Here is a 55,439-nt window from a genome sequence, read left to right on the forward strand (position 1 = left end):
AGGGACTGGTCGGGCGAGGACGCCGTCGAACTGAGCGGTCGCGCGCCGCCGGGGGGGCGGGGGGGGGGGCCCGCGCAGCCGGGGGGCGGGGGGGTACGCAGGCTCCCCCCCCCCCCCCCCCGCACCGCGTCCGATCGGGAATCAGGGCCAGATGCCTGCGACGAGAAGATCGGCGAGGGCTCCGGCGCAGCCGTCGAGCATGCGCTCGCCCTTGGCCGCGGAGGCACTGCGGGCGTCGCCGGCGGTGCCGGACGGCGAGATGGTGTCGAAGGAGACGGAGCGGTAGACGGGCGAGGAGTCCTCGGACTGCAGGTCTATGGCCGGGCCCACAGCACGGGCGACCGCTTGCGTGCGCACGAGGTCGGGGCAGGCGGCCAACGCCATCGAGGTCTCGCCCTCGCAGGCATGCATGAGGTGACGCTGCGTCTCCAGGACGCCGGCGATCACCTCACGCCCGGCGGTGAAGTAGCTGGTGACCGCGATCGGCGCGTCCAACTCGACCGTCAGCTCGTTCACCAGCGCGTTGAGCGCGGTGACATTGCCCCCGTGCCCGTTGACGATCAGGATGTGCCGGAACCCGGCGCGCAGGATCGAGCGGCACACGTCCCGCAGGAGCGCATGGAGGGTCGGCAGCGACAGGGTCAGGGTGCCGCCGAAGGGCATGTGGTGCTCGGCCAGGCCGCACCACACCGACGGGGCGACGACTACGGGTACGGAAGCGGCAGCGGCGGCCCGGCGGCACACCTCGGCGGCGAGGAAGTCGTCGATGCCGGTCGGTAGGTGGTCACCGTGCTGTTCGGTGGAGCCCACCGGCAGCAGCACGATCGTGTCGCGCCGTGCCAGGTCGCGCAGCTCCGAAGCGGTCAGATGGTTCCAGTGGTTCTCTCTCACGGCCGGGCAGCCTTTCGTAGCGCACTAAAGCGAATGCTTTGCGTTAAGCAGGCTAGGGTGGGGTGCTCCTTGATCGCAAGGATTCACTTCGGGGCGACAACCCCGAGGTGGTGGCCGCCGAGTTGCTTCCGGTGGGCGGCCGGGCGGGCGGCTGTGTGGATCGCTTGCCGTCCCTCTCTATGGACTGTACAGTCCAGTCTACAACACAGGGTCGCCCACCCGCCCGCCGTGGAGGAGGACAGGAATGACACCGCCCTCCCGAAGGTCCGCACCACGCCGTCGCGCCATGGCTGCCCGGCGGACGGGCACCCCGTCACATATGCCGCCGCCGCGCTGCGAGGTTCCCTCGGCTTCGTCGCGCGGCGGCTCTTCAGTACCCTGGGCCGCCCCCTCCGGCCCAACGGCGATCACGTCCGATCCCCTCGACGAGGCCCCGGCGCGGCTGGCGTGAACCCCCAGCATGTCCCGCCGGTCGCCGCCAGATACGAACGTTCCGGACCACGACCGAAAGCGGCCACCGTGACTCACCCGAGAGTGTGTCCTTGACAGATGTCCGCCCACTTCCCCCACTCTCGCAACGGCCCGCCCGACTTCGACTCGGTAGCCGCCCGCCGCCTCCGCGAAGCCCTCGGGCTGACTCCCGCCCAGCTCGCCCATGTCATGCGAACCTGCTACGCGCAGCCCACCACGGCCGCAACCGTCGCCGCATGGGAGCTGGGGGAGGGGGCGCCCACGCACAAGGAACTGATCGCCATGGCAGGGGCCTTGTGGTGTGAGCCGGACGACCTGCAACGCCGGGCGACGTTGACGCTGCGCGACTACCGCACTGCCCGCGGCATGGGCGTCAGCGCCCTGGCAGCGAGGATCGGCATGTCGCCCTCGGTCTACGAAAGGATCGAGCAATCCGGCCACTGGAGCGGGAACGAGCGGCAGGCCGCCGCGCTCGCGGAGGTGCTCGAACTCCCGCTGCCGGTGTTCGTGGTGGTGATGGGCCGCGCCGAGCCCCTGGCGGATCTCCTCCGCTACGCCGTCACGACGCGATGGAGCGCGTACGTCAAGCCGATATCCCAGCTCCTGCCGCTGCCGCGGCACCAGATCGAAGACGTGCTCCAGCATCTCCACGCGGAGTACCGCGCCCATATGGCCGCCCCGCCCGCCCAATCGGCTGAGGGCGCCTTCTCCTCGGCACAGGACCTGGAACGCGCCTACCTCGGCGTCATACTCGACCGGTTCTGGGCGCGGCTGCGGCGGTTGTACGCGTGAGGGAGTGCCTGGCCTGCGCCCGCCGGTGGCACCCGAAAGGACGGGGCCTCCGGAAGGCGAGGTGAGGCCTTCGCGGCTCCTGCGGGCGGCCGGTACTGCCGCTCGGCCGGGTCCGCGCCCGCCGCGCCGGTCAGGGCAGTGGCATCAGCCGGTAGAAGACGGTTGCCACGAGCCCTCGCGCGTACTCCGCTTCCAGCGGCCCCGGACGAAACAGGACGCGGTACATCATGGGTGCCACCACATGGTCCATGACCACGTCGACATCGAGTACGTGCTCGCCGCGTTCGGTGGCGCGGGCGAGGATGGCCTGCACCTGCTCGGCGGCGTAGGCGGAGCAGCGCCCCGCGTTGCCCCCGCCCGGATCGCCGGCGAGGGCGTCGCGTACATAGGCCCTGCCCGGTGGTGAGGCCATCTCCTCGAGGAAGGCCACAGCCCACGCCTCCAGGTCCTCGTGCAGGCTTCCGAGGTCCGCCGGGGGCGACTCGGGCCGAAGTCGTGCGACCGCGACGTCCGACAGGAGTTCCTGCAGATCACCCCAGCGCCGGTAGACGGTCGAGGGGGTCACCCCGGCCCGGGCCGCGATGAGGGGCACGGTCAGGCTGGACCGGTCCCGTTCGGCGAGCAGCTCGCTCACAGCTGTGTGAACCGCTTGCTGGACGCGGGCGCTGCGTCCCCCAGGACGAGTCGCTGCTTTGGGGCTCATACAAGAGAGATTAACGCGAATTTCTTGCGTCTAGGCGGGAGCCTCTGCGGCTCAGACGCCCTTCCGCGGTGCCGGGCCGGCCCGACGGCGCGGCGGCCCGGCGCCGCCGCCCGCAACAATTCGCGCGCAAGCCTTGTCACCCCCTTGAGTGGACTGTACTGTCCAATCCAATTCACGCTCCGGTATGCGCACTATGGGCGTTTTTTCGTGGAGGAGAAGAATGCAACAGTCTGCGATCCCATCCGGCGGTCTCTCCGTCGCCGCCCGACTCAACCGACTGCCGGTCACCGGCGTCCACAAGCGCCTTGTCACCGTTGTCGCCATCGGCAACTTCTTCGAGGTCTACGAGTGGTTCGTCTCCGCGGTCCTGGCGACCAAACTCGTCACCACCTTCTCGCTCGGCACGTTCGAGGTGGCGCTGCTGCTGTCATCGGTGTTCGTGGGAGCCTTCGTCGGAGCGGCGGTGATCGGCCGGCTGTCCGACCGGTTGGGCCGGCGGAAGTGCTACATGATCACCCTCGGCTTCTACACCGTCGGCACCCTGGGCTGCGCACTGGCGCCCGACCTGTGGACGCTGCTGCTGTGCCGCTTCGTCGCGGGCGTCGGGCTCGGCGGTGAACTTCCCGTGACCGACGCCTACCTCGGAGACGTACTGCCGCCCCGCAAGCGTGGCTACTACGCGGCATGGGGCTACACCGCCGCCTACACCGCCGTCCCCCTGGTCGGGTTCCTGGGCATGCTGCTCGCGGACGACACCCTGCTCGGCGTCGACGGCTGGCGCTGGATGTTCGCCATCGGCGCCCTCGGTGCCCTGATCACCTTCTTCATCCGGCGGTCGCTCCCCGAGTCGCCCCGCTGGCTCGAATCGGTGGGCCGCGTCACCGAAGCAGACGAGGTCACCCGCACGTTCGAAAAGGCGGCCATGGCCCGCGGCTGGGTTCCTCCCCAGGAGGCGGACGAGCCGCAGCTCGCCGAGACCACACCGCTGCCCGTCAAGACGATCTTCCGCGCTCCGTACGTACGCCGCACCGTGCTGATGGGCATGCTGTGGATCCTCGCCCCCATCGGCTACTACGGCTTCAGCAACGTGGCGACACTGGCCCTTGCCCAGAAGGGGCACACCGTGACCGACTCGCTGATGTACCTCAGCCTGTCCTTCATCGGGTACCCCCTGGGCTCCTTCCTCTCCATGCTCCTCATGGAGAGACTGGAAAGAAAATGGTTCGTCGCCGCCTCCCTGGCGGGTATGGCCGCCTTCGGGATCGGCTACGGCAGCGCGAACTCCGCGGTCACCATTGTCACCTGCGGCTTCTTCTTCACCCTCACCGCCAACCTGATGTCCAACTCGGGCCGCGTCTACCAGTTCGAACAGTTCCCCACGAGCCTGCGGACGACCTCCACAGGCATCCTCTACTCCTTCAGCCGCCTCTCCGCGGTCGCGGCCCCCTTCTACCTCGTTCCCCTCCTCTACAGCCAGGGCGCGGTCGCCGTCTTCGTCCTCGTCGCCGTAGCACTCCTCGTCCCCGCCCTTTCCCTCGCCATATGGGGTGTCCGCACCACCGGCCTGTCGGTCGAGGCCATCACCGGCACCACACCCGCGCCCGCAACCAGCGCGCCGGTGTCCGTGACCGGCACGTAGTCGACAAAGTGCCTCGTCCCCGGGCGGCAACCGCCCTGGGACGAGGGGAACGCCTTTCCGGACCGGTTTCCCGCAGACAGGAGAACCTCCATGGCAGCAGCATCGCCGCAGACGGGCAGGTACACGGCCACCTACCGCCGAAGCCTCGAAGACCCCGAGGGGTTCTGGCTGGAGGCGGCCGAACTGATCGACTGGACCGTGCCCCCCACAAGGGCCCTGGACGACTCCAGGGCACCGTTGTACCGCTGGTTTCCCGACGGCCGGTTGAGTACCTGTCACAACGCCGTCGACCGGCACGTCGACGCCGGCCACGGCGACCGCCTCGCCCTCGTCCACGACAGCCCGCTCACCGCGAGCCGCACCACCTACACGTACCGGCAGCTCCGCGATGAGACCGCCCGTATCGCCGGGCTCCTGGCCGGACTCGGCGTGGTCAAGGGTGATCGCGTGGTGCTGTATCTCCCGATGGTCCCCGAAGCGGTGATCGCCATGCTCGCCTGCGCCCGCATCGGCGCGGTCCACTCGGTGGTCTTCGGTGGATTCGCCTCCCGCGAACTGGCCGCGCGGATCGACGATGCCCGGCCCAGGGTGGTCATCACGGCCTCGTGCGGAATCGAACCCAAGGGCGTCGTGCCCTACAAACCCCTGCTCGACGACGCCCTCGCCCAGGCCGACCACACACCGGACCACTGCGTGGTGCTCCAGCGCCCTCAGTGCGCCGCCCCACTCACCCCCGGACGGGACCTGGACTGGGCCCAAGCGGTCGCCACGGCCGCACCGGTGCCCTGCGTGACCGTCGCGGCCACCGACCCGCTCTACATCCTCTACACCTCCGGCACCACCGGCCGGCCCAAAGGCGTCGTGCGCGACCACGGGGGCCATGCCGTCGCACTGCGCTGGTCCATGGAGTACATCTTCGACACCCGTCCAGGCGACGTCTTCTGGGCCGCCTCCGACGTCGGCTGGGTCGTGGGCCACTCCTACATCGTCTACGGCCCCCTGATCGCCGGCTGCACCACCGTGCTGTACGAAGGCAAGCCCGTCGCGACTCCCGACGCGGGGGCCTTCTGGAGAGTCGTGGCCGACCACGGCGTCACCACACTGTTCACCGCACCCACCGCGATCCGCGCGGTGAAGAAGGAGGACCCCGAGGGCAAGCTGCTCGGCGCCCACGACACCCGCTCCCTGCGCCATCTGTTCCTGGCCGGAGAGCGGCTCGATACGCAGACCTACCACTGGGCCGGCGACCTGCTCGGCGTGCCCGTCGTCGACAACTGGTGGCAGACAGAGACCGGTTGGCCGATCGTCGCCAACCCCATGGGCCTGGAGCCGCACCCCGCGAAGCCGGGCTCACCCACGCTACCCGTACCGGGCTACGACGTGCGGATTCTCGACGGGGCGGGCCACCAGGCACCGCCCGGCGAGGACGGAGCGGTCGCCGTCAGACTGCCGCTGCCACCGGGCACCCTGACCACCCTGTGGAACGACGACGAACGCTACGTCGGCTCCTACCTCTCCACGTACGACGGCTACTACCTCACCGGGGACGGCGGCCGCAGCGACGAAGACGGTTACGTATACGTCATGGGCCGCACCGACGACGTCCTCAACGTCGCCGGTCACCGTCTGTCCAGTGGCGCGATGGAAGAAGTGCTCAGCGCCCATCCGGAGGTGGCCGAGTGTGCCGTGATCGCAGTCCGGGACGCGCTCAAAGGACAGGTGCCACGCGCGTTGGTGGTCCTCAAGGCGGGAGTCGACCGTGCCCCGCAGGAGATCTGCGCGGAACTCGTCGACCGGGTCCGCCACGGCATCGGACCCGTCGCCTCCCTCCGCCGGGTCGACGTCGTCAGCGCCCTGCCCAAGACCCGTTCCGGCAAGATCCTCCGGCGGGCCATGCGCGACATCGCGGACGGTGTGGACTGCGCACCGCCCTCCACCATCGACGACCCCACGGTGCTCGAAACCCTCCGCGACATTCTGCGCAACGACTCCTCCCCTCTGGGGGACCACCCCGAAAGGACAGGCCGATGACCCTCGATCTCTCCTTGGAAGACGCGGCGAAATGGTCCCGCCGGGCCGGACTGCCCCTGGCCGACGATCGGCTGGAAGCAGTGTCCGCCACGGCGAACCACGTCCAGAGCGTTCTCAGCGCGCTGCGCACGCTCCACCTCGGAGAGACGCCCCCGGCACCCGCCTACGCCGCAGCAGAGGAATGAGGATCATGCAGCCGTACGAACTGTCCCTCGGTCAAGCGTCGCGAGCCCTGGCGGCCGGCCGGCTGTCGCCCGTCGAACTGACCGAATCGGTCCTCGGCCGGATCGCCGCCATGGAGGAATACCTCAACGCCTACGTGACGGTCGTCGCCGAATCCGCGCGCCGCGCGGCGGCCCGGGCCGCGCGGGAGATCACCGCAGCCGGTCCCCGCGGTCCGCTCCACGGAATCCCCATGGGGCTGAAGGACCTCATCGACACCGCCGGGGTACCGACGACCTCCAGCTCGCTGGTCCGGGCCAACCGCGTGCCGACGGAGAACAGCACCGCGGCCACCCGGCTCGACAGCGCCGGAGCCGTCCTGATCGGCAAGACCCACACCCATGAGTTCGCCTACGGTCTGACCACGCCGCAGACCCGCAACCCCTGGGCGCCAGAGCGAGTCTGCGGTGGATCGAGCGGCGGATCCGCCGCCGCGGTGGCCGTGGGCGAGGCGATCTTCGCCCTGGGCACCGACACGGGGGGCTCCATCAGAGTCCCCTCGGCGCTGACCGGCGTGGTGGGCCTGAAGCCCACCTACGGCCTGGTCTCACGGCACGGTGTGACCCCGCTGTCCTGGTCCCTGGACCACGTCGGTCCGATCACCCGCACGGTCGAGGATGCGGGACTGGTCCTGAACGCCCTCATGGGTCATGACCCCAACGACCCCGCCAGCAGCCACCGGGAGCCGCAGGACTGCCTGCGCGACATCGGCCGGGATCTCACCGGGCTGCGCGTGGGTGTACCCCTCAACTACTTCTTCGACCACGTCGACCCCCAAGTGGAGAACGCGGTGCGATCGGCCGTCGCGCGACTCGCCGGACTGGGTGCCCAGCTGGTGGACGTCGAGGTCCCGATGACGCAGTACGTTCAGGCGACCCAGTGGGGACTGATGGTCCCCGAGGCGACCTCCTACCACGAGGAAGACCTTCGCAGGGCACCGGAACTCTACGACCCGGACGTGCGGGTGCTACTGGAGGCCGGCGCACTGGTCCCGGCCATCGACTACCTCCGTGCGCAGCGTTCCAGGACCCTGATGCGCCGCGCCTGGTCAACCCTGTTCGACCGGGTCGACCTCATCGCGGCACCCAGCGTCCCGGCCACCGCGGCCATGACCGGTCAGCACGAGTTCCAGTGGGCTGACGGCACCAGGGAAACGGTCACCGATGCCTACGTCAGGCTCTGCGCACCCGCCAACATCACCGGAATCCCGTCCGTCTCCCTGCCCGTCGGTCTCGACGGCACCGGCCTGCCCATCGGCATGCAGCTCATGGGCCGCCCCTTCGAGGAGGCCACCCTGCTGCGTGCCGCCGCGGCGTACGAGCAGGAACGGGGCGCCATCGCTCCCTCCACGCCGCTCGCGTCCTGACCTCGTCCCGAGCCCGGCCGCACTCCAGTCCCGCGTCCAGCGCCATGACGCCATGAGATGAGGTACTCGGCGGCCGGCCGCGGACGATCGAGCCGTCGGGCCCATTGACAGGCCCCACAGCGGGAGCGGGCCCCTGCGAGCACCCCCGGCAGGGACAGGGGGGTGACATCCGGGACAGAACGGGACTAGACTGGACTGTACTGTCCAATCTAATGGCTCGGTGAGTCCGATGACCAAGACATCTGCCCCCCCAGTCCAGTCGGCGGCATCAACCATGGCCACTCCTCCATCCCCCCCGAGGTACCGCCCGGCGTCCGTCTCCCTGCCGGCGCAGGAGCGCTATGTGCCCATTGCCCGCAGACACGTCGCAGGCCACCTGCCGGCCTGGAGCATCAGCCCAGCTGATCAGGACTCCGTGCTGCTGATCATCGGAGAGCTCGCCGCGAATGCGGCGAAACACGGGAGGGAGACGATGACGATCATGGTCACCGCCTCCTCGCGATCACTGACCATCGAGGTCACCGACTCCGGCGCAAAGGCCCCGGCGCAACGGCAGCAGCCATCCGAGGCCGAAGGGGAGAACGGCCGCGGACTGCAGATCGTCGAATGCCTCGCGCACTCCGTGCAGTACATCGCAGACACCACTGCGACCCGCGTCCGCGTCGACTACCGGCTCGCTGCGGGGCCGCCCCCTCCGTCCGGGTCCGGCAGGCCGCCGCAAGGAGATCGCAACTAGACTGACCCGTACACAGCCCGGAAGGTATGCGATGCCCCCACAGAGCCCTCAGCCGGTCATCCGTGCACCTCAGAAGCCTCCAAGCGCCACGAGTCAGAAGGTCCTGCGGTCCTCGAGGGACCTGTTCCTCGAATTCGGCTACGACGGTGTCAACCTCGACCTCATCGCGAAGCACGCCGGCGTGGCCAGACAAACCGTGTACAACCTCTTCGGAAGCAAAGAGGCGGTTTTCCGGGCCACCATGGAGTACCACTGGGCGGCTTTCGGACTGGACGACATCGAAGCCAGCCTCGTTCGCGACTACTCCGACCCGGCCGGCTTCCTCCGGCACTTCGCTGAGACCCTCCTCGACTTCATCAACGAGAAGGATCAGATCGCCTTCACTCGACTGGTCATCGCCGAGTCCCGGAAACTCCCTTGGGTCTCCGCGGACTTCTACCGCCTCGGCAAGGCGCCACTGGCGAGGATGTTCAGCAGGTGCCTGGCCGAGATGACCGAGTCCGGCGCCCTGGACTGCCCTCAACCGGATCTGGCGGCGCGCCAGTTCCTCGGACTCATCCAGGAATTCGCCATCTGGCCGCACGTCATGGCGATCGGCGAAGCCATCAAGGACCTTCCCCCCATCGAACTGGTCGTGGAAGAGGCCATCGCCATGTTCCTCGGCCGCTACCAAGCCGAGCAGCCGGGCAAGCGGTAGCCGGCACCTCCCAGAGGCAGGGCAGGCAGTCAGTCCGGCGCGTCACTGCGAAGAGCCCGGCACCGCGGCGCCCCGGACGTCTGGGCGTTCACATGGTCGTCCGGATTCCGCCGCGCGTGCCGAGGCGGTGTGACGCCACCGACTCCGGTCATGGCGCAACCGTGGTTGATCGCCATTCAGTTGTGATTGCCTGGTCCGTCGTGCGGAGGCTACTGTCTTGCTCGTTCCGAACGTACGCGACAACCAGGTCGATCAAGGGGTTTGTGTGAGTGAGAGGTCTGCTCCGGACCCCGTCGGTACCGCGAGGAGTGTCGCCTCGCTGGCGGAGCGCAGCGGGCTGAAGCCGGACGAGGTCCTGCGGGTCGAAGGGGAGGGCGGTTTGTCCTATGCCTCAGGACTGCCGCCGAAGGCCGTGGACGCGCTGCTCCGTGGCAGGTCGGCAAGGGCGCTCCCGTCGACCCGCAGCGGAGCGCTGGACCCGGAGGATCAGCACCGCCAGGTGGTGGAGCGGATCCTGTTCCTGCGCGCGACAAGGCTCAAGGCGTCCCCGGACGGCAGCCGCCGGCAGTACTCGCTCGCGGAGATCGCGGCCGGGGCGGGTACGAGCGCTCAGTGGCTCGACAAGATGATCAAGACGGGCAAGGCTCCCAACCTCAAGCATGCCGCCGGGATCGCAGCCTTCTTCGGGGAGAGCATCGAGTTCCTGGTCGCCGAGCCGGCCGAGGCGCTGGACCGGGTGCTGCAGCGGATCCACAAGGACCTCCTGGAACGGACGGTCGCCCGACAGGACGAGGACCTCGAGCGGCTCAGGAGCAGCGGCCTCGCCGCTCGCCCCGGTTCGGATCTCGGCGTCGTGAACTATGCCGCACGCGCGCTGGCCGACGTGCCGGACGACACCGCGCAGCCCATCATCGCCCTCATCGAATCCATCGCCCGCCGTTCGCGCGAGGAGCGCGCCCGGGAGCGCGGCGCGGCCGGGGACCGGTAGCCGGCGCTCTCGCCCGGGTCTCCGGACTGCCCTTCGGCGCGGGTCGGGGCTGAGTGACGGCGGCCGGGCGCCTGGTGACGTTCCGTCCTCCATTGCCCCACCCCGGGGCCGACCGGTCGCACCCTCGTCGGTTCATGGTCCGGCGAACTGACAGAATGCGCGCGTATGCGCGCCTGACGAGCGGTGCGTTGGGATATGTCCGGGTGGGAAAGAGATGTGGGACGCGGTGGGTACCTCCCGTGCGATGAGGCGTCACCGGGACGAACTGTTCGCCGGAGCGATGGGTTCGACGGTAAGGGAGTCGCATGGCCTTCTGCGGGCGACTTGTGCCTATTTGACGGAGAGTAGCGGGCGTGAGGTCCGTTTCGTGACGGTGGCGTTCCCGCCGGACACGGTCAGCGGGCTCTGGCTCGACCTCGGTGACCACGAGGTGGTCGCGGTGGAGGAGAACACCCTTCCCCTGCATCAGATGGTGATCCTGGGGCACGAGCTGTGGCACCGCAAGGAGCGCGGGCCCGGCCTGCCCCAACCGGCCGGGGGAGACGCGGCGGCCCGGTTGCTCGGAGAGCGGTGGAATCTCGGTGACGCGGTCGCGTACGCGGCCGCGCGCACGGACTACGACCTGGAAGAGGAACGGCGTGCGGAGAGGTTCGGCCGCCTGCTGGCGGCGAAGTTCCGGCCCTTCCTGCAGGGTACGCGCAGCCACACCGCCCCTGACGAACGGGTGGGCCGTATCTGGGCTTCTCTCGGAGGGCGCGGCTGATGCCGGAAGGAACCGACTACTACCTCGCAGCCGCCGTACTGGGTACGGCCCTGCTGGTGAAGGCGCCCGGGCTGCTGCGCAGGTGGCGCAGCCCCACGGTCCGGGCGGTGAACGCCCTGCTGTTCCTGCCCTGCGCGGGCTTCGTTCTCTCGGCTCCGCCCACGGTCGCGGACGTCAACCGGCTCTCCGGCATCAGTAATCTCTCGGCCCTGCTCGTTCACTGCATCATGACCGCCTACGCCTGCGCGTCCTTGGTGCTGCTGGACTACTGGAGAGGGGAGTCGGAAGACCTCGCGCGCACGCGTCGGCGCGTGCGGGTGTGGCAGATCGGCTGCTGTGTCGTGATCGCCGTGCTGGTGGGGCTCTTCGCGTTGGGCGACGTCCCGGTGGAGCGTCCGCGTGACTTCGACACCTACTACGCCGCGACGCCCTTCATCAGCCAGATGCTCGTGCTCTACCTGCTCGCGTACATTGCCGCGGGCTTGGCCACGGCAGTCGTGTGCTGGGACTGGATCCTCGACGTCCGCGAGAAGACGTCACACAGGTCCCGTACGTCGGTCGACTCGTGCCTGCGCGTCGGGCTGACGGTCCTGGTGATCGCGGGCCTGGCCAATGTCGTCTTCGGCTCCTTCAAGGTGGCCGCCATCGCAGCCCGGTGGGCGGGCCGGGACTGGGACGCCCTGAACGAAAGCCTGCCGCCCTTCATTTCTGCCAGCGGGATGATGATCGGTGTAGGACTCCTCGTGCCGGCATACGGACCCGCGCTGATCGACCGTGTGTGGCAGCCCCTGATCGGCATCACCGCCCTGCGGCCTCTGTGGCGCCTGGTCAGCAGCCCCGAGAACACCCGGAACGACAGCATCTTTCTCCCCCCGCCGTGGTACGCCGGTCCCGAGCAGGTGCTCCTCTACCGGATGACGACCATTCACGACTGGATGCGCGAGCTGTCCCCCCACTGCGCGGACGACATACGCGAGCAGGTGTACCGGCGGGCCAGGGAGAGCGGGACCCCGCGGCGCGAAGCGGCGGCCGCCGGTCTGGCAGCCATGTTCACCGCGGCGTCCGACGCCCGTGCGCGCGAGGCGCCACCGGTACCGGATCAGGCCGCGGGCGCGGTGGCCGCCGTTCGCCGGGCTGAGACGCAGGACCGTGACCTGCTGGTATCGATCTCGCGCGCCCTGCGGGGCACCCAGGGGCGCAGCGGCGCACACCAGCCGGCCACGTACCGGTGAACCTGTGACGGGCACGACCGGCCGGTGGGGACGCGGGCCGCAGGTCCGCAGCCGGTTCCCGGTGACGGTACGGGCGTGGGCGGCCGTCGCCGGATCGGACGGCGGTTCCGGGTCCGCCACCCGCTCGGCGTCGAGCCGTCATCCGAGGTCCAGCCGCCGAGCTCAACGGCAGCCCACGCAAATCGCTCGGCAGGGACACCCCAGCCGAGCGTCTGGCCGGGTTTGTGACCGTGAGCTGATCAGCAAATGTCGCGACGGCTCCTTGAATCCGTTCCCGAACTTCGCCGGAATGAGGCAACCTCATTCCGCCCTCGGCCTTCCTACCGGCCGTGAAGAACACATGGAAAGCGATCGTGTCAGCAGCGGCGGTGGCTGCTCTGGGCACGACCGGTGCGGCCCAGGCGGTTACACCGAACAAGGGGCTCGGGCATGGCTACCACAACGGTGACGTGGAGGTCAGCGCGAGCCGAAACGCCAGCGGTGAGTACATGTTGGTGGACCCTGGACGCGGCGGCCTCCAGGTGCGCAACATGGCCAACGACTACCAGCAAGGATGGGATTCCGGCAGACCCTCAACGGACGCCGACAACGTCTGGGGCAACGGAAGCAAGGACGACCGGCAGACCACCGACGTGGATGCCTTCCACGCGGCCTCACGGACCTGGGACTACTTCCTGAAACAACATGGGAGGCGGGGCATCCACGACGACGGTGTGGGACCCCGGGTCTTCACCGACGTGGGCCCGGCCGACGGTGAGTTCTTCGCCCAGTACGACCCGGAGTGTGGTTGCATGGTCCTGGGTCCTGCGGTGGCTGGCAACGCGGCATGGAACACCACCGACGTGGTGGCGCACGAGATGACGCACGGGATCACCGGCATGACCGCGGGCCTGGCCTTGAACGGCGAAGCCGGGGGTCTGAACGAATCCACCAGCGACATCTTCGGCACCCTGGTGGAGTTCTCTGCGAACAACGGCAAGGACCTGCCGGACTACACCATCGGCGAGGGTGTGAGCGGGAAGCCCCTGCGGTACATGGACGACCCCACCAAGGACGGGGTGTCCAAGGGATGTTGGACGCCCGGTGTCGGGGAGGGAGAGGAACCCAATCACCGTATTGGTGGGATCAGCAACAAGTTCTTCTACCAGTTGGCTGTTGGCAGTGGGAAGTCGCAGTGGGGGAACAGCCCCACCTGCGGCAAGGCTCCGGCGGTCAAGGGAATCGGCAACGACAAAGCCGGAAAGATCTGGTACCGCGCGCTGACCCGCTACCTGGTCCCCAATTCCAACTTCTCCGGTGCCCGCGCCGGCACCCTGCGCGCCGCGGCTGACCTTTACGGTAAGAACAGCACCGAAGCCAAGACCGTGGCCGCGGCATGGCTCGCGGTCGGAGTTGACGGCAGCGACCCGGTACCCGCGGCTCCGCAGGCTCCATCGTTGAAGTGGGTCAATTACCAGACCAATGCGGTCGGTGCGGAGGTCATGGTGCGCCTGCAGGCACCCGACCCTCAGCGTCAGCGCGTCACGTTCACCGCCACCGGCCTGCCCCCGGGGCTGACTCTGGACAAGGCTACCGGTGTGGTCACCGGCAAGCCCACCCAGCCAGGCGAGTTCGACGTCACCTTCGTTGCGGCCGACTGCGACGGCAACACCTCGAACCGCCAGATCACCTGGGTGGTCCAGGCCAAGTGAGTCACCAGGACCCATCGGTCGGGCACCCTGTGAGCTGATCGGCCAGGCGGTCTCGTCGACCCCGCCCGGCCCCGTACTGACCAGGCTTGGCAGTACGGGGCCGAGCGGCTGGGCGCGCCCCCGCTGCACGCGACACAGGTCAGCGAGGCGCGAAACGCCGCCCCGCATCGGCATGTCCAAGCGGCGCCGTATCCGAGGCCTCGGCCCGCCAGAGGCCCCAGATTCCAGTGCCGGTCAGCCCGCCTGGGCACAGCGGAAGAGACCCCCGCCATATCCATGCACCGCACGCTATCCGCCGTGCCACAGCTCACCGTAGGTACCCTTGACCGCCGAGGGGGCGGGTGGCGGCACCGCATCCGGCTTGTCCCGCACGGTGACACGTCCGGGCAACTCGAGAGCGGCCCACACCGCCTTCCGGGCAGCGGAGGGGCCCGGTGGCGTTGGAGGTCCGGGCGCATCGGAGCTCTCTGTACCGACCGTAGGGGTGATCGAGCCCTTCTTCTGGCGGAGCGGCTTCGGCCCAGATCGCGTCGGCCGGTCTCAGACAGCGCACAGTAGGGGCGTGGATGTCGAGCGGGTAGCCAAAGAGCTGTACGGCCTGCGGCCGTCAGAGTTCGTGGCGGCGCGGGACGCGTATGTGGTCGAGGCACGCAAGGCGAAGGACACCGCGGCTGCGAAATCGATCGCCGCCATGCGCCGGCCGGCGCTCGCCGCTTGGGCCGCCAACCTGCTCTCCCGCGCACAGCAGGGGGAAACCGCACAGTTCCTGGCGCTGGGGGAGACGCTCCGCGAAGCTCACCGGACACTCGATGCGAAGCAGCTGCGGGCGGCAAGCCGACAGCAGCACCAGCTTGTCACCGTGCTTTCCCGTACAGCCGCCGCCCTGGCCCGTGGCGCCGGGCAGCCAGTGAGCGACACGGTGCAGCGTGAGATCGAGCAAATCCTCCATGCCGTGCTCGCCAGAACTGAGGTAGCCGAGCAGTGGGCGAAGGGACAGCTCGTGTCGGTGCCCGATGCCGCGGTCGACTTCGACATCATCACCCCGGCGGCCGTTCCGACCCGCCCGGCACCGGTCGATGCCGCCCCGGCGCAGAAGAAGCCGAAGTGCGACGAGGAGCGGAGCCGACGTGATCTCGAGCGTGCTCGCACGACGGCGCGGGAGACGGCTGCCGAAGCCCGTCGAAGCGAGCGGGACCTCGGCGAGGCGCAAGAGGCACAGCGGGCAGCTGTCGAGAGCGCCCAGCAGGTGGAACAGCGGTTGCGCCGCCTGGAGCATGAGCTGGAGCAGGCTCAGCATGCGCGATCCGAGACCGGACAGGCCGTGGCACAGGCAGGAGCGGCGGTGGAGGCTGCCGAGCGCAGCTTGCGGGATGCGCGCCAGGCCGCGGATGAGGCAGTCCGCACGGTGGCCCAACTGGAGCAGCAGGAGTAGCCGGTTCGTGCTGCCCAGTCCGATTTTCACGTCCGCGACGGAGCTGGCAGCCTCGTTGACGGGCGGTGGTCTGTCCGCTACCTGTCGCTGATGATGTGTGGGCAGGCCGGAAGCAGATAGCCCGCCCTCGTGGGGGAGGCGATCACGTCGCCGTCGTCCGGCACCGACACCCCCCAGATCTCCGGAGCCGCCAGGAAGAACAGCTCTTCCAGGTGGAGCCCTACCTGGCTCACCGCGCAGAACCCATCAGCCCGGAAGAAGTCGGCACCGGGTCGCAGGGAGTGGGCATTGGCCAGACGGCGGGATCAGCGGCTACGCGAGCCCCACAGACCGTCCCAAGCAACTTCGCGTACCCCGCCCCATATCGAGGCCGACCTCCCCTCACCATGTAGGACAGGGTTCTAGTGGTCCTCGAGGTCTTCCGGTGTCGGCAGCGGACCCCCGCCGTTGGGTATCCAGCGGCCCGAGTCGCGCCAGGCGACAGCTTGGTGGAAGCCGTGGGTGGCGGCGAACTCCTGGAACCAGCGCCCCTCAGGCGAGTGGCGGGTGATGCCGTCGAACAGCGTTGCCAGGATCTGAGTGCCTTGCAGCCCCATGTTGTCGTAAGCCTGGTTGATCATGAGTTTCTGCATGGCGAGCTGGTTGACGGGAACCCCGGCGATACGGTCGGCGAGCTTGTCGACCTCTGCGTCCAACTCGTCCGCAGGCACGGACTGAAGGACCAGCCCCCAGTCCGCGGCGGTCCGGCCGTCGATGGTGTCGCCGGTCAGCAACATGCGCTTGGCGCGTTCCGCCCCCAGCCGGTACACCCACATGGCAGTCGTGGGGCAGCCCCAGACCCGGGCCGGCATGTAACCGATCCGGGCGTCATCCGCCATGATCACGAGATCGCAGGACAGGGCGACGTCGCTGCCGCCTGCGACGGCATGGCCGTGCACCTTGGCGATGGTGGGTTTCAACGACCGCCACAGGGAGAAGTAGTCGTCGGTGAATCCCTTCATCGCGGTGTAGTCCCTGATCGGGTCCCAGACTCCGTCACCGTCCGCCGAGCCCTGGGCTCCCTGCCCGCTCTCGGCGAAGATCTTCAGGTCGTACCCGGTGCAGAAGGCGCGTCCGGCGCCCTGTAGCACGATGACGTGCACCTCGGAGTCCTCGTTGGCCCGCTTGACGGCCGCCGCCAGGTCTTTGGGCATCCGGGAGTCGATGGCGTTCAGCCGGTCCGGACGGTTCAGTGTGAGATACGCCTTGCGGTGCTTCGTCTCGTACAGGACGGTCGATTCGTGGTCGTTCATAACTCTCCTCGGGTGGGGAGGAATCAATAATGGCGACACCGGAACGGCGTGCACGCTACGCACAGTTGGGGGCGGGCGTATCGAACTTCATGAATCACGCGTCCGTCGAGGCCTTCTGGTGCCCTGCCGTTCCACGAGGCCCGGAGCGCGTCGCCCCGGACGACGTGGCACGCGACCCTCGCCGGGCCCACGTACGTCGTCGTACGGGTGGGTGCACGGGCGCTGCGGAAGCGGCCGAGATGGAGTTCCCTCCGCTCGGCGCGTACGTGTGCCGGGGTTTGCCGCTGCACCACCCGGCCAACCGGCACGTACACCGGCTGGTCAACCACGCTCACCGAGCAGCTCGTTGCGGTTCCCGGTGGGGAAGCACGCTGGGTGGTGATCAGCGACATCCTGGCGCGGCGGATGGTGGGCGCTCCACCGTAGTCGATCACCTCCGAAGCACGAAGACGGCTGCTCGCTCGCCCCGGCGGTAATCCGCCGCAGCTCTGCGCCAGTGGTCCAACGGCATCCATTCAGGGCGCATTCGTGAAAGGCTGGCGCAGTGGAGACAGCTTTTGCGCGTACGGTATGGCATGGCCTCGAAGCATTGCACGCGGTGACGTACTTTGCGCCCGAGAGTCGCGAAGCCAATCGTGAAGTCGGCCTGCGGGGTTTTTGGATGGGCTACTTTGCAGCCCGGGCCGCGCCATTGGGAGCGGTGGCGGCGGGTGTCGTGGAGGCTGCATTCTTCAACTTCCACCCCGCCATGGTGCGACGCGCCATTCCGAGCGCATGGGAGTTCGCTGCACCCGAGGCCGTGCTTCACGCTCGCCAGAAGGCGGCCGCCGCAGCGCTGCGCCGAATTGCGCCGGCGGTGGGGGAGACTGCCGTAGAGCTCCTGCCACTGCTGGGACGGACAATCGCGGCAGCAGACGGGGCCGGACGTTCGCTGTTCGCCGCCAACCGTGGCTTGCCCACTCCGGATGACCATGTCAGCGCACTCTGGCAAGCCGCAACTGCGCTGCGCGAGCATCGCGGTGACGGGCACGTCGCCTTGCTGACTGCCGAGGGCCTGAACGGATGTGAGGCCCACGTGCTCTTCGCTGCGTGCAGGGATGCGCCCGTGGAGATTCTGCGGGACAATCGCGGCTGGTCCACTCAGGATTGGCAGGCGGCAACAAGCGGTCTGACCGCGCGGGGTTTGTTGAAGAACGGCCATCCCACCTCGGAGGGGCGCGCCTTGCACACCCATGTCGAGGTCCGCACAGACAGTCTCGCCGCCGTCCCCTACCTAGCCCTCACTCAAAGTGAAGCAGACCGACTGCTCGGCTCGCTGAGCGTTCTTGCGGACCAGGTCTTCACCTCCGGTACCATCCCCTTTCCCAATCCCATGGGCCTACCGTCACGCTGATGCTGCAGCGGCATCCCTCATCGGTCGAACCGGAAGCCGTAACCGTCCGAGACGAACCGCGAGAACGTGCCCGTCCTCCAGGCGCCCATCACGAACCTGGCCGCCGCCAAGCGGACCGCGGAGGGGATGGGGCTATCCACCGGCGGTCCGGGCAAGACGACCATGTCCCACCAGGTCTCTCCCCAGCGTCCGAAGGGCTGGTTCGAGGTCACCATCACCGAGCCCTGCTCGTAACCCGAGGCTATGAGCTGGAAGAACGGGTTCGCCGCGTCCTGGTCGAGCGGGATGACCGTGAAGATCACCGACAGCAAGGGCAAGCCCGTGGGCTCAGCCTCACCTGCCGATTCCGCCACACCAAGCTGACCCGACTCGCCGAACTCAGCCTGTCCGTCCACGTGTTGATGCGCCATGCCGGGCGTGCCACCGCGTCGATGACGATGCACTACGTCGCCGCCTGAGAGGATGTCGCCGCCCTGCCGGGACGGGATCATCGCCGCGGTCATGAGGCGGGAGAAGCCGAGCGGCAAGACCAGTTTCGGTGAGCCCGCACTTCACGGTGCATCCGTTTGGCTGAGTGCACCGCCGCAACCGGAGGCGCGTTGGTGCGGAGGCGGCGGGGCTATTCGGCCGTGGCGAGGATGCCGGCCAGTGCCGTGACGGCCTGTTCCGCGTCGGGGCCTTCGGCACGCACGGTCACGGTGCTTCCGGCGGTGGCGCCCAGGCCCATTACAGCCAGGACGCCTGTGGGGTTGACGGTCCGGCCGGCGTACCCGAGCTGCACGGTGCTGGTGAATCCGGCTGCGGCGCGCGCGAGTTGGCCTGCCGGGCGGGCGTGCAGGTGGACGGGCAGGACGACGGCGCATTCGTGGCTTGCCGTGGTCGTTGCGGCGGAGTCAGAGCTTGGGGACATTGCGGGCCTCCTTGGCGGCGTCGGCGACGGTCTTGAGGTCGGCGCCGGATGCGGCGGTGACGACGGCGGCGACGGCTCCTTCGACGAAGGGCGCGTCGACGAGGGTGACGTCGGGGCGGGGGTGGTCTTCCAGGACGGTGCGGGCGGTCAGGACGGAGCTGCCGAGGTCGGGAAGGACGACGACGCCGCCACCGCGGTCAGCGTCCGTGATCGCCTTGAGAACCAGGTCGTAGCTGGTGCCGATGCGGCCGTCATCGGTTCCTCCGGCGATGGCGAGAGGTACGTCATCCGAGCCGATCTGCTCCAGCAGCAGGCGAAGGCCCGAAGCAAGCTCGGCGCTGTGGGACACAAGGACGATGCCAACAGGTGCGTTCATGAATGGCAACGTTAATTCTCGGAACGTTGTTCAGCAATACAGAACTCATGGGAATTTTTCTGATGCGACAGGCGGCGCTCGCCGCCGACCGCGTCCCGGCGGTGCGTATCGACCCCCTGTCGCGGGTTGCCCGGCACGGCGCCCGGAGGCACCGCAACCGTCGGCCTCGTGGGGCACTCGCCGGCTGGGCCGGGGAGGCAAGGGTCTGCGGTGACCGCGCCGGAGATCACCCGCGATCAGCGCTGCGGTCGGGGAGACGCCCGTGATGCTGTCCGATCCGCCTAATCGGCGCCATCCGCACCGGGCGACGGCCCTTGTCGCGCCCCTCACTCGCGACAACGATGCCGCAGCGATTCCTCGCCGTCCGCTGCCCGGGCAAGTTGCGGGAACCCCTTGACAGGCGTCGAAACGCGGGACTTAATGCTCGGAACATCGTTCATCAATGATGAACTGTTTGCCGGGATGTCGCTGACTTTCCGGTTCCCCTGGGCCGGCCGCCAGGTTGCCCGACCCCCGACCACCTGGCGGCCCCCTCCCCTTCACAGCCCGCTCATGCGGAGGAGGTGAGCGCCCCATGCAATGTGGCATGGGCGCCCAAATATGGAAGAGAACACCTACCCTCAGAAACTTCTCGCCGAGACGCTGGGCACCGCCGTGCTGGTGTTCATCGGCGTCGGTTCGGTCCCCGCGACGCTCATCGTCGGCGGCGACGCCCCGTTCACCATGGCGCAGCTGGGAATGATCTCGCTCGCGTTCGCCACCGTCGTCATCGCGATGGTCTACTCGATCGGCCACATCTCCGGCTGCCAGATCAACCCGGCCATCACCTTGGCCCTGGCGGCTACGAAGAAGATGCCCTGGCGGGACGTCCCCGGCTACATCGCGGCCCAAGTGGCCGGAGCGGTGCTGGGCGCGCTCGCGATCGTGGGGGTCCTGGGGAAGAAGGCGGTCGACGTCGGCCTCGGTATCGCCGCCTATGGCACCGGTGTCGGCGCCGGGCAGGCCTTCTTCGCCGAAGCGGTCGGCACATTCCTCCTCGCGTTCATCGTGTTCGGCGCCATCGACCGGCGTGCGCCCGGCGGCTTCGCGGGACTGGCCATCGGCCTCGGTGTCTTCGCGATCATCATCCCGGTGGCGCCGGCCACCGCGGCGTCCATCAACCCCGCCCGGACACTCGGCCCCATGATCACGGGTGAGCTGTTCGGGGGCACGGTCCACTGGGACCAGCTGCCCGTCTACCTGGCCGCTGAGGTGATCGGCGCCGTCGCCGCCGGCCTCCTCTACGTCGCCCTCAACAAGGCAGTCGCCGTAACCCCCGCCGAGAGCCCGGCGGCCCAGCCCGCCACGGCCGAAGGAGCCCTGTCATGAAGAAGCTCATCAACGCTCCCGAGGCAGTCCTCGCCGATGCCCTGTCCGGTATCGCCGCTGCCCACCCCGGGCTGAACGTCGACACTGAGAACAAGGTGATCACCCGCGCGGGCGGCACCCGAGCAGGCAAGGTGGCCCTGCTGTCCGGCGGTGGTTCCGGGCACGAGCCCCTGCACGGCGGATTCGTGGGACCGGGCATGCTGGACGCGGCCTGCCCCGGCGAGGTGTTCACCTCGCCCGTCCCCGGCCAGATGCTCACCGCAGCCCAGGCCGTCGACAGCGGCGCGGGCGTGGTGTTCATCGTGAAGAACTACACCGGTGACGTCCTCAACTTCCAGATGGCCGCCGAACTCGCCGCCGAGGAAGGCGTAACCGTCGAAACCGTCCTGGTCGACGACGACGTCGCCGTCCAGGACTCCACCTACACCGCCGGCCGCCGCGGCACCGGGGCCACCGTCTTCGTCGAGAAGATCACCGGAGCCCTCGCCGAGCAGGGCGCCGACCTCGCCGCCGTCGCCGAGATGGCCAAGCGGGTCAATGCCTCCTCCCGGTCCTTCGCCGTGGCCCTGACCGCCTGTACCACGCCCGCCTCCGGCAAACCCGGCTTCGACCTGCCCGAGGACGAGATGGAGGTCGGCGTCGGCATCCACGGCGAGCCCGGCCGACGCAGGGAGAAGCTCCGCCCCGCCAAGGAGATCGTGGCCACCGCCCTGGAGGCGATCCTCGACGATCAGCCCCTGGCCGCCGGGGAGGACACCATCGTCATGGTCAACGGCCTGGGCGCGACCCCGCTCATCGAGCTGTACGTGGTGTTCAACGAGGTCGCAGAGGTGCTCGCCGCGAAGAACGTGACCATCGCCCGCAGCCTGGTCGGCAACTACGTGACCAGCCTGGACATGGCGGGCGTCTCCATCACGGTGTGCAAAGCGGATGCCGACATGCTGGCCCTGTGGGACGCGCCCGTGAACACCCCCGCCCTGCGCTGGGGCGCCTGAACCGAGCCGGGGGCGGGCCGCCCGATCCGCAAGTACCCGGGCCGGCGCCTCCCCGCTGTCCCGCCCTCCCCGGACCGCAACCTTGCCGCATCGAGCGGCCGTCCCCCGGCTCATCCCCTTCCTGAACCCGCTACGCAAGCCTCGAACGGAGATCTCCCGTGGACATCGACCTCGCCCGCGCGTGGGTGCAGGCCATCGCCGCCGCCGTGGACCAGCGGAAGGACCACCTCACCCAGCTCGACTCGGCCATCGGCGACGCCGACCACGGCGTCAACATGCACCGTGGCTTCTCCGCCGTCACCACGGCCCTGGACGGCACCGATCCGGACACCGTCGGTGCCCTGCTGGTGAAGGTGGGTACCACCCTCGTCTCCAGCATCGGGGGCGCCTCCGGCCCGCTGTACGGAAGTGCCTTCCGCGCTATCGGCAAGATGCTGGATGCCCCCAGGGCCACACCCCAGGAATTCGCCCACGCACTCGCCCCCGGTCTGGACGCGATCCGGAAACTCGGCGCGGCCACGCCGGGCGACAAGACCATGATCGACGCCTACACGCCCGCGTTGGCCGCCTTCCAGCAGCAGGCCCACGCCGGAGCCGACCTCGCCGCGGCAGCCCTGGCCGCAGCGGACGCCGCCGAGGACGGCCTGCGCGCCACCACCCCGCTGCAGGCCCGCAAGGGACGCGCCTCCTACCTCGGCGCCCGCAGCATCGGCCACCCCGACCCCGGTGCCGCCTCCACCGCCCTGATCTTCCGCGCCCTCGCCGAAACGGCGGTGGCCCGATGACCGACCGCCTCACCTACAAAGGGCACACCGCCGCAGCCGGTACCGCGTTGGGCTTCCTGCGCCGCACCGACCGTCCCGCCACCCGCAGCCCGCAGCCGCAGCGCACCAGCGTCGACGGCGCGCAGCAGATCACCGACGCCTTCGACGCCGTCGCCGCCCGCCTGCTGGAGCTGTCCACCTCGCTGCGCGAACAGGGCAAGGACGAACAGGCCGACATCATGGAGGTCAACGGCTACATCGCGCAGGATCCGGATCTGCGCGACCAGGCCGTCGAGCGAGCGCACGGCGGCCAGCCGGTAGCCGTCGCCGTACGGCAGGCCGTCGACGCCTACGCCGGGGTCATCGCCGCCCTGGACACCCCGACCCTCGCCGACCGTGCGGCCGACGTCCGCCAGGTCGGCCGCCGTGTCCTGGCCTACCTGTACGGCGACACGGCCCCCGCGCCCGACCAGCCCCTCGTCCTGATCGCCCACGAGATCGGCGCCGCCGACCTGCTGGAACCCGGGCAGACCGTGACCGGCGCCATCTCCGTCACCGGCGGCCCGAACTCGCACGCGGCGATCGTCGCCCGCTCCCAGGGCATCCCTCTCCTGCTCAGCGTCGACGCGCGGCTGCTGGAGTTGCCCGATGGTCAGGAAGTCCTCCTCGACACCAACCGGGCCACCGCAGTGGTCCATCCCGACGACGCCGAACGCACCACTGCCCTGGAGGCCATAGAGGCTGCCCGGAGCCGCAGGCTCGCACTCGCACAAGAGCGCCACCTGCCCGCCCGGACGCTGGACGAGCACGACATCGTTCTGCGGGCCAACGTGGCCACACCGCAAGAGGCCCGGACCGTCCTGACCGCGGGCGCCGACGGGGTCGGCCTGCTCCGCACCGAGCTGCCCTTCCTCAACCACGCCTCCTGGCCCACCCGCAACCAGCACGCGGCCGCCCTCGTCCCCGTCCTGCGCGCCCTGCACGGACAGACCGTCACCGTCCGCACCCTCGACTTCGCCGACGACAAACTGCCGCCGTTCCTCGCCCGGGATCATGACGGCGAGCGGCTCGGCCGCGGCCTGCCGCTGATGCTCGCCCAGCCCGACGCCTTCGCCGACCAGTTCCGCAGCCTGCTCAGCGCCGGATCCGACACCGACCTGCGCATCATGATCCCCATGGTCGCGAGCATCGACGAACTGCGCGCCTGCCGCGCACTTCTCAACACCACGGCAGCCGAACTCGGCGTCAGCGCACCACCACTGGGCATCATGGTCGAACTGCCCGAAGCTGTCGCCGCGGCGGATGAACTCGCCTGCGAAGCGGCCTTCATCTCCATCGGCAGCAACGACCTCACCAGCCAGATCCTGGGCATCGACCGACGCGACCCCGCCGCCACCCCGGCCATGGCCGCACACCCGGCCGTCCTCGACGCCATCGCGCAGGTCGTCAGGGCCGCGCACCGCCACAACCGTCAGGTCTCCGTCTGCGGGGATGCCGCCGCCCACCCTCTGGTCATCCCTCTCCTCATCGGCGTCGGCTGCGACATCCTCTCCGTAGCCCCCGCCGCGCTCGACGAGGTCCGCGCCTGCATCCGCCGCCTCCGCTACGACGCCTGCGCATCTCTGGCCGCCGCCGCTCTCACCAGCGGGACCCCGCAAGAGGTCTGGGACCTCGTGCGGCAGTCCCGCGTACCGTCGCTGCCGTGACGCCTCCCGCATCGCCGGTCCGGCGTTCCACCCCGGCTCAGACCCCGCCTCGCACCGGTCACCCGGACACCGAACCGGGACCCCTCGTTAGTAGTCGGGGAACTGCAGGGCGACAGCGATGGCGCGGTGCATGTCGTGCGCCGTGCTCCATTGGCCGACTTCCAGCCGGATGACGCGGAAACCGCGGTCTCCGAGACGTTTCGCCGCCTGTGTAGAGGAGACGCTTGCGCTCCAGAAGAGGGCGACGAAGGTGTTGAGCATGCACTCGACGTCGGGAAGTCGAGTCGTCGTGGTGCCGGGTGCCGGATCCTGCGCCGTGTCGCTCCGGTAGGCGTCGAGGAGGCGGAAGAACTCCTGGACGGGAGTCGAGCCGTCGGGGGTGTTGCGCTCGATGTCGGCTGCCCAACCAAGTGGGCTGCTGCCGCCAAGTCGTGTCCCGAGCCACTGGCTGAAGGCTCCACCGTGCCAGAAGCCGCAGGGCTCGTCGATGGAGTGCACGCCGAGAGCGACCTGGTAGCCGATCAGCATGGACTGCACGTCACGGAGTGAACCCCGGACAGCCACGCACCGGGCCGGAGGCGGACCTGATCCAGGAAGTCGTACACGTCCGTGCAGTCCTGCCAGTGCATGGCAGAGAGGCCCGGGCTGCCTTCGGTCGGCATATTCCGACCCTACGGTGCGAACGGGCGTTGTCGTACGTCGGAGGGGCGTGAGTGCAAGGCGGTCACAAGCGGTCGGCTGGTGGCAACTGCGGCCACCCTCTGGGATCTTGCTGCGGCTGGTCCTACGTCTTGCTGGAGCTTGGAGGGTCGCCCGGCTCTGGGGGCATGTGAGGGTGGGGCCGGTATGACGCCACTGTTCGAGCGTCTGGATCAGGAAGAGACATTCGTTCGCGACGAGTTGGCCGTACCACGCGAGAAGGGCACGGTGGCCGCCGAGGAACGACTGGCTCACCTGACGATCACGAGCGGGACCTCGGAGTCAGCGCGAGGTGAGGTGCTCCGGGTCAGGCAGCCGCGAGGCAGTGGCCGGCTCGTAGACGCTGGCGAGCGCAGTGAACAGAAGAGCCACACCGAAAGAGCCGGGGTCGGGGACGCCGATGGCGTGCCGGCCCACGTAGCTGGCGCGGCCGCGCCGGGGGGTGAGGGATGCGGTGCTCAGGGCGCCTTGGACGGCGGCCTCGGCGGCGGCGGTGAAGGGAGCATCCGCGCCGTCGCGGGCGGCCGCGGCCAACGCGTCGGCGGCGGGGGCGAGTGCGTCCACGAGGGTGCAGTCGCCGACCTTGGCTCCGCCGACCCGGTGGATGGCGTCGAGGCCGGCCTTGGCCGCGTCGGCAACGGCTCCTGCGCCAGGCGCGTGGCCGTCGGACCAGGACACGGTGGCCAGGTCCTGGAAGAGGAGCCCGAAGAGCGGACCACTGGTGCCGCCGACATCGTTGAGGAAGGCCTCGGCCAAGGCAGCCACGCCGCCGGTCCCCGATGCGTTCCGCTTGACCGCCCGGCGCACGCCGCCGGCGAGGTTGTCGCCGAAGTCGCCGTCGCCGACGAGCTGGTCGAGGGCAGTGAGGTTGTCATGGGCCTGGGCGACGAACGCCGCATAGCGGTCGAGAAGGACTCGGCTGGCCGGTGCCTCGCCCTCGTGCGCGGGGGTGGTCACCGGTTCGGCAACGACGCTCGCCGCGGTGTCCGGAGTCAGGGTGTGAGAGGGAAGGACGAGCGGTGTGTCGGTGGGGGCCGTCCACAGCTCAGCCCACTCCGCCTTCATGTGGGTGAGGGTGATGGAAAAGCCGGCCATGTCCAGGGCCGCGGTGAACGTGCCGGGCACGATGGCCAGCGGCTGGATGCCGCGGGCCGTGAGCAGGTCGTGCAGGATCGAGCCGATGGCGTGCAGTTCCAGGCTGGTCGTGGCACCCAGGCCGTTGACGACGGCCAGGACCTTGTCCTGCCCTGCGGGCAGGGCCTGGAGCAGATCGTCGGTCATCTGCGCCACGAGTTCCTCGACGGGGCGGTGGTCGACGGTGCGCGTACCGCGCTCGCCGTGGATGCCGACGCCGTAGTCGAGTGTGCCGGGGCTCAGGTCGAAGGCCGGTGCCCCGGTCGAGGGTGAGGTCTGGGCTCGGGCCGCGACGGCGAGGCTGCGGGAGCGCGCGACGACGTCCGCGCCCAAGGCAGCGAGTTCATCCAGTTTGGCGCCCTGGTCGGCGAAGGAACCGAGCAGCTTTTCCAGGACCACGGTTGCGGCGGTACCCCGGCGGCCGGTCGCGGTGTCCGCCTTGTCGGTGGCCAGGTCGTCGTCGACGAGGACTGTTGCTACGGGAATGCCGTCGTGGCGAAGGCGTTCCGCGGCGATCTGAAAGTTGATCACATCGCCGGTGTAGTTCTTGATGACGAGCAGGACGCCGTTGCTCTTCGCGGCGGCCGCGCTGGCCTCGTAGATCTGCCGGTTGTGCGGGGAGGCGAAGATCTCGCCGGGGCAGACGGCGTCGAGACCCCCAGGGCCCAGGAGGCCGGTGTGCAGCGGCTCGTGGCCGGAACCGCCTCCTGCGACCAGCGCGACCGTGCGGTTGGGGTTGCTGGTGCGGGCCCGCAGGTACAGGGGGCTGCTGTTCACTTCGATCAGTCCGGGGTTGGCCAGGGCGAGACCGCGTGCGGCGCTGAGGACCGTGTCGGCTTGCGGGAGGAAGTACGTCATGGGAAGGCTCCGTTGGAAAAGCGGGGGTGGATGGATCAGCGACCGTCAGCCGGTGGGGGTGTTGACGCTGAGGTGAGGGGGCTGGCGGTGCGGCTCACGCCCAGGCCAGCCGTGCCCGGTGCGCCCAGTAGGCGCTGGCGGGTTCGGCGAGCTCGGTGAGCCGCTGAAGCTGGGTGGGCTGGAGTTTGACGCGCGCTGCCGCGAGGTTGCTGTTGAGCTGGTCGACCGTCACGGCTCCGGAGAGGACCACGTCGGCCCAGGGCTCGGCGGCAACGGCCGCGAGGGCGACGGCGTCGCACGAGGCACCGGTCTGCTGGGCGATCTCACGCAGAGCGCTCGTCTCGGATGCGACAACGTGGGGGTCGGCTAGGCGGCCGTTGGCCAGGGCCTCCTTGACGATCACTGCGCAGCCTGCGTCGTGCGCTTCAGCGAGAGCGCCGCCCGCGGACCGCTCCAGCAGGTTGTAGGTGGTCTGGACGCTGCCGAACAGCGGCCGTCCGCTCACCGTGACCGACAGTGCCGCACGGATGGTGTCTGCCTGGTTCGGGCCGCTGGTGGACAGGCCGACGGTCACCCCTTCTTCCGCCAGGTGTGCCAGCCGCTCATGCAGGGCGCTGTCGCCCAGTGCGGGGCTGTCCGGGGTGACGGAGTGGATCTGGTACAGGCTGAGCCGGTCTCCGAGCAGGGCCCGGGTTTCGGCGACTTGCCGGTCGTACGCGTCCGTGCCGTGGTCCTTGACCTCGTGGACATCGGCCTGGGTGCTCCAGTCGGCTGTGTAGGTGTAGCCCCACTTGCTGCCCACCACGATGTCCGTGGCGTCGGGACGGGCCTGCAGCCATTGGGCGAGGTACGTCTCCGCCAGCCCGTAGGAGCGGGCGGCGTCGAAGTAGCGCACTCCCTGGGCGTAGGCCGCGTCCATCAGGGCGAAGGCTCGTTCTCTGAGGGCTTCGGGCGAGCGGACGGCGGGCAGATCCGTGTCGCGGCCCAGCGTGATGTAGCCGGGTCGGCCGACTGCGGCCAGCCCCAGACCGATCCGCAGGGGCGACGCCGCTCGCAGTGTCAGACTCATACGACAAGACTTTCTTGGCAGTTCTTGTGACAGTGGGCCGCAGCATGCGCCGGGCAGAAGCTGGTCATCCCAGGCCGGTACCGGGAGCCGGTCGACGCCCGGTGTGGGTGGGGCGTCACGTCTGGGCCGCCGTGTCGGCGAGGGCGCGGAAGATCAGGGCCGTCGAGGTGGCCCCCGGGTCCTGGTGACCGACGCTGCGCGCCCCGAGGTAGGAGGCGCGGCCCTTGCGTGCCTGCAAGGGAGTGGTGGCGCGCATGCCCTCCTCGGCGGCGTCGGCGGCAGCCGCTGCCGCGGCGGCGAAGCCGGTTCCCTGACGGGCCTGCTCCTCGAAGGCGGCCAGGGCGGGCGCGTACGCGTCGATCATCGTTTTGTCACCGGGGACGGCCGCGCCCAGCTTCTGGATGCTTTCCAGGCCGGCGGCGAGTGCTCCGGCGAACGCGAGCGGTTCGGCGACAGGACTGTCAAGGGCCTTGCCCAGTGCGCGGAACGCGCCCCCGTACAGCGGTCCCGAGGCACCCCCGATGGTGGAGATCAGGGTGGTGCCGGTCTTGGTGAGGACGGCTCCGACCGTCTCGGGGCTGAGGTCCGAAACGGCAGCCGCGGCGGCGGTGAATCCGCGGTCCAGGTTGGTCCCGTGGTCTGCGTCACCGATCGCCGAGTCGAGCTGGGTGAGATGATCCTTGTGCTGGCCCACGGCGACGGTGATGGCCTGCACCCACGCACGGGCGAGGTCGATGTCCATGGGGGTCTCCGTTCGATGATCGGTGCATACGGGGTCGGTGGTTGGAAGAGCCGGGGGCGGGGCGCAGTTCACGCGGCCGCCTCTGGAGGGCCGCGCCTCATGCACAGCCCCGCCCCCGGCCCGGTTCACACGCCCCATGGCAGGGCGGGGGTGTTCACGGGCGGGTCCCATAGGGACAGCATGTCGGCATCCGCCCTCCGCACCGTGGCGGCGATACCCGCCGTGTCCGGACGGCTCAGATAGTTGCCCACCGGCCTGTGGGCGAGGGGCGTGTTCGTCGCGGCGTGTACGCCTGCCACCGCGCAGGCCGCCGAGGCAACCGCGGCGGCGAAGGCGAGAGAGTGTTCCCGGCTGCCTCATGGTGAGCGGAGGGCCGCTGATGACCACGGTTGCGGGGGCGGATCCGACGTTGGGCACCAGCAGGGCCAGCCCCAGCGTCCCGGTGAGGAGCCTTGGACGGGAGTTCTCTACCATCTGACGGCGTCCGGTGCCGACGCTGGCACGGACGCTTCACCTCCTCCGCGTGATGCGGGCTGTGAACGGGAGAGGAGCCGCCGGGTCCTTCTACTCGGGCAGGATCCGCCGGCCCTGTGGGAACTGGACCAGACCATCTACCCTCTCCGGTGTCGTTCATCATTGATGAACGTTGTTCCGGAAGTTAAGCACCCGTTTCACGCCTGTCAAGAGGCTCGGGGCACCCGGTCGGCCGCAATGCCATGCCAGGGCGGGGCCGCGATGCGCGGCTGTGCGTCTAGGCGCCGGGGGTGTAGGCCGCCCGGCGCGGGGCGCCCAGGTCGCGGGAGAGATTACGGGCTGTTTCCCGCACGGCCACAGCGAGTTCCTGGCGTGTCGATTCACCCAGCATGCGCTCCACCGGGCCGACGATGCCGATGGCGCCCGCCACCTCGCCGGAGCGGTCGAAGACCGGCGAGGCGATGCCCGCGTCCCCGATGGCCGATTCCTGGTCCTCCAGCGCGTAACCGGCCTTCAATGCCTCCTCCAGGTGGCCTGCCAGCGCCTTCCGGTCGGTCATGCTGGCACCGGTGAGCACCGCCAGCTCCCCGGCGAGCAGGCGTTCGCGCGTGCCCGCCGGCGACGACGCCACGATGGCCTTGCCCAGGGCGCACGTGTTCCACGGGATGCTCGCGCCCACCTCGAGAATCTGCACCGCACCCTCGGGGCGGAACGCGTGGTGGACGATCAGTACGTGGTCGCCCGTGAGGACGCCCACCCACACCGCTTCCTTGGTGCGGTTGGCCAGAGCGTCCGCCCAGGTCAACGACCGTGTCCGCAGCTCGTGCGTATCCAGATAGGCGTTGCCCAGCTGTACGAGGTTCGGCCCCAGCTGGTACTTCGAGCTGTCCCGATCCTGTCCGACCAGACCCTCGATCTCCAGTGTGCGCAGCAGTGCGTGCACGGTCGGCTTCGCGACGCCCAGCCGGTCGGCCAGTTCGGTCACACCCAGCCGGGGACCGCCTGAGGCGAGTTCCCGCAAGATCTGCACTGCCCTGTGCACGGACTGGACCATAGAGATCTCCGATTCAGTATTGCTGAACAGCATTCCGAGATTTAATATGACTGTTCATGAGTACACCCGTCGGCATCGTACTCGCGTCCCGCAGCGTCGAGCTTGCTGCAGGTCCAGGCCTGCTGGTGGAGCAGATCTGCTCCGACGCCGTTCCCGTCGCACCCGCGGCCGGAATCGACGACGGCAGGGTCGGCACCGGCTACGAGCTCGCTCTCAACGCGACCAAGGATGCCGAGCGGGGCGCCGGGGTTCTGGTTCTTCCCGACCTCGGCGGTTCCGTTCCGACCACCCTCGTGGACGCCCCGTCCAGACGTCGTCATCGTCGAGGCTCCTTCTGCCGAGCGCCGTCGCCGAGGTGGTCGCTGCCGCGTCCGGTGCCGACCTGCACACCGTCGTCGAATCCGCTCAAGAGGGCCCGCCATGTCCGCAAGCTCTGACACCCACCCCACCACCGGCCACGAAGCGGCCGTGGTGCTTCCCGCCAACCTCCACGCCCGACCCGCCGGAAAGCTCGCCCGCGCAGCGGGTCGGTTCTCCAGCACCATCGAGCTGGACCACAACGGCGAGACGATCGCCCCCACCGGCGTTCTCGGCGTCATGGGCCTGGGGGCCACGGCCGGAAGCACCGTGACCGTACGGGCCACCGGCCCCGACGCCCTCGACGCGGTCGCCGCACTGACCGGCATCCTCGCCAACGCCGAGTAGCCCTGACCGTCATGAGTCCGCAGATGACGAGCCGCGATCTGCACTTCCCCCCGGGCGGAGCCACGCCTGCCGGCGAAGCCGAGTACACCTGTCCGCTGCCCCACATCCCGGAAGCAGTCCGCACCGTGCGCCGTCGCGCGCGCACCGTGCTCGGAGGCTGGGCCATACCGGCGACCACGACAGACGACGCGGTCCTGGTGATATCCGAGCTGGTCACCAACGCCATCGCTCATGCCCTCCCGCCGGCCGTGCTGCGGCTGTCGCTGTCGGCCGACGGCGGTCGGAGGGCCTTGCGAGTGGAGGTCACCGACGGCGGCCCTGCGTTCACCGCCGGGTCCGCTCCCGCCGACGCCTCTTCTTCTCTGGCGGAGTGCGGCCGTGGAGGAGGAATCGTCGGGGCTCTCGCCCTTCAGCACGGCATCTCCTTCCGGGACGCTCATGTCACCCGGTGGGCCGATCTCTCCGTCGAAGCCTGAGCAGGGAAGAACGCCGCTCCGGGTGCCCCCACTGCGCATCCCGATCGCCGAACCCGTCAAGCCCGGTCCTCCACTCCGGCACGAGCACACAACGCGCCCTGTGAAGACCCTCGAGCACGCGTCGCCACAGCCTGCCGCTAAGCCAACTGACGGGCACCCACCCGTCTGACTCATGCGGGCACTGGTGTGCCTGCGCCGATTGCGGTCATAAGCAACGCGACAACTCCATCCTGAGCAGGAAGGCCACCCCCCACCCCATGACGACGGCCCAGTCCGACAGCACCCCGACCGCGGCACGCACAACATTCGAGCATCTGGCGGAAACGGTTCGATACGAAGGTGTGTACCCGACCCGTGCGCGAGCCGAGGAAGCCATCCGGGCCGTGCTCACCAGCCTGGGCCGGCAGCTCACCGGCGAGGAACGCGTCGAACTCGCCGCCCACCTGCCCCTCGAAGCAGCGCTCGTCTTCACCGCCGAGGGGACCCCAGGGGAACGACCGCGGTGACTGTTCAGGTCGCCGGTCCCGACCCGGGCGGTGCCAGCACGGCCGTTCCCTGAGGGTTCGCGCTTGCTCAGGACCGCCGTATCCGCACGCCGGACCGCCCTCCGCCGCGGAATCACCCGGCGACCGGGCGGCGGGCGATGGTGTCAATCCATCCCGGAGCAGGCTGCTTCGTTCAACACACCGGGCCGACGGTCATTTCGCGAGGAACACCTCAGCCTCGCACTTGTCCGCCCACTTGATCTTGTGCTCCAGGTTGCTTCCGTCATCGAAGGAAAGGAAGCCTTCGTCGTCGACGGTCGCCACGACGTCATGGGACCGCAGGCACCGAACCCACCGATCGGCCTTGTCCCGGAAATCCGGATCCTCCCTCGCGGACCGCTGCGTCAAGGTCTCGGGTTCTTTCGACTGGCACTTCTTCTGGGCCTCCGGATACCTGGGGTCCGTGTCGCGGTCGAAAACGCCCTTGTAGCTGCCGTCATCGTTCTTGAGCATCTTGACCCCCTGCTTCGCCAGGCAGTCCTGGTACAGCTGGTCGATCCTGTGTTCCTCCTCGTCGGAGGTGTCGGGCCTGATGAGTGGTCGCTCGACCTGGGCCACGGGCGACCCGTTCGTGTCCTTCGCATTTTTCTGGGAGCCCGTCACACTCGCGACGCCTGTGTCCTTCGTGTCCTGAGCCGACTCGGACTCTCCTGAGCACGCCCCGATGAGAAACGACGCGGTGAGCGCGGTCAGGGTGGCGAGGAGGCGCTTCGCCGTCGGTGGGTGGGATGTGTCGGCAACTCGCATGGGGTGAACCTCTCATGAGTCGGGTAGTTGTGGTGAGGCAGGGGAAACAGCCGGGTGCAATGAGCGCCGGCAGGGACGCTAAGCCGAGGCCAGTGCCGCGGTCGGCGACAGCCGGGAGGCGCGGACGGCCGGATACACGCCGGCGATGACACCGACGAGTACCGCGCCGCCGAGTCCGCTCGTCACCGCGGGCAGCGGGACGACCGGCGGCCATCCCCGGTACGCCGCGTAGCCGATGGTGCCGAGGACGCCGAGAGCGACTCCTGCCAGGCCTCCGAGACCGGACAGTGCGATGGACTCGGTGAGGAACTGGCCCCGGATCTGCCCCCTGTTGGCGCCCAGCGCACGGCGCAGACCGATCTCACGGCGGCGTTCCAGTACGGAGATCACCATGGTGTTGGCGACACCGATGCCGCCGACCAGCAGTGCGACTCCGGCAAGGCCGATGAACAGCCCCGAGAACGTGGCCTCGGTGGAGCGTTTGGCTGCCAGGGCATCTGATGGCCGGCTGACCCGTACCTCGCTCGGGGACTGCGGATTGATGGTCGCGGGCAGCACCGCGTGCACGTCCTCGACGGCCGACTCGTCCGCTCGCAGGAACAACTGCGTCGGGCGACGGTCGAAGCCGAGCATGCTGTGCGCTGCCTCCCAGCCGACCAGGACGGAGCGGTCGATGTCGGGTGCCAGTGGGACTGAGCGCAGAATGCCGATGACACTGAACCAGCGGTCGTTGATCAGCACGAGCGGCGGCGGATCACCAGGGCGCAGATCGGGAATACCCACTCGCGCGGCGGCTACCGAACCGAGGACGACGGTGGGAATCCGCCCGGTGGCGCTGGAGAGGTAGCGGCCGGAGCGCATCTTCGCGTTGATCACACCGAGCAGGTTGGACTGAGCTGCCAGCACGGTCATCCCGGAGGCTTCGAGCGCACCTTCCCTGTCGGAACGACGCACCACGGCATGGGTGTTGGCCACGCCGGTGACCGCGCGCACGGGGCCGATCCGCCGGACCATCGCGAGCGACTCGGGCGGAAAGGACACCGTCTCGTCACCCGAGGTCCTGTCCGCGACCGCTTGCAGCCGGTCGGTACCCAGGGCGGTCAGGTCGGCGTTCAGAGCCCGCTGGCTGGATGCCGGGATTCCGGTGACCACGATCATCGTGGCGATGCCGATGGAGATGCCGAGCGCTGACAGAGCCGCCCGCATCCGCCGGGTGCGGATGCCGACCAGCCCGAGGCGCAGCAGATCGGCGGGCGACAACCTGACGCGCCGGTGATGCGGGGTGGTCGGCCGGTGATGCCCGGAACGCCGCCGGGGAAGCCGCCTCATCGTGCGTGCCCGGTACGGAGGCGCCCGCCGGGCGTATCCCGGCTGGTGGCAGTGGCAGTGGCAGTGGCAGTGGCAGTGGCAGTGGCAGTGTCGGTGACGATGCGGCCGTCCTGGATCTCCACCCTGCGCGGCAGTCGCGCGGCGATGTCCCGGTCGTGGGTGATGAGCGCGATGGTGGTTCCCTCGCGGTTGAGGTGGGTGAGCAGTTCCAGTACGGCCCGTCCGTTGGCGGTGTCCAGCGCGCCGGTCGGCTCGTCAGCGAGTACGAGTGTGGGCTCATGGACGAGGGCTCGTGCGATGGCCACCCGCTGTCGTTCGCCACCGGAGAGCTGATGGGGTCGGTGACCCGCTCGGTGGGCGAGGCCGACCCGCTCCAGCGCGGCGAGCGCGAGAGGTCGCCGGCGCTTTCTCGACACCCCGGCGTAGAGGAGTCCGGTGGCCACGTTCTCGGTCGCGGTCAGCCCCTCGGACAGGTGGAACTGCTGGAAGACGAAACCGAGCCAACGCCCCCGCAGCGCGGACAGCTGCCGGTCCGGCATGCTGGTGACGTCCTGGCCGGCGATCACCACGTTGCCGCTGGTCGGACGGTCAAGGGTGCCCATGATGTTCAGCAGGGTGGACTTGCCGGAGCCGGACGGGCCGACGATGGCCGCGAGTTCGCCCTCACGTATCTCCAGGCTGACCCCGTCCAGGGCCCTGACCCCACCGGGGTACTCGACCACGGCATCACGGACCGACAACACGGAGGCGGGTGCAGACGTCACGATGAGGTCACCACCCGGGTGCCTTCGGTGATTCCGTCCCCGGTGATCTCGACCATCCCCTTGGCGATAAGTCCCGTCTGCACCGCGACGGTGCGTCCGTCTGCCGTTCGCAGTCCGTAGCCGCCTTCCCGGAGCGCGAGCAGCGCGGTCACGGGCACGGCGAGTACCCCGGCCCGCGTCTGGGAGACGAACTCGACCTGCACAGGCCCGGAGTCAAGCCTCCTCACCTTGTCAGGGTGAGTGAAGTCGACCATGACGGTCACCTTCGCCTGACCGGGACCGTTCTCCGAGGCCTCGGCGGCGGTGCCGACTCCTGCCACCTTTCCGGGCGTCGACGTCCCGTCCGGAAGACGTACGGTCACCGGATCGCCCCGCTTCACGGACCCTGCTTGGAGGACGTCCATCGCCACGGTCACGGCCTTCACCGTCGACGTCACCTTCAGCAGGGGTGCGGCAACCGCGTCGCCCACCTCGGCACTGGCACCGTCCACCCGGACCGCGCCGCCGAGCACCACCGCGTCACCGGGCGCGAGCACTCCGGTGGACGGAGCGCCGATGCGTGCCTGCCAGCGTTTGATTGCCCTCACCAGCGCATCCGTGAGGACACCGTCCCCGGACCTGACCTTCACCCGTGTGACCGTGGTTCCGCCTTCGGGCCGTCCGGTGCCCGCGCTGCCTGCCGCACCGGGCGCGGTTCCCCGGGACGGGGAAGGACCGGCTGCGCCCTGTGCCGCCGATCCCTGACTTTCGGCCGCCTCGTCAGAGGCGGGGGAGGAGCCGGCGGTGTCCTTGTCCGCTGCCGTGCCGGCCCCGCTGCCTGCCGAACCCTCCTCTCCCGCAGGGGTGGTCACGCTGACGAACTGCCCCGGGGAAGGCTGGTCCCCGACCTCGTACCCGAGGGCCCTCAGATTGTCGACGACGGCCTTCACGTCCCGGCCGACCATGTTGCGGCCCTCGAGGCGCCGGTAGAGCGGCACATCGCCGTAGAAGAGCGGCACCCCGCGGTCGTCGACGCGATACACGTCCTTGCCGCGCGACAGCGTGGTCCCGGGAGCGGGGAGCCACGTCACCACACCATCCCCGGCGCCCTTGACGGTACGGGGCCGGGCATACCCGAGCGTGCCGTCGAGCAGGCGGCTGTCGGACAGGTCCGTCCGTACGACCGTGACCGTACGCGCCGACGGCTCCGCCTTCACCGGCTGTCTACTGCCGTCCTTCCCCCAAGGCACTCCCATCGCGACTCCGGCTCCGGCCAGCGACACGACGAGCGCGGCAGCCGCGATCCTGATCCGGCGCTGCCGCCCCGGTGCCCCGCTGCCCGCGATGCCACCGGGAGCCGCGTCCGCTTCGGTGACGGGCTTCGTTCCCGGGCGCGTCACCGCGAGCATGACGGTGGGACTGTCGTTCTGGCCGGTCACCGCGGGAACCCGGCGGCAGGCGTGCTGCGGGCGTCCGCCGCCGCGACGGCCGGACGGCGTCCGTCGCCGGGGATACGGACGCGCAGGGGAGCGGGGGCGGGGTCGCGCCAGGCCGGCGCGGTGGCGAGAGCGATATCTCGGATCATGCGAACGACTCCCAGGGTGACGCGCGGACGCCGCTGCGAGCCGGGCGCGTCACACGGTGTGCGGGTACCGGAGGCGAGCCGGGATTCCGGCTTCAGGTACGGAGTTTCGGTGACGGCACCGACGATGCCGGACCGGATTCAGAGCACCTTCAGCACGATGTATTCGGATTGTCAGGATGGTGTGTCCACCGGATGCCCTGCCTATAGTCGCCCGCATGGGCGCACGGATACTGGTCGCGGAAGACGACATCAGACAGGCACAGGTAATACGGATGTACCTGGAGTCGGAAGGCCACACCGCCGTGGTCGTGCACGACGGGCGTTCGGCGATCGACACCGCCCGGCGGCTGCGGCCCGACCTGCTCGTACTCGACGTGATGATGCCGAAGGTCGACGGACTGGACGTGTGCCGCATCCTGCGCCAGGAATCCGCGGTGCCGGTGCTGATGCTGACCGCCAGCTCCAGCGAGGACGACCTGCTCCTCGGTCTCGACCTCGGAGCCGACGACTACATGACCAAGCCGTACAGTCCACGCGAGCTGATGGCCAGGATCCGGTCGCTGCTGCGGCGAATCGAGCGCGTCGTACCACCGGACGACGGAGTCCTGACAGTGGGCGCGATCAGGGTGGACCCGCTCCGGCACGAGGTGCGGGGAGCCTCCGGGGACCTCGTACCGTGCACCCGTGGGGAGTTCACCGTCCTCTCGGCCATGGCGACGGAACCCGGCCGGGTGTTCACCCGCAAGCAACTCCTGGAGCGCACCCGGGGCTGGGACGTCGCCTCGACCGAACGCACCATCGACATGTACATCATGAACCTGCGCAAGAAGCTGGAGCCCAACCCGCGCCGCCCCGTGCAACTCGTCACCGTCTACGGGGTCGGCTACAAGCTGATCCCGGGACTCGACCAGGCCGCCATCTGAGGTGCGCCGCCCCTTCCGCGTCTCCCTGCGCACCAGCCTCTTCACCCGGCTGCTCGCCGCGTCCCTGCTCGTCGCGGTCTGCTCGGTTGCCGCGACCACCTGGCTCGCCGTCACCACCGCGACACGGGTGATCAACACCGAGCAGGGGCGGTCGTCACAGGCGGACGCCCGCATCTACGACGCGCTGATCGACTTCGCCGCCACCCATACGGACTGGGGCGGGGTGCAGCACCTGGTCCGCGCACTCGCGGCACAGACTGGCAGGGCGATCACCCTCACCACTTCGGCCCGCACCCGCATCGCCACCTCCGAATCGACGGTCCGCCTCCCGGACAGACCGTCCGCCTCCATCGACCCGCTGCGACTCGACCCGGTGCTGTCCGACGAGAGCACCACCGGGCCCATCGACCCGCGCGCGGTCGGCCCCTTCCTGCTCCTGGCCGAGGACCGGGAGAAGGTGCGGGACATCACGCGTGAGATCACCGACTGCCTTGCGGACCAGGGGGTCGCCGCCGAGAGCGTCCCCCTGCCCAGCGGGCGCCTCACGATCCGATTCACCGGGCCGGAGGACGACACGCGGTGGAAAGTGGTGCAGCAGTGCGACCTGGGCCGGCTCAAGGAGCCCCTGCCATCGGAACAACTGCCGCTCACCCAGATCGGCGATCTGGCATCCCAGTGCCTGAAGCAGCAGGCCAGACCACCCGTCGAGGTGTTCGCCGACTTCTCTTGGCACTTCACCGGCGGCCCACCGGAGAATTCGGACCGCGCCGCACAGGAGTGCGTCAACGAAGGCCGGCGGCAGCAGCTGCGGCCCTACGTCTCGCCTCCAGTCCTGCTGTTCGTATCGGATCGCACCAATCCGGGTGACACGGCCATCGAACTCTCCGCTGCGAACACCCTCCGGATCGCCGGAGCGGCGGGCATCGTCCTCGCCGTCACCTGCGCCGTCACAATCCTGCTGGGCACCCGGTTGGTCCGCCCCCTGCGCGCCCTGATCGCAGCTGCCCAACGCCCGGCCGAAGAAGCGGTGCGGGTGCCGGTACTGACTCAGGACGAGATCGGCCACGTCGCGGTGGCCTTCAACGACCTCACCGAGCGGAGAGAGACCCTGGAACGGCAGCGCAGGGCCATGGTCGGCGACGTGGCACACGAACTGCGCAGCCCGCTGACCAACATCCGCAGCTGGCTGGAGGCAGCCCAGGACGGCCTGACCCCCACCGACCGGCAACTGCTCGCCCTGCTGCGCGACGAGGCGCTGCTGCTCCAGCACATCATCGACGACCTGCGCGACATCGCCGCAGCCGAAGCCGGCAGCCTCGTACTGCACCGTGAGCAACTCGCCGTCCGCCACGTACTGGAGCAGGTGGCGGCGGCTCACCTGGGGGCTGCCGGTCCAGCCGGCATCGAACTGTCCATCGAGGCCGACGAAGAGCTGGACGTGCACGCGGACCCGGTACGGCTTCGGCAAGTGATCGGCAACCTCGTCTCCAACGCGATCAGGCACACACCGAAGGGGGGTCGTGTCATCCTGCGGGCACGCGGCGACGGCGACCACGTGGTCATGGACGTCACTGACAACGGGAGCGGAATCGACGCGGCCGACCTGCCTCATGTCTTCGACCGGTTCTGGCGGGCTGACAAGTCCCGCAACCGCCAGACCGGAGGAAGCGGTCTCGGCCTGGCCATCACCCGCAAGCTGACCGAGGCACACGGCGGGACGGTATCGGTCGCGAGCACGCCAGATCGCGGCTCCGTCTTCACCGTCCGGCTCCCGCAGCGGTGAGTCCGAGAGCCGGGCGCCGCCCGGTGGGCTGCCACGGCCGCCCCCGCACGGCCGTGGTGGCGGCGGCCGTGGCGCAAGGGCCGCTCGACGAGCGCTGCCCGCCGGATGCTCCGTAAAGGGTGATGGGCACGACGGTCCCGGTTCCGCTCAGGGACCGCATTCCCGCCCCGCCGAAAGCTCTGCCTGGCTGCGCCCACTGCCCGGTCGGCTACCGGCCCGCCGGATCGCCCGAGCACGGGCAGCCGAGTGCTCACCGGAGCCCTGTCTCCACCGGCCGTGACCCACGTGCTCCCCAGCGCACCCGACGTCAGCCGGCCGAGGGCAGCGCGCTCGCTGCCGGCACAGGCTCCTGGACCAGGAGGAGTCGCTGGTCTGCTGCATCGGCGCAGGGCCCGACGACCGCTGCGGCCGGCGCCGCCCCCGCCGGCGCGCCGGAGATGCCCAGGCACCGCCCGTCCGCGGTCCGCACCCGGTAGGCCGTGGCGTGTGCGGGGCCCGAGGCGCGCGTACCTGCCGTCTCGAGCCGCTCGAAGGTGAACACCTGGGTGCTCCTGCTGCTGCGGCAGTCGTCCCAGGGTTCCAGCAGTCCGCTGGAGAGGACCGTCAGACACCCCCAGCCGTGTTCGGGATGCACCCACTTGATGAAGAAGCGACCGCCACCGAGCGGATCGATCCTGGTGTACGGCGGTGTGGACTGGCCGCACGGGCGCTGCACGGCGACCGGCCCGCCACCTCCGCCCTGGGGATCCCGGCCCTCCGTCATGCACAGAGCGCTGTCCCGGCTCGGCCGGATGCTGTACCACCCGGCAGCCGGCTGCGAGGCCGAAGGCACAGTCCCCACGGGATCGTTCGGTACGACCGCCCAGGAGACGATGCCCGCAAGAAGAACGGCGGCCAACGACGTCACCACAGCGGGCGCCACGGCACGGTGCCGGAGTCCCGGACGCTCCCGCGCGGAATCGGACGAAGTGCCGGAGCGTCCTGGGGTTCCATGGATCTCCTCCACGGCGCTCCCGCGGTCACCGTTGCATTCGGATGAGCAACCGGTGGCGTCGTGGGCCGGGAGGACGCCGTCGCCGCCGTCGAGAGCGGAATCCTCTGCCGTCGCACCGTTTGCCGAAGCGTCCGCACCCGCAAGACGGTTACGGGCCCGCAGCCAGGCGTCAGCATGCTCGCCCGCCCCACAGGCGTGGACGAAGGCGTTCAGGATCCGGGGCCGCGGCAGCGCCTGTCTGCGCAGCACATCGGCGATGGTGCTGCGCGGAAGGACCCGCCCTGTCCGTTCGGCCCGCTCTTCGAGTTGCCGGTACGTCAGCCCTGACTCGTCCTTGAGGTGCTTCATCATGCCGACGAACTGCGCTGCGGTGTGGGCACGTTCGGGGTCGACACCCCCCGTGGAGTTCATGCCGCCATCCTTGGTCCTTCGTCTGACGGGCAGCAAGGAGCCTCTGCGGTGGACCGGATCTTTGTCCGGAAAGAGGCGGTGACCAGCCAGGACAGCGACGGACTGTCCGGGACACCGGACATCCCTTGCCGGACGGCGCTCCGCCTCGGCAGGGTCGATGCCGCCGGCGCACAGTCACGCACGGCCACCCCACAGGAGGGTTTCCCATGCGCAAGAACGCACGGTCCGTACACATCGCCCCGCTCGCGCTCGCCGCGGTCGTCACCGGTGTCCTGGGTGCCACCACGGCCACCCCGGCGCAGGCGCGCACCGAGAGTCAGACATCCGCCCAGGCGACAGACGCCTACTACCTGCGCTTCGACAAGGGTTCGGTCACGAACTCCCGTCTGGAGCTGGTCCAGCGCACCCCCGGCCGGGACAAGGTGATCAAGACCTACAAGGCGGGCTCGGGCCAGGTGAAGGACACCTGCGCAGTCGGCAGGGGCTGGCTGCCCAATGCCGGGGCGAGGAAGCCGTACGCCGTCGAGTGGCACCGCAAGGACTTCGACGGGATCATCAACGGCTTCGTCATCAAGATCTCCGACCGCAAGTGCCACAACGGCACCAAGCGCACCGAGTTGTTCATCCACAGCGAGATGAAGCCGAACGGCAGGCAGGGCACCATCGAGTCGGAGCGGTGGACCAACAGCAACCCCAACGACTACTACTCCAACGGCTGCATCAAGCTCAACCCCACCGACATCAAGGACCTGTTCGGGCGCCTGGACCGCGTCGGCTGGCCGAAGAAGCTGTACGTGGTGGACTGACCTGCGACATTCCTCTGCCTTTGGCGCCCGGGAGGTCCGTTGAGGTGCCCTCCCGGGCGTAAGGCGCTCCTCATCACGGCCGCCCACTTCGGCGAAGCCGCATTGCCGAGTGCCGGGAATCCCAGTGTCCCGCGGACCAGGCCGCGAGTTCGTCTTGTGCGGCGCGCAGCAGTTCGCCGGACGGGGCAGTCGCCCCGTTGGTGACCAACGCGAAGTGTGTGGCGCCGACGCCGGACTTGCCCGCGGGTGCGGTGAGCAGGAGGCGTCGGCTGCCTGTGCCGCCCGGTTCGGGCTCCACGGCGATCGGCACGCCGTCGGCGTACGCCCCCGGCGAGTGCACCCGGCCGAGATCGGATACGACGGTGGTGCCCGAAGGTGGGAAGGAGGCCGGGAGATGCAGTTCCGTGGGCGCGGCGGTGCCGTCGGAGTGCCAGAGCAGGAGTCCGTACTGACCGGTGCCGACGAGCTCGCGGACCCGGGGTAGCTGTGGCGGCACGGGGTTCCAGGTGAGGGTGGTGGAGCCGTCGCGTGAGCGGTCCTCGTAGGTGAAGGCGACTGTGCGGCCGGCGGTGGCGCTCGGATAGAGGCGGTCGAGGAGACGGCTGTCCTGACGCAGCGTGGGCCTGCCTGAGTCGTCGGTCCGGACCGCCGAGAGGTCTTCATCGTTCCAGGCATCCGCTGCGGTGAGAACCTTGTCCGGGTTGCCGTTCATCCGCTCGCGGTGGCGCCCGTGGTAGACGTCCCACTGCCACTGGGTGCCGGACAGCACGGAACCGGAGTCGCGGGGTTGCGACCACCATTGCGCACCGGGAAGCCGTGAGTCGAGCGCCTGGTACATCGCCTTCATCACGGTCGGCGCCTTGTCGGCGACGGTACCGCTCAGCGGATGCCCGAACTCGCTGACGACGGCGGCCGTTCGGGCATCGGCAGCGCGGTCGCGGACGGTGCCGAAGTCACCCGCGTACTGGCCGTCCTTCGCCTTCCCCCACATGAAGATGCCGGATATCGCCTTCTGGTCGTAGAAGTGGGTGTTGAAGACAAAGCGGGGGCCGAGATGACCGGCATCGAGGAGGCCGCCCTCCTGCCGCTGGAAGTCCAGGTTGGCGTTCCAGAAGAGATTCGGCTCGACGAACGCGGGCTTTTCCCGCCACCCTGCCGCGTCCATCCGGGCGCGGAACTTCTCATAGAACGGCCACAGCAGTTCGCGCTCCCAGGACCGGCTGCTCTGGCCGCTCTCGTAGGCGCCCGCATGCGGCTCGTTGTACGGGTCGAACCCGACGACGCCGGCGAACTCCTCGGCACTCAGATGCTCCGCGAGATACTCCATCGTGGTCTGCGCGGTGGCCAGGAACGCATCCTGGATGCCACCCTTGTTGCGCCAGAAGTCGTGTGTCGCCCTCGTCACGGCCTGGTTCTGTGTGATGTTCTGCCCCCAGAAGAGGCAAACGCCGCAGAATTCGCGCGGATACCTCCCGGCGTCCACCACCCACTTGGGGGCTCCGTCACCGGTGTACCAACTGCCTTCGTTGAAGAGGTGCCGGGAGAACAGGTCCTGGTGGAAGTCCGGATAGACGCGGATCCCGGCGCGCAGGAAGGACCGCATCTGTGCTGTGGCCGCGGCGAGATAGACGGGGTCGACCTCTCCGCGCGCGGGTTCGGCGTGCGCCCAGGACAGCAGGAACCGCACCGAGTTGCCGCCTCCGAGCCTGCGCAGAGCCGTGGCGGACTTCTCGGCGTCGGCGACTGAGGCGAAGGGCAGCCCTCCGTTCTCCTCGAGTTTGGTCTCACCCGAGACGTTGTATCCGCGGAGAACGACCTCACGACCCAGGCCGTCGACGAACCGTCCGTCCTTGACCGTGAACGACGCTGCGGCGGCGTCATCGAACCAGAGAGAGCCGGGCGGGCCGGTCGCGGCGGAGGAGGTGCCCGACCCGATGAGGGAGGCGGCCACGAGGACCAGCGCACCCATGAGACGCACGCGCATCGTCGGCATGGAGCCCACACTCCTGACGTACCGTCAGCTTGTCAATGGTGCCGTCACCGCACGCGGGCGCCTGCGGTCGTGCCAACGGTAGGGTCCGGCCATGGCCACGCATGAACGTGAGATCACCACTCCCATGGACCTGTGCCTTGACGACGGACGCATCGACCCGGAAGCCGTCGGCTGGTCGCGGACCCCCCTCCATCGCACCCGGCTGCGCGGCTGGGGCCGCACCAAAAGGTGGGAGTACTGGTGTGTGACCACTCCGACGCACCTGGTGGCCTTCACTGTCAGTGACCTCGACTACCTGGCACTCCACTCCGTCTACTTGCTGCAGTTCGGTTCCGGAGGCCACGAGTTCGAACGGACCAGGATCGTGCCGGGCGGTCTCGGTGTCCACCTGCCCGACGCCGTTGCCGGTGCCCCCGGCTGCCCGCCGGTCGCCGTGGGCCCCGAGCGGCCCGTACGGGGACAACTACGTGTGGAGATCCGCAACGAAGGCACCGCCACCCGGCTCCTGGCGCGCTGCATCACACCGGACGGGCGTCCGGTCGAGGCGGATCTCCGGGTGGCACTGCCCGAGGGGCACGAGACGCTGTCCGTGGTCGTCCCTTGGAGCGAGCGCCGCTTCCAGTACACCTCCAAACACACCGCTCGACCCGCTACCGGCTCGGTGAGAATCGGCGACGACGTCCTCGCGTTCGGTGATGACGCCTGGGGCACCCTCGACCACGGACGCGGACGCTGGCCACGCTCCGTCGCCTGGAACTGGGGAGCTGCCTCAGGCCGTACGGACGGCCACACCGTCGGACTGCAACTGGGCGGGCGCTGGACCGACGGCACCGGTGCCACGGAGAACGCACTGTGCGTCGACGGTCGCATCACCAAGATCGGCCGGGAGCTCCGGTGGCTCTGGTCGCCGACCGACCCCCTGGATCCCTGGACGATCCGCGGCGGTGAGTGCGGCGAAGTGGATCTGGTCTTCACCCCCTTCCACAACAGGTCTACGCGCACCGACGTCGGTCTGATCGGGAACCGCACCGACCAGTGTTTCGGCCACTACACCGGTACCGTCCGCACGGACGACGGGCAGTCGATCGCGGTGGACGGGCTCCTCGGCTGGGCAGAGGACGTACGGATGCTCTGGTGAGGCCGCTTCGCGCGCGTGCATGACGTGGGAGATCCGGTCCGAGAGTGAGGGCGGGCGGGCAACACCACCACCGCCCGTCAAATGTGCAGGACCGCACATAGGGACCGGCCGAGTGGGCGTTCGGCGTCCCCTCGCCGTCCCGAGCGGTCGGATGCCGGACGACGCACATCCGACCGCCACGAACACCACCCCGGCGTACCAAGCGGTCAAAGCACTTAGAAACTCGCTGCCTTGGTGGCGATGCCAGGGAACTTCTTCTTGCCGGTCAGAACCGGAAGTGCCGACTGGTCGTTCTTGAGTGCGTAGGCGTAGAACGCACGCAGGTATCCGATCGCGAGACCTTGCTGCTGCTTCGGGCTCGGTCGCCCGGCTGTGGCCGGGCACTCGGTGTCGTCCCCGTCCGTGGGGCCAGGACCGACGGTCCATTCGGTGTTGAAGTAGTTGTGGTTGCCCTTCACCACGCGCAGCAGAAAGCCCCTTGCCTCAGAGGCCTTGCGTGCGTCCTCGAAGTACTGCTCGCCGCCCAGTGACCAGCACCCGGCAGATATCACCGCGAGAGGCGTCTTTGTCACCAGCGTGTCGTAGAAGTGGCTCGGCGAGGGTGAAGCCATCGAGACTACGCCGCGGATCCGCACGCCGGCCGGCAGCTCGCGGCGGTTGGCTTCGGCAGCCTGGTACATGACACCCTCCCCGCCCACAGAGTGCCCCATGGTGCCGACTCGGCTCATGTCGAGGCGGTTTCTCAGGTCGACGGTAGCCGGCCGGCCGGTCTGGACGTCGGTGAGGCGACCGGCAAGCGGGCCGCCACCGGTCGTGGTGAGTTGCTTCAGCAGTTCCAGGTGCCGATTGATCAGCCTCGCGCGCTGCGGCGCTACGCCCATGTGATGGTTGATCCCGTTCGCGCTCGGTGACACCACCACGAAGCCGTCCCTCGCCAACGCGTTGGCGAGGTAGTCGTATCCACGATGGCTGGGGTAGGGGGCGACGCCCTTCGGGCAAGGCCACTCCTCTATTTCGGCGGAGTGGCAGGCGCCTTGCTGGCCGTGCAGCAGCACGATCACGGGCAGCTTGTCGGTGATCTTGCGAGGGTAGTGGACGACAGCGCGGATCTCGGCCGATCCCTCCCAGTCCGGAGCATCGGTGAACGCTCCATCACCCAGGTCGTATTCGACGATGCCGACCGCATCGGCGGCCTCGGCCTGAGCCCCGGTACTGACCGTCAGAAGGGCAAGAACAGCAGCGATCGCGAATCCCGCGCCGCATAGGCGGGCGCGCATTCCACGAAAAACAGCGAAACTTGTCGTGCGAGTCATGGTGGGGAACGCTACGGGGCGGATGTCTGAAACTTGTCAGGAAAGCGTTCCGGAGAATCCGTGCTCTCGATCCCGTGGCGGACCCTGTGACGGGTGACGACAAGCTGCACTGGCAGGGGTACTCGTACTCCATCGACCTCTCGGGCGGGATTCGGGCTGACTACGAGCGTGACTGGGACCGGCGGCGCCAACGGAGCACGGACCTGGTATAGACGGCTCACGTTCGTGGGGACGCTGACCGAGTGTTCGTTCGACCGGTGAGCATGGAGGAGAGCCGGAAGGTCCAGCGGATCAGCCGGACCGCGAAGGAGCCGGTGAGGCTCCGCCCGGCGAGGCGCGACCGGACACCACAGACCGAACAGTCGATTCCCGGACAGCACGCCGGGAGGAATCGACCAAGGCTGCGATCCTTCGGCGAGACAGGTTCCGTGGACTTTGGCAGCAGGTCCAGGAGTAATGATCACGAGCGTTGTCAACGCTGGGGGGGGCTCAATCATGACGAAGGCCTCCGTGTGCCGTACGGAAGCCTTCATGTCCCACCGCAATGCCCGTCCGACCGTTCACGGCAGGCGGATCCTGGTTGAACGCGTCCTCTCCGGGCGACCGGTCGCGCATGCAGCGGCGGAGACGGGAGTCTCCCCACCGACCGCCCACAAATGGGTCCGCCCCTGGCGGGCGGAGGCGGGCCTGGCCGACCGCTCCGCCTCGGTGAATCCCCGCCGACCGGTGATCGTCCCACTGGCCGGGTCGCTCGCACGCTCCCGCCTGGGCCTTGAGCGTCGTGCGTACACCCGTGCGGTCGTGCATTACAGGAAATCCGGCCTGACCCAGCGTTAGATCAGCTAGGGAAGCCAGCTCCCACCCCGCAGAAAGAGGAACCCATGAAAGCCTCACTCGCGCTGCCTCTGTGCGCTCTGGTCGTTCTCCCCGCCGTGCTCAGCGCACCGGTGGCCCACGCGAACACCGACCAGAACTGGGACCGAGTGAAGAGATTCACCCTCACCACAACCAATTCCCAGGGACAGTTCCCCAATGTGACCGCTGACCTGCTGGACCTGAACGGCCAGAACGTCGGCTTCGTCACGACCAACTGCGTCGGGGCTGACTCCACCCCGCGGACCGAGACATGCTACGGGGCCTACGTCCTCGAAGACGGCGAGCTCACCTGGCAGCACGCCACACGCAATCCTCAGACCCCCTATGTCATCGCCATCACCGGAGGCACCGGCAAGTATTGCGATGCCCGCGGGCAGATCCGTGTGGTCAGAACCGAGTCGGCACCCGAAGGTGGCCTCTACGAAGTCGAAGTCATCACTGGCCGCAAGTGCGCCACCTGATTGGGCTTTGGAGGAGATACGCCCGAAGGGCCCCCGGCAGGGGGCCCTTCGGGCTCCGATCTGAGCGCCGCGTGGAATGAGGCTGTCGCGTTGCTGACCTGGAGGGCGGGGGACAGGGATGCCGAGGGGTGAGGCTCGGTGAGGAGACGCGCGGTGTCGAGCCGGGTGCTGCCCAGGACGGCGGCCGGTCGGCCCGGCCGTGGGGTGCGGAACGGCAGCGTTCGGAGTCGTGGTGGTGGTAGGGGGAGGTACGGCCCAGGTGGGCTGGCTCGCGTGCGGTGCCTTGGACCTGGGGTTCACGTCGTAGCGTGCGCCTATGACATTCACCTGTACGAGCCGTGGTCCGGCTTGATCGTCAGTGGGACATGCGAGGCTCTCCTCGTGATCAAGGAATAGAGCTAAGACGTGCCGGCTGGGCTGGATGACCTCGACTGGGCCGGCCTCCGGCACGCTTGGTACTCCAGTGCGACTTCGTAATTCCGTGACTCCTCCCCTTCGTGAACGAGGGGGCTTCTCGCTATGCCGGGTTGGCGTTGCGACGGACCAGCCCGGCCCGTAGAACGTTGAGTGCGCCCACCGTGTCCGCGTGCGCGTGGTAGCCGCACGCCTGACAGTGGAAATTTTCCTGTGTGGGCCGGTTCTCCTTGGCAGTGTGGCCGCATTCGGGGCACTGCCGGGAGGTGTTGCGGGGGTCCACGGCTATCACTTCCCGCCCGGCGCTTTCAGCCTTTGCGTTCAGGATCGCGAGGAACACCCCCCAACCGGCATCGGCGATCGAGCGGTTCAGCCCAGCCTTCGCGGCGGCCCCATTGGGCAGGAAGCTGCCCGGCGTCCCGGGATCCGGATTCGGCGTGGGAGCCTTGCTCATGTTGCGGATCTTGAGGTCTTCGTGCGCGATGAAGTCGTATTCGCGGACCAGGTCGAGCGCGGTCTTGTGCGCGTGGTCGAGACGCTGGCGGCGGACCTTGCCGTGGAGCTGGGTGACCTTCTCCACGGCGCGCTGGTGGTTGTTGGTGCGGTTGGCCTTGCGGCGCGGGAACCGGGACAGGGCTTGCTGTGCTGCTTCGAGCTTTGCGGCGGTCCTGCGGCCGTAGCGCGGGTTCTCCACGAAGCCACCGCCCGAATCCGCGAGGAAGTTCGCTATGCCCAGGTCGATACCGACCACGCTGCCAGTCGTAGGCAGCGGCTTGGGCTGTTCCTGCTCTGCGGTCAGCACGACGAACCACTTTCGGCCCTCGCGCTTGACGGAGACGGTCTTGACCTTGCCGACCACCGCACGGTGCTGGTTGACCTTGACGTGACCTACGCCCTGGAACCGGACGCGGGTCACCGGGTCGTGCGGCGTGCTGTCCCACCGGCAGCCGTCGCCGTCCTTGGGGAAGTCCACTGTGTCGAACCAGTTCACCCCGCGAAAACGCGGGTAGCCGGGTGCCTCACCGGACTCGATCCGGCGGAAGAACGCCTGGAATGCCCTGTCCAGACGGCGCAAGGTCGCCTGCTGCGAGGAGAAGGACCAGCGACCCTGGTGCTCTGGGTCGAACGCTCTGATCTCCTTGAGCTGCGCGGACTGCTGCCCGTACCTGACGCTCGTCTTCGAGGCGTGCTGATAGGCGTCCCGGCGCTCCTGCAACGCGCCGTTGTAGAGCGAGCAGTGATCGGCCAGCATCTCGCCGAGAGCCTGAGCCTGGCGGACCGTGGGCCGCATGAGGAACTTGTACGCACGGATCATCCAGCCCCCCCTTCGGCCGAGTCCGCTGATCATACTACGCTTGGAGTATGTCACCGCGCTGGGAGCCAAATCCCGATATTCGCACCGGCCGTCACGTTGCCTACAACCTGCATGCACATTTGGTGTTCGTCACGAAGTACCGGCGCGGAATCTTCGATGACACCATGCTCAAGCGTTGCGAAGAGATCATGCGGGAGGTGTGCGGCAACTTCGAAGTGGAGTTGCGCGAGTTCAACGGCGAGACCGACCACGTGCACCTCCTGGTGCATTACCCGCCGAAGGTCGCCCTGTCAAAGCTGGTCAACTCGCTCAAGGGCGTCAGCTCCCGATACCTGCGGGCGGAGTACACCGGCCGCGTCAACCGCATCGGCATGGGCTCGGTCTTCTGGTCCCGGTCCTACTTCGCCGGCTCCTGCGGCGGAGCGCCGCTGACAATGATCCGTCAGTACATCGAGAGCCAGAAACGGCCTCTCTGACCGTCACCACGAAGGCGCAGTGAACTTCGGCGCTTCGCGCCTCCGGTCCGAGGATGCGTTTCCCTCCCCGACTGAAGCCGGGGATACCCACGCAAGATCAGGGATGGCACGTTGGGCTCGCGTTGTGGCTACCGGGCGGCATCCTGTCCGATCGCGTGGAGGACATCGGCAAGCCAGACCAGGTGGTGGCCCACGGCCCGGTCCGGGTCGGCAAGTAGGTCTTCAAGGTGCCGCCACGATTCGGAGAGCTGGCCGATCGTGATGGTTCTCGGTTCGTTGGGGACGTCGTAGAGTTCGTCGCCCGGGACAGACCAGAAGTAGTCGTGCTCGAGTGCCACTGTGTGGCCGGCTGACGCTTCGATGTGCCGCAGTGCCAGCTCGAAGGCGTGCCGGAGCTGGTCAAGCGGGATCTGCAGAGGTTCGCTGTCCACGCGCTCATCTTGTCGATCAGGGGCCGTCGGGCAGCAGCAAGTAGTCGGCACTGCCCTGGACCCGGCCAGGAGCGGGAGCGGCCACCGTGTGATCATCGGGGGTGGTGTGGACTCCTGAAGAACGTGCGGTGGCCACGGGTCATAGCGTAGCCCCTGCCCGTTGGCGGGCGATGTTCGACCAGGTCATGGGCCGGACCGCGGGACAGTTCGGGCGAGTGGAACCGCGGGCCACCGCCCGCGCGTACCTGCTCGGACTGCTCTCCGGCATCGAGCGCAAGAACTGCTGACGGTTCGCCGAACAAGCAGGACACGCCCGTCCCGGGCCCATGTAGCAGTTGCTGCGAATCGTCCGCCGGGACGCCCAGACGGTCCGCGACGAGATCCGCGCCCACGTCGTGGACCACCTCGGCACCGCAGGCGGCGTCTTGATCGTGGACGAGACCGGCTTTGTGAAGCAGGGCCGTGCATCGGCAGACGTGCAGCACCAGTGCACCGGCCGCCGCGCTGGACGCAGGGCTGACGGCCTCGTGGGTCCGGACAGTCGGGCGTCAGTCGACTACGGCGTCGAGCTCCACTTCGAACATGCTCTCGCCGAATCCAACCCAGTCCCGCTGTACTCACTCCGGGTCGCCACCGCCTTGCCGCAGGGACCGCAGGGTGGTGCCGCGGCGGCGGCGGACCAGCGTTCGCAGAGTGCTGGTGTTGCGGTAGCCGACCCGGGCGGCGATGGCGTCGGTGCCCAGGGTCGTGGTCCGCAGCAGGAACGTCGCCTCGTCGAGGCGGATCTCCTGGAGGAAGTTCAGCGGCGACATGCCGAGCACGGACTGGGTGGTGCGCTGCAGCGTCCGTTCGCTGATGCCAAGGGCTCGAGCGGCCGCGCTGAGCGGGGGCGGGTCGGCCATGTGAGTGCGCGCCCAGCGTTCGAACGCGGCTACCACGGGGTCGGCCTGCGCCAGCAGGGTCGGGGCCGCGAACGCGGCCTGGGAGGGGCGGTCCCCGATCAGGAGGTAGCGGGCAACCAGGTCGGCCAGGGCGGGACTGTGGCGGTGCACCACGGCCAACGCGAGATCGATGTGTGCGAAGGCGGCACCGGCGGTGGTGAAGGCACCGTCGTGGACGAGGGTTCGGGAGTCGTCCAGCCGGACCTTCGGGTAGCGAGCGCGGAAGGCGGGCCCGGCCCACCAACTGGTGGTGGCGCGTCGGTCGTCCAGGACCCCGGACTCCGCCAGGAAGAAGGTGCCGGTGCACGCGGCTGCGAGTTCGGTCCCGGTCGTGTGCACCTGGCGCGCGAGCGCTGGTACCCAGGCGTTGTCGTCCGACCGCACCGCCTCGACGATCCGATCGGGACTGCGGAGCCCGATCGCGGGCAGCAGCAGCAGGTCCGGCCGACGGGTGAGCCTGGCGACAGGCTCGGTGGCCAGGACCAGCCCGTTGCCAGTGCGGACCTGAGGGCCGACGCCTACGGTGGTCACGATGAACGGGACGGGGCCCGTCTCCCGCTGTCCGATCAGCGTGTTTGCGGCTCCGAACACATCAAGTATGGCGCAGAGTCCGGAGTCGAAGATTCCATCGACGACGGCGACAACGATCTGCATGTCGGAAACGGTATCAGAGGCGTCGTTTCCGCCGCTTCAGGTCGGATCGCAGACCCCGTAACTTCGTCAGCGGGCGATGCGGGAACGATCGCACCGCACCCGCCCATCTGGAACGACGACCTCCGGACGAGACGGCCCGGACAGAACGAAGGACGACGACATGACGCTCAAACTGGGTGTACTGGCCCTGCTCCAGGCCAAGCCGGGCAAGGAGACCGAACTCGCGGCATTCCTGGAGGGCGGACGCGAGATCGTGGCCGAGGAGACCGCCACCCGCGTCTGGTACGCGTTCCAGGTCGACGGCAGCACCTTCGGGATCTTTGACGCCTTCGAGGACGAGGCCGGCCGTCAGGAGCACCTGAACGGGCGGATCCCCGCCGCCCTCGGCACGGTAGGCAAGGAACTGCTCGCCGCCGCACCCGACATCCGCCTGGTCGACGTGCTCGCCGTGAAGGACCCCTCCTGACCGCCGCCCGAACGCCCCACCGAGCGGGAGCCGCCCGCGCCTGATGGGGGTGGAGTTGGCGAGGTTTGAAGAATGGGCCTGGTGGGCTCGCATGCCGCGGCGTCGCGTACTCGCGACCTGTTCGACGCGCTTGGCACGGTGAGTGATCGCTCGGGGATCGCGGCGGCCGTGGGCAACTACCAGAGCCAGCGGTCAAGGAACTCGGCCGAGATGAAACCGTGGTAGCCGTCGAAGGCAGGTGGATCGATCCTCTCGAGTTCATCAAGCATGCCGAGCTCGGCCAGGGCTTCGTCCCCGCGGTCATCCGGATTGCTCAGGATCTCGGACTCGCTGACGTGCAGGCCGTAGTGGTGCAGGGTCCGCAGCCACGGGTCGGTGATCAGAGCTGGTCAGCGATTCGTCGGCCGAGCTGCTCGAGGAACTCCTGCAAGCTGGCCGCGGCAACCTCATGGTCGTCATACCAGGAAGCTGTGGTGGACTTCCAGACTTGTCCGCTGTCTCCGATGGCGAACAGATGGCCCCCGCCGTCGCTGGCGAAGACCAGTGCGATCGATTCGCCGTCAACCGGAGCGGGGCCGTACTCGCGGAAATGTTCCATCGCCGTTGTGAGTGAGTGGATGAAGTACCCGCTGTCGACGTCGGGCAGGGAAGCCTCGCCGATCACCCAGTAGAGCGTGGTCAGGTCGGAGGGAATCGGCGTCAGGTCCACGAGTGCGTCCGTCGCCTGGTGGCTGTCGTTGGTTGCGAGTATCACCTCGTTGCGGCCGGGCGGGAAACCGTGCGTCGGGAGGAATGCCTGCGTCAGCTCCGCCAGCGCCGCATCGGCCTGCATCCACCAGGACCGGACCCATTCCGCGTCAAGCCGCTCGCCTGTCACCTGTCCCCCTCGGATACGCATGGGCGCCCCTGGTGCGAGCCCGGAAGAACATAGCCGAGGGCCCAGCATGGGGTGCGGTTGGACCGCGCTCTTCCAATTCTCCGCGGCCGGCGGCGTCGACCTGGAACCACGAACTGGAACAGAGGTTCGACGCTGTGTACGGAAAGATCCTCGGCCTCCAACGCCGACCCCGCGAGCACGGCCTCGACGATCATTGATCCGGAACCGTACGACCGCCCCGGCGAGGACCGCCGAGGCTTGGCTACGGTTCTGCCATGCCGAAGACCAGCGTCGACAACGCCACCACGGACATGCTCTGCCTGTGGCTGGAGCCCTGGGGCACCGATCACTGGCTGCGCCCGGGCGAAGAGTTCACGGTCGTCACCGATGGCGAACCCGAAGAGTCGGCCTTCAATATGGTCCTCCACGATCAAGGAATCAGCGTGTGGGTGAACAACGCCAACGCCGCGGAGGTCTTCGACAAGAACGGGAACGAGGCCCCCTGCGGCCATCAGCGCCCGATCGAGGCAATCAGGCAGTTCCTCGCGGGCGCGGAGCAACTGCTGGAGCACGTCAACGCCGAGGGCAGGTCACCCATGCGCCAGGAGATGGCCCGCACCCACTACGAGCGACTGCGGCAGGAACTCGCCGAGGCCGAAGCACGGCGAGAGGGCCAGTCGCACGTGCGTACGACCTCGGCAACGTTCTGAAAAGCGACGACAGCGCCGGTTGAACCGACAACGCCAGACAAGCGGAGGACTTCCATTTCGCCGCCAACCCGAACGTCGCCGTCTCGCCGCGCCAGGCATGGGGAAAGACCTGGGTCCCTGCTTCGACGGCGACGGTCACCGACGTCGTGAACGAGAGCACGTCGACCACCACCAGGCGGGCGGCGTCCTGCGCTATCTGCTGGGCCCCGGTGGGGCCCACTCGAATCGGACGCAGTGTTCTTGCTGGAGGAACCAGTCGCTCATGGTGGTTGAGTCTGGCACCGGTTGATCCATGGAGAGGGCAATCGGGTGTTCATGGACCGGGCAGTCGTCCGGTGTCGACGTGGTCGGCGGGATTGATGGCCGGGGGTACTCGTGTCCTGCGGTCCGCCAGATCACGCGGCCGGGGCCGGGGGTGGAAGTTCGAGGTCGATCCATGCCGCGGAATCCGTCATGCCGTGTGGCATTCTCGGGAGACCGCCCGGTGCCCGGGCCCCTACGGCGGGCACCGGCGGACACGGACGAGACGAGGTGGCTGTTCGTGCGCGCACGTACGACGAAGGCGGCAGGAAGGCGGTACCTGTGGCGATCGGTGAGGTCGTGGTCTTCGCGATGGTGATCGCCTTGTCGCCGTTCACCCTCATCCCCGCTCTCTTCATGCAGTTCACCCCCCGCCCTCGCGCCACCGGCGGTGCATTCCTGGCCGGGTGGGTCATCGGGATCGTCGTGCCCGCGGTCGCCTGTGCCGCGCTGGCCTCCGTCGTCGAGCGCCCGGCCGAGGGACCCGTATGGGTCGCCTGGGCCAGGGTGGTGCTCGGTTCCCTCCTGGTCCTCTTCGGGCTCCGACAATGGCTGACCAGACACGGTAAGGCGACACCTGGATGGATGCGGCTTCTTGCCGATGCGAGCCCGTCGAAGGCGTTCCGGCTCGGACTGTTGCTGTCGCTGGCCAATCCGAAGATTCTGCTTCTGTCCGCCGCCACTGGCCTCGCCGTGGGATCGACGGAGCCTTCGACCACGAAGGCCGTGGTGGCCTTCGCGGTGTTCACCGTTTGCGCCGCCGGGACCGTCGCCCTGCCCGTGGTGCTGCACATTCTCTTCGGTGAGCGGACCCTTGCCCCCCTGAGCCGGCTCAGACGGTGGTTGGAGCAGCATGCCGTCGGTGTCACGGCCGTGGTGATCGCCGCCATCGGAATTCTCGTGCTCTACGAAGGGGCCATCAAACTCTGAGGGCGATGCCTCTGGGGCGGGCGCCGTCGGTACCACCGTCGCCCCTGGTCGTCGGCGCTTTGCGCCGGGAGTTCAACATTACCGAGCCGGAACCAAACTCGAGGGCCGGCTGCCAGACGATCCCGCCGTACCTTGACCAGTGTTCACCCCTGTTCGCCGGTGTTCTGCTTCGCCCCCCCCGAACCCTGCTGAACACCGTCTTCGGAGTCTTCGACGTATCAGCCTGAAAGCGCAACGCATCAGGATCCGTCGTGTCCGGTCTCGCCACTATCCTGTTCGCCGCCGCCGTGGGCCTCGTCCTGGTCGTCCTGGTCGCTGTCGGGGCGGGCAAGCTCGCCAGCCTGGACGGGGCCTCGTATCCGGCCGCGATTCTGCGGGCTGCGACCGTGTTCGCCTCCGTCCTGACGCTCACCGACGCCGCGACGGCGGCTGCTCTTGCCGCATTGCTCCGGTGACAGGGCTGCGGTGCGGTCAAGCCAGCGGTGCGAGCCTCACCAAGGCCTCACCGACCAGCAGATGGCCTGGCTCCACCGACCACGTCCTGGCCTGGTGGACTCCGGCCCGGCCCCCGCCCCCCGAAACACGGCGGGGGGGCGCGGGGGCCGGCAA

General features: G+C 68.9%; 55 protein-coding genes and 3 pseudogenes. 34 read left to right on the top strand and 24 right to left on the bottom strand.

Features of this window, described 5'->3' with window-relative positions:
* Positions 1 to 141: 141 nt before the first annotated feature.
* Positions 142 to 891 (bottom strand): creatininase family protein, encoded by a 750-nt coding sequence (locus tag ACFWI9_RS07965; RefSeq protein WP_387159748.1) that lies wholly within the window; start codon positions 889 to 891, stop codon positions 142 to 144.
* A 549-nt stretch (positions 892 to 1,440) separates the two neighbouring features.
* Between ACFWI9_RS07965 and ACFWI9_RS07970 the strand changes: the two genes are divergently transcribed.
* Complete coding sequence (locus ACFWI9_RS07970) at positions 1,441 to 2,154, top strand: helix-turn-helix domain-containing protein (RefSeq protein WP_387159749.1); 714 nt, start codon at positions 1,441 to 1,443, stop codon at positions 2,152 to 2,154.
* 130 nt (positions 2,155 to 2,284) lie between these two features.
* Here ACFWI9_RS07970 and ACFWI9_RS07975 read toward each other — a convergent pair whose 3' ends face one another.
* Positions 2,285 to 2,857: a TetR/AcrR family transcriptional regulator gene (locus ACFWI9_RS07975; protein ID WP_387159751.1), complete on the bottom strand. Its 573-nt coding sequence runs from the start codon at positions 2,855 to 2,857 to the stop codon at positions 2,285 to 2,287.
* A 220-nt stretch (positions 2,858 to 3,077) separates the two neighbouring features.
* On the opposite strand from ACFWI9_RS07975, the gene ACFWI9_RS07980 reads away from it, so the two are divergent.
* The 11 genes from ACFWI9_RS07980 to ACFWI9_RS08030 all read left to right on the top strand — a co-directional run bounded on the left by ACFWI9_RS07980 (position 3,078) and on the right by ACFWI9_RS08030 (position 15,654).
* A complete protein-coding gene (locus tag ACFWI9_RS07980; protein ID WP_387159752.1) occupies positions 3,078 to 4,496 on the top strand; it encodes an MFS transporter in 1,419 nt (472 codons plus the stop codon).
* A 90-nt stretch (positions 4,497 to 4,586) separates the two neighbouring features.
* Positions 4,587 to 6,527: a propionyl-CoA synthetase gene (locus ACFWI9_RS07985; RefSeq protein WP_387159753.1), complete on the top strand. Its 1,941-nt coding sequence runs from the start codon at positions 4,587 to 4,589 to the stop codon at positions 6,525 to 6,527.
* A complete protein-coding gene (locus ACFWI9_RS07990; RefSeq protein ID WP_387159755.1) occupies positions 6,524 to 6,712 on the top strand; it encodes a hypothetical protein in 189 nt (62 codons plus the stop codon). The genes ACFWI9_RS07985 and ACFWI9_RS07990 overlap by 4 nt, the downstream gene beginning before the upstream one ends.
* Before the next feature lie 5 nt (positions 6,713 to 6,717).
* The gene (locus ACFWI9_RS07995) at positions 6,718 to 8,115 is read left to right on the top strand and encodes an amidase (protein ID WP_387159756.1); all 1,398 of its coding nucleotides are present in this window, start codon (positions 6,718 to 6,720) and stop codon (positions 8,113 to 8,115) included.
* Between the two features lie 274 nt (positions 8,116 to 8,389).
* Positions 8,390 to 8,851: an ATP-binding protein gene (locus ACFWI9_RS08000; RefSeq protein WP_387159758.1), complete on the top strand. Its 462-nt coding sequence runs from the start codon at positions 8,390 to 8,392 to the stop codon at positions 8,849 to 8,851.
* 31 nt (positions 8,852 to 8,882) lie between these two features.
* Positions 8,883 to 9,548, top strand: a complete 666-nt coding sequence (locus tag ACFWI9_RS08005) for a TetR/AcrR family transcriptional regulator (RefSeq protein ID WP_387159760.1) — start codon at positions 8,883 to 8,885, stop codon at positions 9,546 to 9,548.
* Positions 9,549 to 9,813: 265 nt separating this feature from the next.
* Positions 9,814 to 10,536 (top strand): hypothetical protein, encoded by a 723-nt coding sequence (locus ACFWI9_RS08010; protein ID WP_387159761.1) that lies wholly within the window; start codon positions 9,814 to 9,816, stop codon positions 10,534 to 10,536.
* A 367-nt stretch (positions 10,537 to 10,903) separates the two neighbouring features.
* Entirely contained in the window at positions 10,904 to 11,299 is a 396-nt protein-coding gene (locus tag ACFWI9_RS08015) for a toxin-antitoxin system, toxin component (RefSeq protein ID WP_387159762.1), read from the top strand.
* A complete protein-coding gene (locus tag ACFWI9_RS08020; RefSeq protein ID WP_387159763.1) occupies positions 11,299 to 12,531 on the top strand; it encodes an MAB_1171c family putative transporter in 1,233 nt (410 codons plus the stop codon). The genes ACFWI9_RS08015 and ACFWI9_RS08020 overlap by 1 nt, the downstream gene beginning before the upstream one ends.
* 353 nt (positions 12,532 to 12,884) lie before the next feature.
* Complete coding sequence (locus ACFWI9_RS08025) at positions 12,885 to 14,222, top strand: M4 family metallopeptidase (protein ID WP_387159765.1); 1,338 nt, start codon at positions 12,885 to 12,887, stop codon at positions 14,220 to 14,222.
* 562 nt (positions 14,223 to 14,784) lie between these two features.
* Positions 14,785 to 15,654 carry a hypothetical protein gene (locus ACFWI9_RS08030; protein ID WP_387159766.1) on the top strand — a complete coding sequence of 290 codons (870 nt, stop codon included), beginning with the start codon at positions 14,785 to 14,787 and terminating at the stop codon, positions 15,652 to 15,654.
* Between the two features lie 77 nt (positions 15,655 to 15,731).
* On the opposite strand, the gene ACFWI9_RS08035 is transcribed toward ACFWI9_RS08030, so the two are convergent.
* Both ACFWI9_RS08035 and ACFWI9_RS08040 read right to left on the bottom strand, forming a co-directional pair.
* Positions 15,732 to 15,887 (bottom strand): hypothetical protein, encoded by a 156-nt coding sequence (locus ACFWI9_RS08035; protein ID WP_387159767.1) that lies wholly within the window; start codon positions 15,885 to 15,887, stop codon positions 15,732 to 15,734.
* A gap of 168 nt (positions 15,888 to 16,055) precedes the next feature.
* Positions 16,056 to 16,946, bottom strand: a complete 891-nt coding sequence (locus ACFWI9_RS08040) for a crotonase/enoyl-CoA hydratase family protein (RefSeq protein ID WP_387159768.1) — start codon at positions 16,944 to 16,946, stop codon at positions 16,056 to 16,058.
* 544 nt (positions 16,947 to 17,490) lie between these two features.
* Here ACFWI9_RS08040 and ACFWI9_RS08045 point away from each other — a divergent pair.
* The gene (locus ACFWI9_RS08045) at positions 17,491 to 18,339 is read left to right on the top strand and encodes a hypothetical protein (protein WP_387159770.1); all 849 of its coding nucleotides are present in this window, start codon (positions 17,491 to 17,493) and stop codon (positions 18,337 to 18,339) included.
* A 17-nt stretch (positions 18,340 to 18,356) separates the two neighbouring features.
* Here ACFWI9_RS08045 and ACFWI9_RS08050 read toward each other — a convergent pair whose 3' ends face one another.
* The 3 genes from ACFWI9_RS08050 to dhaM form a co-directional block, all read right to left on the bottom strand.
* The gene (locus ACFWI9_RS08050) at positions 18,357 to 18,749 is read right to left on the bottom strand and encodes an ATP-binding protein (RefSeq protein WP_387159838.1); all 393 of its coding nucleotides are present in this window, start codon (positions 18,747 to 18,749) and stop codon (positions 18,357 to 18,359) included.
* 209 nt (positions 18,750 to 18,958) lie between these two features.
* Positions 18,959 to 19,249 carry an HPr family phosphocarrier protein gene (locus tag ACFWI9_RS08055; protein ID WP_387159772.1) on the bottom strand — a complete coding sequence of 97 codons (291 nt, stop codon included), beginning with the start codon at positions 19,247 to 19,249 and terminating at the stop codon, positions 18,959 to 18,961.
* On the bottom strand, positions 19,233 to 19,625 hold the full coding sequence (dhaM, locus tag ACFWI9_RS08060) for a dihydroxyacetone kinase phosphoryl donor subunit DhaM (RefSeq protein ID WP_387159774.1): 393 nt from the start codon (positions 19,623 to 19,625) through the stop codon (positions 19,233 to 19,235). The genes ACFWI9_RS08055 and dhaM overlap by 17 nt, the downstream gene beginning before the upstream one ends.
* Positions 19,626 to 20,225: 600 nt before the next feature.
* Here dhaM and ACFWI9_RS08065 point away from each other — a divergent pair.
* From ACFWI9_RS08065 to ACFWI9_RS08080, 4 genes are all read left to right on the top strand, one after another.
* Positions 20,226 to 20,993: an MIP/aquaporin family protein gene (locus ACFWI9_RS08065; protein WP_387159776.1), complete on the top strand. Its 768-nt coding sequence runs from the start codon at positions 20,226 to 20,228 to the stop codon at positions 20,991 to 20,993.
* A complete protein-coding gene (dhaK, locus tag ACFWI9_RS08070; RefSeq protein ID WP_387159778.1) occupies positions 20,990 to 21,988 on the top strand; it encodes a dihydroxyacetone kinase subunit DhaK in 999 nt (332 codons plus the stop codon). Before ACFWI9_RS08065 ends, dhaK begins: the two co-directional genes overlap by 4 nt.
* Positions 21,989 to 22,146: 158 nt before the next feature.
* Positions 22,147 to 22,773 carry a dihydroxyacetone kinase subunit DhaL gene (gene dhaL, locus ACFWI9_RS08075; RefSeq protein WP_387159780.1) on the top strand — a complete coding sequence of 209 codons (627 nt, stop codon included), beginning with the start codon at positions 22,147 to 22,149 and terminating at the stop codon, positions 22,771 to 22,773.
* Positions 22,770 to 24,458 (top strand): phosphoenolpyruvate--protein phosphotransferase, encoded by a 1,689-nt coding sequence (locus ACFWI9_RS08080; RefSeq protein WP_387159782.1) that lies wholly within the window; start codon positions 22,770 to 22,772, stop codon positions 24,456 to 24,458. Before dhaL (ACFWI9_RS08075) ends, ACFWI9_RS08080 begins: the two co-directional genes overlap by 4 nt.
* Positions 24,459 to 24,545: 87 nt before the next feature.
* On the opposite strand, the gene ACFWI9_RS08085 is transcribed toward ACFWI9_RS08080, so the two are convergent.
* From ACFWI9_RS08085 to ACFWI9_RS08105, 5 genes are all read right to left on the bottom strand, one after another.
* Positions 24,546 to 24,995: a hypothetical protein gene (locus ACFWI9_RS08085; RefSeq protein ID WP_387159784.1), complete on the bottom strand. Its 450-nt coding sequence runs from the start codon at positions 24,993 to 24,995 to the stop codon at positions 24,546 to 24,548.
* Between the two features lie 444 nt (positions 24,996 to 25,439).
* Positions 25,440 to 27,149, bottom strand: coding sequence for a dihydroxyacetone kinase family protein (locus ACFWI9_RS08090; protein WP_387159785.1), 1,710 nt, complete (start codon positions 27,147 to 27,149; stop codon positions 25,440 to 25,442).
* Between the two features lie 94 nt (positions 27,150 to 27,243).
* On the bottom strand, positions 27,244 to 28,218 hold the full coding sequence (locus tag ACFWI9_RS08095; RefSeq protein WP_387159786.1) for an aldo/keto reductase: 975 nt from the start codon (positions 28,216 to 28,218) through the stop codon (positions 27,244 to 27,246).
* A gap of 115 nt (positions 28,219 to 28,333) precedes the next feature.
* The gene (gene dhaL, locus ACFWI9_RS08100; protein ID WP_387159788.1) at positions 28,334 to 28,960 is read right to left on the bottom strand and encodes a dihydroxyacetone kinase subunit DhaL; all 627 of its coding nucleotides are present in this window, start codon (positions 28,958 to 28,960) and stop codon (positions 28,334 to 28,336) included.
* Between the two features lie 751 nt (positions 28,961 to 29,711).
* Positions 29,712 to 30,476, bottom strand: a complete 765-nt coding sequence (locus ACFWI9_RS08105) for an IclR family transcriptional regulator (protein ID WP_387159790.1) — start codon at positions 30,474 to 30,476, stop codon at positions 29,712 to 29,714.
* A 68-nt stretch (positions 30,477 to 30,544) separates the two neighbouring features.
* Between ACFWI9_RS08105 and ACFWI9_RS08110 the strand changes: the two genes are divergently transcribed.
* From ACFWI9_RS08110 to ACFWI9_RS08125, 4 genes and pseudogenes are all read left to right on the top strand, one after another.
* Complete coding sequence (locus ACFWI9_RS08110) at positions 30,545 to 30,925, top strand: PTS-dependent dihydroxyacetone kinase phosphotransferase subunit DhaM (RefSeq protein ID WP_387159791.1); 381 nt, start codon at positions 30,545 to 30,547, stop codon at positions 30,923 to 30,925.
* Positions 30,909 to 31,193 (top strand): HPr family phosphocarrier protein, encoded by a 285-nt coding sequence (locus tag ACFWI9_RS08115; RefSeq protein WP_387159793.1) that lies wholly within the window; start codon positions 30,909 to 30,911, stop codon positions 31,191 to 31,193. Before ACFWI9_RS08110 ends, ACFWI9_RS08115 begins: the two co-directional genes overlap by 17 nt.
* A gap of 11 nt (positions 31,194 to 31,204) precedes the next feature.
* Positions 31,205 to 31,669 (top strand): ATP-binding protein, encoded by a 465-nt coding sequence (locus tag ACFWI9_RS08120; protein WP_387159795.1) that lies wholly within the window; start codon positions 31,205 to 31,207, stop codon positions 31,667 to 31,669.
* A gap of 257 nt (positions 31,670 to 31,926) precedes the next feature.
* A pseudogene (locus ACFWI9_RS08125) lies at positions 31,927 to 32,148 on the top strand (DUF2267 domain-containing protein); the annotation flags it as partial.
* A gap of 219 nt (positions 32,149 to 32,367) precedes the next feature.
* On the opposite strand, the gene ACFWI9_RS08130 reads toward ACFWI9_RS08125, so the two are convergent.
* The 5 genes from ACFWI9_RS08130 to ACFWI9_RS08150 form a co-directional block, all read right to left on the bottom strand.
* Positions 32,368 to 32,961, bottom strand: coding sequence for a hypothetical protein (locus ACFWI9_RS08130; protein WP_387159797.1), 594 nt, complete (start codon positions 32,959 to 32,961; stop codon positions 32,368 to 32,370).
* A gap of 78 nt (positions 32,962 to 33,039) precedes the next feature.
* On the bottom strand, positions 33,040 to 34,290 hold the full coding sequence (locus ACFWI9_RS08135) for an ABC transporter permease (protein WP_387159798.1): 1,251 nt from the start codon (positions 34,288 to 34,290) through the stop codon (positions 33,040 to 33,042).
* Positions 34,287 to 35,054 (bottom strand): ABC transporter ATP-binding protein, encoded by a 768-nt coding sequence (locus tag ACFWI9_RS08140; RefSeq protein ID WP_387159800.1) that lies wholly within the window; start codon positions 35,052 to 35,054, stop codon positions 34,287 to 34,289. The genes ACFWI9_RS08135 and ACFWI9_RS08140 overlap by 4 nt, the downstream gene beginning before the upstream one ends.
* Positions 35,051 to 36,472: a peptidoglycan-binding protein gene (locus tag ACFWI9_RS08145; protein ID WP_387159801.1), complete on the bottom strand. Its 1,422-nt coding sequence runs from the start codon at positions 36,470 to 36,472 to the stop codon at positions 35,051 to 35,053. Before ACFWI9_RS08145 ends, ACFWI9_RS08140 begins: the two co-directional genes overlap by 4 nt.
* A complete protein-coding gene (locus tag ACFWI9_RS08150; RefSeq protein WP_387159803.1) occupies positions 36,469 to 36,618 on the bottom strand; it encodes a hypothetical protein in 150 nt (49 codons plus the stop codon). The genes ACFWI9_RS08145 and ACFWI9_RS08150 overlap by 4 nt, the downstream gene beginning before the upstream one ends.
* 215 nt (positions 36,619 to 36,833) lie before the next feature.
* Here ACFWI9_RS08150 and ACFWI9_RS08155 point away from each other — a divergent pair, with 215 nt between their 5' ends.
* Positions 36,834 to 37,541, top strand: a complete 708-nt coding sequence (locus ACFWI9_RS08155; protein ID WP_387159804.1) for a response regulator transcription factor — start codon at positions 36,834 to 36,836, stop codon at positions 37,539 to 37,541.
* Position 37,542: 1 nt separating this feature from the next.
* Positions 37,543 to 39,324 carry a sensor histidine kinase gene (locus ACFWI9_RS08160; protein WP_387159805.1) on the top strand — a complete coding sequence of 594 codons (1,782 nt, stop codon included), beginning with the start codon at positions 37,543 to 37,545 and terminating at the stop codon, positions 39,322 to 39,324.
* Between the two features lie 307 nt (positions 39,325 to 39,631).
* Here ACFWI9_RS08160 and ACFWI9_RS08165 read toward each other — a convergent pair whose 3' ends face one another.
* Positions 39,632 to 40,729 carry a helix-turn-helix domain-containing protein gene (locus tag ACFWI9_RS08165; protein WP_387159806.1) on the bottom strand — a complete coding sequence of 366 codons (1,098 nt, stop codon included), beginning with the start codon at positions 40,727 to 40,729 and terminating at the stop codon, positions 39,632 to 39,634.
* A 206-nt stretch (positions 40,730 to 40,935) separates the two neighbouring features.
* On the opposite strand from ACFWI9_RS08165, the gene ACFWI9_RS08170 reads away from it, so the two are divergent.
* Positions 40,936 to 41,535 (top strand): L,D-transpeptidase family protein, encoded by a 600-nt coding sequence (locus ACFWI9_RS08170; RefSeq protein ID WP_387159807.1) that lies wholly within the window; start codon positions 40,936 to 40,938, stop codon positions 41,533 to 41,535.
* 73 nt (positions 41,536 to 41,608) lie between these two features.
* Here the strand turns inward: ACFWI9_RS08170 and ACFWI9_RS08175 are convergent, their stop codons facing one another.
* On the bottom strand, positions 41,609 to 43,528 hold the full coding sequence (locus ACFWI9_RS08175) for an endoglycosylceramidase (protein ID WP_387159809.1): 1,920 nt from the start codon (positions 43,526 to 43,528) through the stop codon (positions 41,609 to 41,611).
* Positions 43,529 to 43,619: 91 nt separating this feature from the next.
* Between ACFWI9_RS08175 and ACFWI9_RS08180 the strand changes: the two genes are divergently transcribed.
* Entirely contained in the window at positions 43,620 to 44,666 is a 1,047-nt protein-coding gene (locus ACFWI9_RS08180; protein WP_387159811.1) for a DUF2804 domain-containing protein, read from the top strand.
* 215 nt (positions 44,667 to 44,881) lie between these two features.
* Here ACFWI9_RS08180 and ACFWI9_RS08185 read toward each other — a convergent pair whose 3' ends face one another.
* Positions 44,882 to 45,979, bottom strand: coding sequence for a hypothetical protein (locus ACFWI9_RS08185; RefSeq protein ID WP_387159812.1), 1,098 nt, complete (start codon positions 45,977 to 45,979; stop codon positions 44,882 to 44,884).
* A 74-nt stretch (positions 45,980 to 46,053) separates the two neighbouring features.
* Here ACFWI9_RS08185 and ACFWI9_RS08190 point away from each other — a divergent pair, with 74 nt between their 5' ends.
* From ACFWI9_RS08190 to ACFWI9_RS08200, 3 genes and pseudogenes are all read left to right on the top strand, one after another.
* Positions 46,054 to 46,191: a hypothetical protein gene (locus tag ACFWI9_RS08190; RefSeq protein ID WP_387159814.1), complete on the top strand. Its 138-nt coding sequence runs from the start codon at positions 46,054 to 46,056 to the stop codon at positions 46,189 to 46,191.
* Positions 46,192 to 46,510: 319 nt separating this feature from the next.
* Positions 46,511 to 46,717: pseudogene (locus ACFWI9_RS08195) on the top strand (helix-turn-helix domain-containing protein); the annotation flags it as partial.
* A gap of 143 nt (positions 46,718 to 46,860) precedes the next feature.
* A complete protein-coding gene (locus ACFWI9_RS08200) occupies positions 46,861 to 47,316 on the top strand; it encodes a hypothetical protein (RefSeq protein WP_387159816.1) in 456 nt (151 codons plus the stop codon).
* Positions 47,317 to 47,833: 517 nt separating this feature from the next.
* Here the strand turns inward: ACFWI9_RS08200 and ACFWI9_RS08205 are convergent.
* The gene (locus tag ACFWI9_RS08205) at positions 47,834 to 49,045 is read right to left on the bottom strand and encodes an RNA-guided endonuclease InsQ/TnpB family protein (RefSeq protein ID WP_387159818.1); all 1,212 of its coding nucleotides are present in this window, start codon (positions 49,043 to 49,045) and stop codon (positions 47,834 to 47,836) included.
* 47 nt (positions 49,046 to 49,092) lie between these two features.
* Between ACFWI9_RS08205 and tnpA the strand changes: the two genes are divergently transcribed.
* Positions 49,093 to 49,521, top strand: coding sequence for an IS200/IS605 family transposase (gene tnpA / locus ACFWI9_RS08210; RefSeq protein ID WP_387159820.1), 429 nt, complete (start codon positions 49,093 to 49,095; stop codon positions 49,519 to 49,521).
* Between the two features lie 128 nt (positions 49,522 to 49,649).
* Here the strand turns inward: tnpA and ACFWI9_RS08215 are convergent, their stop codons facing one another.
* Positions 49,650 to 49,952, bottom strand: coding sequence for a hypothetical protein (locus ACFWI9_RS08215; protein WP_387159822.1), 303 nt, complete (start codon positions 49,950 to 49,952; stop codon positions 49,650 to 49,652).
* A gap of 335 nt (positions 49,953 to 50,287) precedes the next feature.
* On the opposite strand from ACFWI9_RS08215, the pseudogene ACFWI9_RS08220 reads away from it, so the two are divergent.
* A pseudogene (locus ACFWI9_RS08220) lies at positions 50,288 to 50,470 on the top strand (transposase); the annotation flags it as partial.
* A 99-nt stretch (positions 50,471 to 50,569) separates the two neighbouring features.
* On the opposite strand, the gene ACFWI9_RS08225 reads toward ACFWI9_RS08220, so the two are convergent.
* Positions 50,570 to 51,547, bottom strand: a complete 978-nt coding sequence (locus ACFWI9_RS08225; protein ID WP_387159824.1) for a GlxA family transcriptional regulator — start codon at positions 51,545 to 51,547, stop codon at positions 50,570 to 50,572.
* 160 nt (positions 51,548 to 51,707) lie between these two features.
* Here ACFWI9_RS08225 and ACFWI9_RS08230 point away from each other — a divergent pair, with 160 nt between their 5' ends.
* Positions 51,708 to 52,013 carry a putative quinol monooxygenase gene (locus ACFWI9_RS08230; protein WP_387159826.1) on the top strand — a complete coding sequence of 102 codons (306 nt, stop codon included), beginning with the start codon at positions 51,708 to 51,710 and terminating at the stop codon, positions 52,011 to 52,013.
* Between the two features lie 379 nt (positions 52,014 to 52,392).
* On the opposite strand, the gene ACFWI9_RS08235 is transcribed toward ACFWI9_RS08230, so the two are convergent.
* Positions 52,393 to 52,890 (bottom strand): hypothetical protein, encoded by a 498-nt coding sequence (locus ACFWI9_RS08235; RefSeq protein WP_387159828.1) that lies wholly within the window; start codon positions 52,888 to 52,890, stop codon positions 52,393 to 52,395.
* Positions 52,891 to 53,165: 275 nt separating this feature from the next.
* Between ACFWI9_RS08235 and ACFWI9_RS08240 the strand changes: the two genes are divergently transcribed.
* The 3 genes from ACFWI9_RS08240 to ACFWI9_RS08250 all read left to right on the top strand — a co-directional run bounded on the left by ACFWI9_RS08240 (position 53,166) and on the right by ACFWI9_RS08250 (position 55,285).
* Positions 53,166 to 53,600 carry a hypothetical protein gene (locus ACFWI9_RS08240; protein ID WP_387159830.1) on the top strand — a complete coding sequence of 145 codons (435 nt, stop codon included), beginning with the start codon at positions 53,166 to 53,168 and terminating at the stop codon, positions 53,598 to 53,600.
* Between the two features lie 531 nt (positions 53,601 to 54,131).
* Positions 54,132 to 54,830 (top strand): GAP family protein, encoded by a 699-nt coding sequence (locus ACFWI9_RS08245; protein WP_387159832.1) that lies wholly within the window; start codon positions 54,132 to 54,134, stop codon positions 54,828 to 54,830.
* A 251-nt stretch (positions 54,831 to 55,081) separates the two neighbouring features.
* Positions 55,082 to 55,285 (top strand): hypothetical protein, encoded by a 204-nt coding sequence (locus ACFWI9_RS08250; protein WP_387159834.1) that lies wholly within the window; start codon positions 55,082 to 55,084, stop codon positions 55,283 to 55,285.
* Positions 55,286 to 55,439 lie beyond the last annotated feature (154 nt).

This window comes from Streptomyces sp. NPDC127084 (assembly GCF_042724175.1).
Taxonomy (GTDB): domain Bacteria; phylum Actinomycetota; class Actinomycetes; order Streptomycetales; family Streptomycetaceae; genus Streptomyces.

Bases quoted from the DNA above. Each gene is read 5' to 3' on its own strand.
- ACFWI9_RS07970 (WP_387159749.1), top strand. From the start codon at position 1,441: ATGTCCGCCCACTTCCCCCACTCTCGCAACGGCCCGCCCGACTTCGAC.
- ACFWI9_RS07975 (WP_387159751.1), bottom strand. From the start codon at position 2,857: ATGAGCCCCAAAGCAGCGACTCGTCCTGGGGGACGCAGCGCCCGCGTC.
- ACFWI9_RS07980 (WP_387159752.1), top strand. From the start codon at position 3,078: ATGCAACAGTCTGCGATCCCATCCGGCGGTCTCTCCGTCGCCGCCCGA.
- ACFWI9_RS07985 (WP_387159753.1), top strand. From the start codon at position 4,587: ATGGCAGCAGCATCGCCGCAGACGGGCAGGTACACGGCCACCTACCGC.
- ACFWI9_RS07990 (WP_387159755.1), top strand. From the start codon at position 6,524: ATGACCCTCGATCTCTCCTTGGAAGACGCGGCGAAATGGTCCCGCCGG.
- ACFWI9_RS07995 (WP_387159756.1), top strand. From the start codon at position 6,718: ATGCAGCCGTACGAACTGTCCCTCGGTCAAGCGTCGCGAGCCCTGGCG.
- ACFWI9_RS08000 (WP_387159758.1), top strand. From the start codon at position 8,390: ATGGCCACTCCTCCATCCCCCCCGAGGTACCGCCCGGCGTCCGTCTCC.
- ACFWI9_RS08005 (WP_387159760.1), top strand. From the start codon at position 8,883: ATGCCCCCACAGAGCCCTCAGCCGGTCATCCGTGCACCTCAGAAGCCT.
- ACFWI9_RS08020 (WP_387159763.1), top strand. From the start codon at position 11,299: ATGCCGGAAGGAACCGACTACTACCTCGCAGCCGCCGTACTGGGTACG.
- ACFWI9_RS08040 (WP_387159768.1), bottom strand. From the start codon at position 16,946: ATGAACGACCACGAATCGACCGTCCTGTACGAGACGAAGCACCGCAAG.
- ACFWI9_RS08050 (WP_387159838.1), bottom strand. From the start codon at position 18,749: ATGGCGCATCAACACGTGGACGGACAGGCTGAGTTCGGCGAGTCGGGT.
- ACFWI9_RS08055 (WP_387159772.1), bottom strand. From the start codon at position 19,249: ATGTCCCCAAGCTCTGACTCCGCCGCAACGACCACGGCAAGCCACGAA.
- dhaM (WP_387159774.1), bottom strand. From the start codon at position 19,625: ATGAACGCACCTGTTGGCATCGTCCTTGTGTCCCACAGCGCCGAGCTT.
- ACFWI9_RS08065 (WP_387159776.1), top strand. From the start codon at position 20,226: ATGGAAGAGAACACCTACCCTCAGAAACTTCTCGCCGAGACGCTGGGC.
- dhaK (WP_387159778.1), top strand. From the start codon at position 20,990: ATGAAGAAGCTCATCAACGCTCCCGAGGCAGTCCTCGCCGATGCCCTG.
- ACFWI9_RS08080 (WP_387159782.1), top strand. From the start codon at position 22,770: ATGACCGACCGCCTCACCTACAAAGGGCACACCGCCGCAGCCGGTACC.
- ACFWI9_RS08090 (WP_387159785.1), bottom strand. From the start codon at position 27,149: ATGACGTACTTCCTCCCGCAAGCCGACACGGTCCTCAGCGCCGCACGC.
- ACFWI9_RS08095 (WP_387159786.1), bottom strand. From the start codon at position 28,218: ATGAGTCTGACACTGCGAGCGGCGTCGCCCCTGCGGATCGGTCTGGGG.
- dhaL (WP_387159788.1), bottom strand. From the start codon at position 28,960: ATGGACATCGACCTCGCCCGTGCGTGGGTGCAGGCCATCACCGTCGCC.
- ACFWI9_RS08110 (WP_387159791.1), top strand. From the start codon at position 30,545: ATGAGTACACCCGTCGGCATCGTACTCGCGTCCCGCAGCGTCGAGCTT.
- ACFWI9_RS08115 (WP_387159793.1), top strand. From the start codon at position 30,909: ATGTCCGCAAGCTCTGACACCCACCCCACCACCGGCCACGAAGCGGCC.
- ACFWI9_RS08120 (WP_387159795.1), top strand. From the start codon at position 31,205: ATGAGTCCGCAGATGACGAGCCGCGATCTGCACTTCCCCCCGGGCGGA.
- ACFWI9_RS08130 (WP_387159797.1), bottom strand. From the start codon at position 32,961: ATGCGAGTTGCCGACACATCCCACCCACCGACGGCGAAGCGCCTCCTC.
- ACFWI9_RS08135 (WP_387159798.1), bottom strand. From the start codon at position 34,290: ATGAGGCGGCTTCCCCGGCGGCGTTCCGGGCATCACCGGCCGACCACC.
- ACFWI9_RS08150 (WP_387159803.1), bottom strand. From the start codon at position 36,618: ATGATCCGAGATATCGCTCTCGCCACCGCGCCGGCCTGGCGCGACCCC.
- ACFWI9_RS08155 (WP_387159804.1), top strand. From the start codon at position 36,834: ATGGGCGCACGGATACTGGTCGCGGAAGACGACATCAGACAGGCACAG.
- ACFWI9_RS08165 (WP_387159806.1), bottom strand. From the start codon at position 40,729: ATGAACTCCACGGGGGGTGTCGACCCCGAACGTGCCCACACCGCAGCG.
- ACFWI9_RS08170 (WP_387159807.1), top strand. From the start codon at position 40,936: ATGCGCAAGAACGCACGGTCCGTACACATCGCCCCGCTCGCGCTCGCC.
- ACFWI9_RS08175 (WP_387159809.1), bottom strand. From the start codon at position 43,528: ATGCCGACGATGCGCGTGCGTCTCATGGGTGCGCTGGTCCTCGTGGCC.
- ACFWI9_RS08180 (WP_387159811.1), top strand. From the start codon at position 43,620: ATGGCCACGCATGAACGTGAGATCACCACTCCCATGGACCTGTGCCTT.
- ACFWI9_RS08185 (WP_387159812.1), bottom strand. From the start codon at position 45,979: ATGACTCGCACGACAAGTTTCGCTGTTTTTCGTGGAATGCGCGCCCGC.
- ACFWI9_RS08200 (WP_387159816.1), top strand. From the start codon at position 46,861: ATGAAAGCCTCACTCGCGCTGCCTCTGTGCGCTCTGGTCGTTCTCCCC.
- ACFWI9_RS08205 (WP_387159818.1), bottom strand. From the start codon at position 49,045: ATGATCCGTGCGTACAAGTTCCTCATGCGGCCCACGGTCCGCCAGGCT.
- tnpA (WP_387159820.1), top strand. From the start codon at position 49,093: ATGTCACCGCGCTGGGAGCCAAATCCCGATATTCGCACCGGCCGTCAC.
- ACFWI9_RS08225 (WP_387159824.1), bottom strand. From the start codon at position 51,547: ATGCAGATCGTTGTCGCCGTCGTCGATGGAATCTTCGACTCCGGACTC.
- ACFWI9_RS08230 (WP_387159826.1), top strand. From the start codon at position 51,708: ATGACGCTCAAACTGGGTGTACTGGCCCTGCTCCAGGCCAAGCCGGGC.
- ACFWI9_RS08240 (WP_387159830.1), top strand. From the start codon at position 53,166: ATGCCGAAGACCAGCGTCGACAACGCCACCACGGACATGCTCTGCCTG.